This window comes from Pseudomonas sp. SDI (assembly GCF_003105155.1).
Classification (GTDB): Bacteria; Pseudomonadota; Gammaproteobacteria; order Pseudomonadales; family Pseudomonadaceae; genus Aquipseudomonas.
In genome coordinates, this window is sequence record NZ_QETK01000003.1 from 1 (window position 1) to 55,415 (window position 55,415).

The 55,415-nt window shown below is 64.4% G+C and carries 54 protein-coding genes, 1 tRNA gene and 3 pseudogenes (1 of these 58 running past the window's edge); 23 read left to right on the forward strand and 35 right to left on the reverse strand.

Annotated features, from left to right (window positions below; all coding sequences use genetic code 11):
- Positions 1-193: 193 nt before the first annotated feature.
- From DCO48_RS02405 to DCO48_RS02425, 5 genes are all read right to left on the reverse strand, one after another.
- Positions 194-2,611 carry a TonB-dependent receptor gene (locus DCO48_RS02405; protein ID WP_116549025.1) on the reverse strand — a complete coding sequence of 806 codons (2,418 nt, stop codon included), beginning with the start codon at positions 2,609-2,611 and terminating at the stop codon, positions 194-196.
- 105 nt (positions 2,612-2,716) lie between these two features.
- Entirely contained in the window at positions 2,717-3,970 is a 1,254-nt protein-coding gene (locus tag DCO48_RS02410) for a sigma-70 family RNA polymerase sigma factor (RefSeq protein ID WP_116549026.1), read from the reverse strand.
- A 4-nt stretch (positions 3,971-3,974) separates the two neighbouring features.
- Positions 3,975-4,301: a DUF3325 domain-containing protein gene (locus tag DCO48_RS02415; protein WP_116549200.1), complete on the reverse strand. Its 327-nt coding sequence runs from the start codon at positions 4,299-4,301 to the stop codon at positions 3,975-3,977.
- Positions 4,301-5,878 (reverse strand): PepSY domain-containing protein, encoded by a 1,578-nt coding sequence (locus DCO48_RS02420; RefSeq protein ID WP_116549027.1) that lies wholly within the window; start codon positions 5,876-5,878, stop codon positions 4,301-4,303. Before DCO48_RS02420 ends, DCO48_RS02415 begins: the two co-directional genes overlap by 1 nt.
- Entirely contained in the window at positions 5,875-6,180 is a 306-nt protein-coding gene (locus DCO48_RS02425; protein ID WP_116549028.1) for a DUF3649 domain-containing protein, read from the reverse strand. Before DCO48_RS02425 ends, DCO48_RS02420 begins: the two co-directional genes overlap by 4 nt.
- A 262-nt stretch (positions 6,181-6,442) precedes the next feature.
- On the opposite strand from DCO48_RS02425, the pseudogene DCO48_RS02430 reads away from it, so the two are divergent.
- Positions 6,443-6,679: pseudogene (locus DCO48_RS02430) on the forward strand (hypothetical protein); the annotation flags it as partial.
- A gap of 178 nt (positions 6,680-6,857) precedes the next feature.
- Complete coding sequence (locus DCO48_RS02435) at positions 6,858-7,259, forward strand: HPF/RaiA family ribosome-associated protein (RefSeq protein ID WP_116549029.1); 402 nt, start codon at positions 6,858-6,860, stop codon at positions 7,257-7,259.
- 69 nt (positions 7,260-7,328) lie between these two features.
- On the opposite strand, the gene DCO48_RS02440 is transcribed toward DCO48_RS02435, so the two are convergent.
- A complete protein-coding gene (locus DCO48_RS02440; RefSeq protein WP_116549030.1) occupies positions 7,329-7,805 on the reverse strand; it encodes a phosphate-starvation-inducible protein PsiE in 477 nt (158 codons plus the stop codon).
- Between the two features lie 267 nt (positions 7,806-8,072).
- Here DCO48_RS02440 and DCO48_RS02445 point away from each other — a divergent pair, with 267 nt between their 5' ends.
- Entirely contained in the window at positions 8,073-8,336 is a 264-nt protein-coding gene (locus DCO48_RS02445) for a YebG family protein (RefSeq protein ID WP_116549031.1), read from the forward strand.
- A gap of 7 nt (positions 8,337-8,343) precedes the next feature.
- Here DCO48_RS02445 and DCO48_RS02450 read toward each other — a convergent pair whose 3' ends face one another.
- Positions 8,344-9,366: a Glu/Leu/Phe/Val dehydrogenase dimerization domain-containing protein gene (locus tag DCO48_RS02450; protein WP_116549201.1), complete on the reverse strand. Its 1,023-nt coding sequence runs from the start codon at positions 9,364-9,366 to the stop codon at positions 8,344-8,346.
- Positions 9,367-9,483: 117 nt separating this feature from the next.
- Here DCO48_RS02450 and DCO48_RS02455 point away from each other — a divergent pair, with 117 nt between their 5' ends.
- The gene (locus DCO48_RS02455) at positions 9,484-10,293 is read left to right on the forward strand and encodes a SirB1 family protein (RefSeq protein WP_116549032.1); all 810 of its coding nucleotides are present in this window, start codon (positions 9,484-9,486) and stop codon (positions 10,291-10,293) included.
- 68 nt (positions 10,294-10,361) lie between these two features.
- On the opposite strand, the gene maiA is transcribed toward DCO48_RS02455, so the two are convergent.
- The 3 genes from maiA to hmgA are packed head-to-tail and all read right to left on the reverse strand — an operon-like array spanning position 10,362 to position 13,606.
- The gene (gene maiA / locus DCO48_RS02460; RefSeq protein WP_116549033.1) at positions 10,362-10,997 is read right to left on the reverse strand and encodes a maleylacetoacetate isomerase; all 636 of its coding nucleotides are present in this window, start codon (positions 10,995-10,997) and stop codon (positions 10,362-10,364) included.
- A 12-nt stretch (positions 10,998-11,009) separates the two neighbouring features.
- A complete protein-coding gene (fahA, locus tag DCO48_RS02465) occupies positions 11,010-12,302 on the reverse strand; it encodes a fumarylacetoacetase (protein ID WP_116549034.1) in 1,293 nt (430 codons plus the stop codon).
- 2 nt (positions 12,303-12,304) lie between these two features.
- Entirely contained in the window at positions 12,305-13,606 is a 1,302-nt protein-coding gene (gene hmgA, locus DCO48_RS02470) for a homogentisate 1,2-dioxygenase (protein ID WP_116549035.1), read from the reverse strand.
- Between the two features lie 175 nt (positions 13,607-13,781).
- On the opposite strand from hmgA, the gene DCO48_RS02475 reads away from it, so the two are divergent.
- Positions 13,782-14,567 (forward strand): IclR family transcriptional regulator, encoded by a 786-nt coding sequence (locus tag DCO48_RS02475; RefSeq protein WP_116549036.1) that lies wholly within the window; start codon positions 13,782-13,784, stop codon positions 14,565-14,567.
- 312 nt (positions 14,568-14,879) lie between these two features.
- Here the strand turns inward: DCO48_RS02475 and DCO48_RS02480 are convergent, their stop codons facing one another.
- The 4 genes and pseudogenes from DCO48_RS02480 to DCO48_RS02495 form a co-directional block, all read right to left on the reverse strand.
- Positions 14,880-15,791, reverse strand: a complete 912-nt coding sequence (locus tag DCO48_RS02480; protein WP_116549037.1) for an SDR family oxidoreductase — start codon at positions 15,789-15,791, stop codon at positions 14,880-14,882.
- A gap of 111 nt (positions 15,792-15,902) precedes the next feature.
- On the reverse strand, positions 15,903-16,808 hold the full coding sequence (locus DCO48_RS02485; protein WP_116549038.1) for an alpha/beta fold hydrolase: 906 nt from the start codon (positions 16,806-16,808) through the stop codon (positions 15,903-15,905).
- 184 nt (positions 16,809-16,992) lie between these two features.
- Positions 16,993-17,094 (reverse strand): annotated as a pseudogene (locus DCO48_RS02490) (LrgB family protein); the annotation flags it as partial.
- 7 nt (positions 17,095-17,101) lie between these two features.
- Complete coding sequence (locus tag DCO48_RS02495) at positions 17,102-17,557, reverse strand: flavodoxin (protein ID WP_116549039.1); 456 nt, start codon at positions 17,555-17,557, stop codon at positions 17,102-17,104.
- A gap of 130 nt (positions 17,558-17,687) precedes the next feature.
- Between DCO48_RS02495 and DCO48_RS02500 the strand changes: the two genes are divergently transcribed.
- Together DCO48_RS02500 and DCO48_RS02505 are read left to right on the forward strand one after the other, a co-directional pair.
- Positions 17,688-18,149, forward strand: a complete 462-nt coding sequence (locus tag DCO48_RS02500) for a PAS domain-containing protein (protein ID WP_116549040.1) — start codon at positions 17,688-17,690, stop codon at positions 18,147-18,149.
- Positions 18,150-18,217: 68 nt separating this feature from the next.
- Entirely contained in the window at positions 18,218-18,826 is a 609-nt protein-coding gene (locus tag DCO48_RS02505) for a hypothetical protein (RefSeq protein WP_116549041.1), read from the forward strand.
- Positions 18,827-18,832: 6 nt separating this feature from the next.
- On the opposite strand, the gene DCO48_RS02510 is transcribed toward DCO48_RS02505, so the two are convergent.
- Positions 18,833-19,771, reverse strand: a complete 939-nt coding sequence (locus DCO48_RS02510) for a MerR family transcriptional regulator (RefSeq protein WP_116549042.1) — start codon at positions 19,769-19,771, stop codon at positions 18,833-18,835.
- A 213-nt stretch (positions 19,772-19,984) separates the two neighbouring features.
- On the opposite strand from DCO48_RS02510, the gene DCO48_RS02515 reads away from it, so the two are divergent.
- The 4 genes from DCO48_RS02515 to DCO48_RS02530 all read left to right on the forward strand — a co-directional run bounded on the left by DCO48_RS02515 (position 19,985) and on the right by DCO48_RS02530 (position 21,998).
- Positions 19,985-20,557: an antibiotic biosynthesis monooxygenase gene (locus DCO48_RS02515; protein ID WP_116549043.1), complete on the forward strand. Its 573-nt coding sequence runs from the start codon at positions 19,985-19,987 to the stop codon at positions 20,555-20,557.
- Between the two features lie 83 nt (positions 20,558-20,640).
- Positions 20,641-21,339, forward strand: a complete 699-nt coding sequence (gene folM, locus DCO48_RS02520; protein ID WP_116549044.1) for a dihydromonapterin reductase — start codon at positions 20,641-20,643, stop codon at positions 21,337-21,339.
- A gap of 28 nt (positions 21,340-21,367) precedes the next feature.
- Positions 21,368-21,664 carry a DUF1244 domain-containing protein gene (locus DCO48_RS02525; RefSeq protein ID WP_116549045.1) on the forward strand — a complete coding sequence of 99 codons (297 nt, stop codon included), beginning with the start codon at positions 21,368-21,370 and terminating at the stop codon, positions 21,662-21,664.
- Positions 21,657-21,998 carry a HopJ type III effector protein gene (locus DCO48_RS02530; protein WP_116549046.1) on the forward strand — a complete coding sequence of 114 codons (342 nt, stop codon included), beginning with the start codon at positions 21,657-21,659 and terminating at the stop codon, positions 21,996-21,998. The genes DCO48_RS02525 and DCO48_RS02530 overlap by 8 nt, the downstream gene beginning before the upstream one ends.
- 155 nt (positions 21,999-22,153) lie before the next feature.
- On the opposite strand, the gene DCO48_RS22875 is transcribed toward DCO48_RS02530, so the two are convergent.
- The 4 genes from DCO48_RS22875 to DCO48_RS02545 all read right to left on the reverse strand — a co-directional run bounded on the left by DCO48_RS22875 (position 22,154) and on the right by DCO48_RS02545 (position 26,088).
- On the reverse strand, positions 22,154-22,285 hold the full coding sequence (locus DCO48_RS22875; protein WP_256583958.1) for a hypothetical protein: 132 nt from the start codon (positions 22,283-22,285) through the stop codon (positions 22,154-22,156).
- Positions 22,282-24,513 (reverse strand): ATP-binding protein, encoded by a 2,232-nt coding sequence (locus DCO48_RS02535; RefSeq protein ID WP_116549047.1) that lies wholly within the window; start codon positions 24,511-24,513, stop codon positions 22,282-22,284. Before DCO48_RS02535 ends, DCO48_RS22875 begins: the two co-directional genes overlap by 4 nt.
- The gene (locus DCO48_RS02540) at positions 24,510-25,112 is read right to left on the reverse strand and encodes a biliverdin-producing heme oxygenase (RefSeq protein ID WP_116549048.1); all 603 of its coding nucleotides are present in this window, start codon (positions 25,110-25,112) and stop codon (positions 24,510-24,512) included. Before DCO48_RS02540 ends, DCO48_RS02535 begins: the two co-directional genes overlap by 4 nt.
- 118 nt (positions 25,113-25,230) lie before the next feature.
- Positions 25,231-26,088 carry a LysR substrate-binding domain-containing protein gene (locus DCO48_RS02545; protein WP_116549049.1) on the reverse strand — a complete coding sequence of 286 codons (858 nt, stop codon included), beginning with the start codon at positions 26,086-26,088 and terminating at the stop codon, positions 25,231-25,233.
- Between the two features lie 136 nt (positions 26,089-26,224).
- On the opposite strand from DCO48_RS02545, the gene DCO48_RS02550 reads away from it, so the two are divergent.
- From DCO48_RS02550 to DCO48_RS02575, 6 genes and pseudogenes are all read left to right on the forward strand, one after another.
- A complete protein-coding gene (locus tag DCO48_RS02550) occupies positions 26,225-27,286 on the forward strand; it encodes an agmatine/peptidylarginine deiminase (RefSeq protein WP_116549050.1) in 1,062 nt (353 codons plus the stop codon).
- Positions 27,283-28,191, forward strand: a pseudogene (gene aguB, locus DCO48_RS02555) (N-carbamoylputrescine amidase). Before DCO48_RS02550 ends, aguB begins: the two are co-directional and overlap by 4 nt.
- Position 28,192: 1 nt before the next feature.
- Complete coding sequence (locus tag DCO48_RS02560; protein ID WP_116549051.1) at positions 28,193-29,296, forward strand: extracellular solute-binding protein; 1,104 nt, start codon at positions 28,193-28,195, stop codon at positions 29,294-29,296.
- Positions 29,297-29,319: 23 nt separating this feature from the next.
- Positions 29,320-30,441 (forward strand): agmatine/peptidylarginine deiminase, encoded by a 1,122-nt coding sequence (locus tag DCO48_RS02565; protein WP_116549052.1) that lies wholly within the window; start codon positions 29,320-29,322, stop codon positions 30,439-30,441.
- Between the two features lie 67 nt (positions 30,442-30,508).
- Positions 30,509-30,892, forward strand: a complete 384-nt coding sequence (locus DCO48_RS02570; protein WP_256583951.1) for a GFA family protein — start codon at positions 30,509-30,511, stop codon at positions 30,890-30,892.
- Positions 30,893-31,105: 213 nt separating this feature from the next.
- Entirely contained in the window at positions 31,106-31,414 is a 309-nt protein-coding gene (locus DCO48_RS02575; RefSeq protein WP_256583952.1) for a type II toxin-antitoxin system RelE/ParE family toxin, read from the forward strand.
- A 397-nt stretch (positions 31,415-31,811) separates the two neighbouring features.
- On the opposite strand, the gene DCO48_RS02580 is transcribed toward DCO48_RS02575, so the two are convergent.
- The 3 genes from DCO48_RS02580 to DCO48_RS02590 form a co-directional block, all read right to left on the reverse strand.
- On the reverse strand, positions 31,812-32,045 hold the full coding sequence (locus DCO48_RS02580) for a hypothetical protein (protein WP_116549054.1): 234 nt from the start codon (positions 32,043-32,045) through the stop codon (positions 31,812-31,814).
- 570 nt (positions 32,046-32,615) lie between these two features.
- Positions 32,616-32,691 (reverse strand) — tRNA-Thr (locus tag DCO48_RS02585).
- Between the two features lie 73 nt (positions 32,692-32,764).
- Positions 32,765-33,175, reverse strand: a complete 411-nt coding sequence (locus DCO48_RS02590) for a pilin (protein WP_116549055.1) — start codon at positions 33,173-33,175, stop codon at positions 32,765-32,767.
- A gap of 213 nt (positions 33,176-33,388) precedes the next feature.
- Between DCO48_RS02590 and DCO48_RS02595 the strand changes: the two genes are divergently transcribed.
- The 4 genes from DCO48_RS02595 to yacG are packed head-to-tail and all read left to right on the forward strand — an operon-like array spanning position 33,389 to position 36,283.
- Positions 33,389-34,597 (forward strand): type II secretion system F family protein, encoded by a 1,209-nt coding sequence (locus DCO48_RS02595; protein WP_116549056.1) that lies wholly within the window; start codon positions 33,389-33,391, stop codon positions 34,595-34,597.
- A 2-nt stretch (positions 34,598-34,599) separates the two neighbouring features.
- Entirely contained in the window at positions 34,600-35,463 is an 864-nt protein-coding gene (locus DCO48_RS02600; RefSeq protein WP_116549057.1) for an A24 family peptidase, read from the forward strand.
- Positions 35,463-36,086: a dephospho-CoA kinase gene (coaE, locus tag DCO48_RS02605; protein WP_116549058.1), complete on the forward strand. Its 624-nt coding sequence runs from the start codon at positions 35,463-35,465 to the stop codon at positions 36,084-36,086. Before DCO48_RS02600 ends, coaE begins: the two co-directional genes overlap by 1 nt.
- The gene (gene yacG, locus DCO48_RS02610; RefSeq protein ID WP_116549059.1) at positions 36,083-36,283 is read left to right on the forward strand and encodes a DNA gyrase inhibitor YacG; all 201 of its coding nucleotides are present in this window, start codon (positions 36,083-36,085) and stop codon (positions 36,281-36,283) included. The genes coaE and yacG overlap by 4 nt, the downstream gene beginning before the upstream one ends.
- On the opposite strand, the gene DCO48_RS02615 is transcribed toward yacG, so the two are convergent.
- The 5 genes from DCO48_RS02615 to DCO48_RS02635 all read right to left on the reverse strand — a co-directional run bounded on the left by DCO48_RS02615 (position 36,280) and on the right by DCO48_RS02635 (position 43,178).
- Positions 36,280-36,963 carry an energy-coupling factor ABC transporter permease gene (locus DCO48_RS02615; protein ID WP_116549060.1) on the reverse strand — a complete coding sequence of 228 codons (684 nt, stop codon included), beginning with the start codon at positions 36,961-36,963 and terminating at the stop codon, positions 36,280-36,282. The two genes, yacG and DCO48_RS02615, sit on opposite strands and share 4 nt — an antisense overlap.
- Before the next feature lie 142 nt (positions 36,964-37,105).
- Entirely contained in the window at positions 37,106-38,470 is a 1,365-nt protein-coding gene (locus tag DCO48_RS02620) for a DUF1329 domain-containing protein (protein ID WP_116549061.1), read from the reverse strand.
- Between the two features lie 27 nt (positions 38,471-38,497).
- Positions 38,498-40,387: a DUF1302 domain-containing protein gene (locus DCO48_RS02625; protein ID WP_116549062.1), complete on the reverse strand. Its 1,890-nt coding sequence runs from the start codon at positions 40,385-40,387 to the stop codon at positions 38,498-38,500.
- Positions 40,388-40,724: 337 nt separating this feature from the next.
- Entirely contained in the window at positions 40,725-42,407 is a 1,683-nt protein-coding gene (locus DCO48_RS02630) for a fatty acid--CoA ligase (RefSeq protein WP_116549063.1), read from the reverse strand.
- Positions 42,408-42,548: 141 nt separating this feature from the next.
- The gene (locus tag DCO48_RS02635) at positions 42,549-43,178 is read right to left on the reverse strand and encodes a LysE family transporter (RefSeq protein ID WP_116549064.1); all 630 of its coding nucleotides are present in this window, start codon (positions 43,176-43,178) and stop codon (positions 42,549-42,551) included.
- Positions 43,179-43,312: 134 nt separating this feature from the next.
- On the opposite strand from DCO48_RS02635, the gene DCO48_RS02640 reads away from it, so the two are divergent.
- Positions 43,313-43,888, forward strand: coding sequence for an NAD(P)H-dependent oxidoreductase (locus DCO48_RS02640; RefSeq protein WP_116549065.1), 576 nt, complete (start codon positions 43,313-43,315; stop codon positions 43,886-43,888).
- 161 nt (positions 43,889-44,049) lie between these two features.
- Positions 44,050-44,448 carry a MerR family transcriptional regulator gene (locus DCO48_RS02645; RefSeq protein WP_116549066.1) on the forward strand — a complete coding sequence of 133 codons (399 nt, stop codon included), beginning with the start codon at positions 44,050-44,052 and terminating at the stop codon, positions 44,446-44,448.
- A gap of 45 nt (positions 44,449-44,493) precedes the next feature.
- Here the strand turns inward: DCO48_RS02645 and DCO48_RS02650 are convergent, their stop codons facing one another.
- The 8 genes in view from DCO48_RS02650 to DCO48_RS02685 are tightly spaced (at most 39 nt apart) and all read right to left on the reverse strand, a layout consistent with a single transcriptional unit that may run on beyond the window.
- Positions 44,494-47,103, reverse strand: coding sequence for an RND family transporter (locus DCO48_RS02650; protein ID WP_116549203.1), 2,610 nt, complete (start codon positions 47,101-47,103; stop codon positions 44,494-44,496).
- 17 nt (positions 47,104-47,120) lie between these two features.
- A complete protein-coding gene (locus tag DCO48_RS02655) occupies positions 47,121-47,954 on the reverse strand; it encodes an outer membrane lipoprotein-sorting protein (RefSeq protein ID WP_116549067.1) in 834 nt (277 codons plus the stop codon).
- 30 nt (positions 47,955-47,984) lie between these two features.
- The gene (locus DCO48_RS02660) at positions 47,985-49,268 is read right to left on the reverse strand and encodes a DUF1302 family protein (RefSeq protein ID WP_371919478.1); all 1,284 of its coding nucleotides are present in this window, start codon (positions 49,266-49,268) and stop codon (positions 47,985-47,987) included.
- A 2-nt stretch (positions 49,269-49,270) separates the two neighbouring features.
- Entirely contained in the window at positions 49,271-50,032 is a 762-nt protein-coding gene (locus tag DCO48_RS02665; RefSeq protein ID WP_116549068.1) for an SDR family NAD(P)-dependent oxidoreductase, read from the reverse strand.
- Positions 50,029-50,766 (reverse strand): SDR family NAD(P)-dependent oxidoreductase, encoded by a 738-nt coding sequence (locus DCO48_RS02670; protein WP_116549069.1) that lies wholly within the window; start codon positions 50,764-50,766, stop codon positions 50,029-50,031. Before DCO48_RS02670 ends, DCO48_RS02665 begins: the two co-directional genes overlap by 4 nt.
- 9 nt (positions 50,767-50,775) lie before the next feature.
- Positions 50,776-53,646 (reverse strand): aminotransferase class III-fold pyridoxal phosphate-dependent enzyme, encoded by a 2,871-nt coding sequence (locus DCO48_RS02675; protein ID WP_116549070.1) that lies wholly within the window; start codon positions 53,644-53,646, stop codon positions 50,776-50,778.
- A gap of 39 nt (positions 53,647-53,685) precedes the next feature.
- Entirely contained in the window at positions 53,686-54,894 is a 1,209-nt protein-coding gene (locus DCO48_RS02680) for a beta-ketoacyl synthase N-terminal-like domain-containing protein (RefSeq protein ID WP_116549071.1), read from the reverse strand.
- Positions 54,891-55,415: the end of a beta-ketoacyl synthase gene (locus DCO48_RS02685; protein ID WP_116549072.1), read on the reverse strand. Its footprint extends 774 nt past the window's final position; the window shows 525 of its 1,299 coding nt (coding positions 775-1,299); the start codon falls outside the window, past its right edge — the gene reads right to left on this strand; its stop codon occupies positions 54,891-54,893. The genes DCO48_RS02680 and DCO48_RS02685 overlap by 4 nt, the downstream gene beginning before the upstream one ends.

The window sequence follows — 55,415 nt, forward strand, 5'->3', positions numbered from 1 at the left end:
CCCGGAGCGCAGCGCAGGGGCCGTATGCAGGGCCGGGGCGTTTTGCCAACTTTTGCGCCGTCAAAAGTTGGCCGCCGTCAGGGCGGAAGGGGCCGGCAGAGCCGCCATCCACAATGGATATGTCCACCGGAGCCGGAGCCAGAGCCAAAAAATCAAAAGCATCGCCGGCAAAACCGCCCCCCACAGAAGCGGATCAAAACTCCAGGGTGCTCGACAAACTGACCTGCCGCGAATCCCCCACGGCCACGAAGAAGCGGTTAACCGCCGAGGTGTAATAGGTCTTGTCGAACAGGTTCTTGACGTTCAACTGAAAGCGCACCTTGTGCTCGTCCAGCTTGGTTTCATAGGTGGCAAACGCATCCGCCACGGTATACGCCGGCAAGTCGAAATCATTCTCCGCATTACCCGCGCGCGCCCCCACGTAACGCGCCCCGGCCCCCAGGCGCAACCGGTCGCCACCGAACAGACTGCCCACCTCATACACCGCCGACAACGAACCACTGTGCTTGGCCACGTTCTGCAAGCGGTTGCCCTTGAGCGTCGGATCATCGGTCACCTCGGCATCGGTAAACGCATAGCTGCCAATCACACTCCAGCGCTCGCTCACCTGCCCACTCAAGTCCAACTCCACGCCACGCGAATTCACCTCCCCGGCATTGCTGTAGCGGGTATCGCCAGTGGCCTGGTCGAAGTTCGCCACCAACACATTGCGCTTGGTGATATCGAACAACGCCAGGGTCCCGGTCATCGAGCCAGGCATGTCCAGCTTGGCCCCCAGCTCCCACGACGTGCCCTGCTCCGGGTCAATCGCCGAATCCAGCAGCAACCCGCCCGTCAGCGGCGCAATGCTTGAGTTGGGCTTGAACGACTCGCTGTAGCTGCCATACAACGACAGGGTATCGTCGACCTTGTACACCAACCCCGCATGCGGCACCCAGGCCTGGCCACTGTTGTCGGTGTTGGCCTTGAACGGCCGCCCCCGCCCCGCGTACTGGTCGAACGTCTGATAACGCGCCCCGGCCACGAAGATCCAGTGTTCATCCAGGTGCACGGCATCCTGGAAGAACACCGAGTCGCTGCGCAACTGGTCGGTCTGGTCGCTGTCGCTGGCACGCACCGCAGTACCCTGCACTTCCCGCCCATACACCGGATCGAGATAGCTGAAGACGCTGCGGCTGGCCTGGCGGATCAGGTCGGCGCGATACACCTTGCGATATTCGTTGTCGATGCCCAGCAGCAGGTCGTGCTGCATGCCAGCGAGCTGCACCTTGCCGTCCAAACTCGCCGTCGCGAAGCGGTCGCTGCTCAGCGCGCCGTGGGTGCCGTCGATGCTGCGGGTCAGAGTGCCACGCGCCGCATTCACCCCGGTCACCCGCACCTGACTGGCGTCGTAGGTTTCGCGGTTGAAGCTGTAACCGACGTGCGCCTTCCAGTCGTCGTTGAGCTGATGATCGACTTCCAGCCGATACAGGTCGGAGCGCCCTTCCATGTCGTTGAACGGCTCGTCCAGCCGCCGCGTACGGGGGATGTTCAACGGGTGATTGGTGACCGGGCTGATCGCCGTGCCACGGTCGAACGGGTAGAGAAACTCGCGGTGCTCGTAGGCCAGCAATACCTGGGTGTCCTCACCCAGCCAGGCAATCGACGGCGCCACCAGCGACTCGCGGTGGGTGCCATAGTTGCGCCAGTAGTCTTCGTCCTCATGGTCGAGCACCAACCGGTAGGCCAGGTTGCTCTCGCCCAGCGCGCCGCTGCTGTCGAGACCACCGCCGCTGCCGTTCTTGCCGCTGCCATAGGTCGAACCACGCAGGTTGATCGCGTTGTACGCCTGCAATTGCGGGCGTTTACTAACCACGTTGATCACCCCTCCCGGGTCCTGGATGCCATACAGCAGGGACGCCGATCCCTTGAGCACTTCCACCCGCTCGGTGGTGGCATTGAGGCTGCGGCCCTGCACGATCGGCATGCCATCACGCATGATCGAACCGTCGCGATTGTCGCCAAAACCACGCTTCATCACCGTGTCGGCAGTGCCGCCGAAGTTGTTGCCCTGGGTGATGCCGCTGACGTTGTACAAGACGTCGTCGAGGTTACGGGGCGCCTGGTCCCGGATGACCTGGGCCGGCACCACGTTGATCGCCTGCGGGATTTCCTGGTTCGGCGCCTGGCCGCGCATGATCGACGCAGTAACGGGTGGCTGGTAGCTGCCGACACTGTCCTGTTGCGAGTTGACCGTGGTCGGCTCAAGGTTGAGCGCAGCGCCTTGCGCCAGCGGCTCAAGGGTGACCGTGCGGGCGTTGAGCCGACGGTAGCTGTAGCCGCTGCTGCCCAGCAGCCGTTGCAGGGCCTGCTCGGCACTCAGCGCGCCGTTCAGGGCCGGGGCGTTCAGCCGAGGCAGGTCGACGGTGTAGACCACACTCAGGCCCGTCACCCGGCTGAAGTCGTTGAGCGCCTGCGGCAATGGCTTGCTCGCCTGGGCAAAGTTGAACCACGGCTCGATCTGCTCCGCCGCCTGCGCCACGCCGACCGCCGAGGCGCCGGGAAAGAGCGCCGCAGCACCGAGACAAATTGAAACGGAACGTACTACCGATGACGTTGCCCTGAACTTCATGCCGATGACCTGTGCGTGAACGACGTTTATGCGAATAAATCGCATTTCCAGACACTACACGGTTGTCGAACAAAAAGTCCTCAGCGGTTTCTGCAAAAATAATTTTCAGCGCAGCAGCGTGACCCGGCCAAGCACGGTGATGCGCTTGAAGCCGGCGACCGAACCGAGGGCATCCAGCGCCGCCAGCGGATCGTCGGCCGGGAAACTGCCGCTGACGTTGCGCTCGCCCAGCTCGCTGCCCAGCAGCACGATGCGCCCAGGGTAGTGCCGGGCGAGGTCTTCCACCACCTGGGCCAACGGCACCTGGTAGTAGCTCAACCAGCCCTGCCGCCAGGCCAGCTGGCTTTCGCTGTCGACGCTGCGCAGCGGCTCGGCGCTGCCGTGGGCGAAGGCCACCTGCTGACCGGCGCCAAGCAGTTGCTGTGCCTCGCCCGCCGCAGCGCTGACGCCGACCTTGCCCGACAGCACCGTCACCTGGGCGCCATCGCCCTGGCGACGCACCTCGAACTGGGTGCCGAGCACCCGCACCTCGCCACCGTTGGCCTTGACCACGAACGGCGCGCCGGTGTGGCTGACCTGGAAGAACACCGCCCCACGGCGAATCTCGACCTGCCGCTGGCCATGCGCAAAATCGACGCTGATGGCGCTGTCGGCATCCAGCGTCAGTTGCGACTGGTCGGCCAGCGTCACGGTTTTTACTTCGCCGACGGCGGCGACGTAATCCGCGCCGAAATCATCGAGCCAGTTGCGCGGGTGCACGCCGGCAGCAAGCGCCACCGCGAGCATCAGGCTGGCCGACAGTGCCAGCCCGCCCAGGCGCGGACGCCAGCGCCCGTGCGCACCATCGGCGATGCTCGCCTTGCACGCCTCCAGGGCGCGCATCATGTGTTTCTCCACGGCGCTTGGCGACACGCCCATCGATGTGGCGATCTCAGCGTAGGTTCGGCCATGGAGGCGGTTGAGCAGGAAAATCTGCTGGGTACGCTCGGGCAACGCACAGAGTGCGGCGTTGATGCGGCGCAGGTCGTTGTCGATTTCCAGCGCCGCCTGCGGCTCGCTGCCGGGGCTGACGAAGGCACTGCCGCAGAGGCCGTCGGTGGCCCGCTCGCGGGCGTTTTCGCTGCGCAGGTGGTCGATGGCGATATTGCCGGCGCAGCGCAGCAGGTAGGTGTCGAGCGCCTCGACCTCGATCTGCGGGCGCCGCCAGAAGCGCAGGAACAGCTCCTGCACCAGGTCCGCCGCTGTCGCCCGACAGCCGACGCGCCGGCTCACCAGGCTTTCCATGCGCGCCCGCTGGGCGAGGAATACCTGGAGAAAGCGCGCCCGGCCGGGCCCGTTCTGGTCGAGCGGCTCGCTCATCGGTTCAGATCACCCCAAGCGCCGCCAACGGCCCGAACAGCAGGCTGGCGGCGGCCAGGCCAAGCATCAGTCGCGGTCGGTATGGCAGGACAAACACCCACAGGCACAGCCCGGCCATCAGTACCGCGAACCACTCGACCAACCCCATGGCCCAGCCGCTGTGCGCCACCGCCAGCCCTAGCGCGACCGCCAGCAACAGCCAGCCGCCGACCTCCAACGCACGCCGCCGGGCGCGGCTCGGCGTATGTCCGAGCAGGTCGCGGTAGTGCCGTTCCATCGCCAGACACAATCCGGCAACGCCGGCAAAACCGAACAAGGCAATGGCCAGCATCATGGCACCTCGCTTTCGATCAGCGGCGCGGCGTTGGCGACCTTGGCGGTGCGTTTGGGCGCAACCACTGGCGGGCGCCGCATCGTGTTGCTGGCCCACAGCAGGAACAGCCCGGTGCCCAGTGCGCTGAGGTCGAAGCCGGCCATCGCCCAGTCGCCGGCCTGCAACGAATGGTTCAGGCCCTGGCCCGTGGTGAAGGCGTTGATCAGCGGCAACGCCAGCCAGAACATCGCCCCCAGCGACAACTGCTCGCCCCAGGCGCGGCGCCCCGGACGCAACATCGCATGCACCACGGACAGCCCCCAGAGGGTGAAGAAGGTGTTGATCTCGGCGTCGGCACGGCCCTCCTGCAACGCCGGGATCAGCCGGTTGGCCCAGAAGAAGCCGGCCACGGCAATGATCAGGCCGCTCATGCTGGCGATGTTCAGCACTTCGACCAGGCGCAATTCGAATGGCTGGGTGCCACGCTTGGCATGCTTGAGCTGGCGCTTGCCGAGCCACATCACCAGGCCGGTGCCGATCACCGCCGTGCCGGCCAGGCCGAAGAAGAAGTACAGCCAGCGCAGCAACGGGCCAGCGAATTCGCCCATGTGCAGGCCGTAGAAGCCACCCGCAATCAGCATCGGCGCCGGGGCGGAGGAACCGCTGCTGAGCAGCGCGCCGTCGACGCCATTGAACAACCAGCCGTCGCCACGCTGGTGGCCAATACGGTCGCCGGCATAGCGGGTGAAGCGCACGCGGGCGTTCTCGTCGCCGGGGTTCTGCACTTCGACCCAGGCCAGGCGCGCGCCCGGCGCCTGCTCCTGCACCTTGGCGTACAACGTCGACAACGGCAGCGGCGCGGCAGCAGTGCCGCTGGCCTTGAGCGCTTGCGGCATGCCGAACACATCGTTGAAGAAGGCACGGGTGTCGTTGTTGTAGCTGGCGAGGATGCTCGCCGGCATCACCAGCGACATGAAGATCACCAGGCTGCTGTAGCTGATCATCAAGTGGAACGGCAGCACCAGCACGCCGATGGCGTTGTGCCCGTCGAGCCAGGAGCGCTGGGCCTTGCCCGGACGGAAGGTGAAGAACTCCTTGAAGATCTTCTTGTGGGTAATGATCCCGGTGATCAGCCCGACGAACATCATCAGCGCACAGAACGTCGACAGCCAGCGCCCCCAGGGGTGCGGCATCTGCAACTGGAAGTGGAAGCGGTAGAAGAACTCGCCGCCGCGGGTGTCGCGTGCTTGCAGTTCGGCGCCGGTGGCGGGGTCGAGGGTCTTTTCGGTGAAGTCGCCACGACCGCCGCCCGCTGCTCGCCAGCTGACGTTGAGCGCCGGCTCGCGGGCGTTGGGCAGGCTGATGAACCAACTGCCGGCGCCGACGGCGTGCTGTTGCAGGTAGCCCTGGGCCAGGTCGAGGCTGGCCGCGGCATCCAGTGGCCGGCTGGGGATTTCCGGCTGGGTCCAGTGGTTGATCTCGGACTTGAAGTAGGACAGCGTGCCGGTGAGGAAGATGGCGAACAGCAACCAGCCAAAGATCAGGCCGGACCAGGTGTGCAGCCAGGCCATGGCCTGGCGGAAGCCTTCTTTCATGGGGTTTTCATCCAGTAGACGAGCCCGTTGAGCAACGCCAGCGCGGCGCTCGGCAGCAGGATGCCGAGCCAGGCCTGAGCGGCGCTGCGACAGGCGAAGCTCCAGAGAATCGCCACCAGGTAAAACAGGAACGACAGCATCATGCCGGTGATCACTGCCTCGGCCTTGGGCATTGGCAGCACCAGGCCCATGCAGACGCTCGCCATCGCTGCCAGCAGATAGCCACCCAGCAGGGCGGCAAGGCAACGGGAGGTCACGGCCAGGCGATAACGCAACGGCAGCCCGGCAGCTTTGCTTTTCATGGGATCAGTCCATTGGGGAAAGACCGCCAATATTAATGATAAATATTCTCACAAGCAAAGAGCGCCCTGCTTTTCTGTAGCCGCTGGCTTGCCAGCTCCAGGCCTGGGCGCATATCCAGCGGCTCAATCAGCGCCTGCGCGGGATCGGTTCGTCGCTGGCCCACGCAGCCCTGCACGCGCACAACCCGATCAGGGCAACTACCACACCGCGCTGCCGGCGCTGAACGTGATGTATCACCTGAGCGACGAGTGGAACCTGTACGCCAACCCCTCGGCCGAAAGCGCCGACGGCAGCACCGGCAACATCCCCGGCTAGATGCTCTTCAGCAGCCGCGCGGCCTACGATTTCGGCCCGCAGCTATCAAACCTGAACGTCGCCATCGGGGTGCGCAATATCTTCAATCACCAGTACTTCACGCGCTCGTTCGACGACAACAACAAGGGCAAGTACGTGGGTGAACCACGGACTGTATACCTGCAGACCTCCCTCGCGCCCTGACCCAGCGCATGCAAAAGCCCGGCCTGCGTCGGGCTCTTTGCTACAAGATATTTTTCTTCTTCAAGGGGTTGCAAGTTTCCGCCAAGTGCCTGACCTTGTAGTCAAGAGGCGATGATTTCCATGGGCCGCACAGGCCACATCGATTCTCTTGCGAGCTAGCTGAATAAGGGATTGAACTATGCAAATCCAAGTCAATAGCGACAACCATATTCAAGGCAACATCCGGCTGGAGCAGTGGGTCCGCAGCACGGTAGAAAGCACGCTCGAACGTTATGAAGAAGACCTCACCCGCGTTGAGGTCCACCTGCGGGATGAAAACGGCGACAAGCCCGGCCCGCACGACAAACGCTGCCAGATGGAGGCACGCCCAAAAGGCCATCAACCGATTTCCGTCACCCACAAATCCGCATCGCTGGAGCAGGCCGTGGAAGGTGCCGCGAGCAAACTCGATCATGCCCTCGAGCACTTCTACGGCAAGTTGCGCAACAAGCGCGCCGTGGTTCAGCAGGGCGCCGAGCCGGTGAATGACGGGTTGTTGCAGGAAGAGTTCCTGGAAAACGAGCAAGCTCGCCTGGGATAAGCTTTACCACGTAGAGGAGGCGGGCCGGGGGCCCGCCTTTTTTATGGCCCGGAGCGGCAGCGGCGCCGGTTAAACCTTGCCGTCGTCGCCGATGTCCTTGCCATTGGCATCGATGACCTTGGTCGACGGGTAACGCGACGACGCGTAGCGCACCACCAGAATCGAGAACGACAGCAGCAGAATCCCGCCACACACATACAGCAGGCCGACATCCGGTGCCTTGTGGTGCGACACGTCGCCGATCAGCAGGCGCGTCAGCGCGGTGATCGCCACGTAGAGCAGGAAGCGGATCGGCATGTGGTTGGTCTTGAAGTAGATCCCTACCATTGCGCCCAGCTCAAGGTAGATGAACAGCAGCAGGATGTCATCGACGCTGACCCCGCCCTTGCCCAACATGTCGATGAACGTGGCCACCGCGGCATATGCGGTTATCGCACCAATCCCGAACAACGCCAGGTAGTGGAAGGCTTCGACGCAGAGATTGCCGAGCGAGTCCGCAGAGCTGTGCAGCCCTTTGCGCAGTTTGTCAGCCCAATTGATGTTCACGATGCGAATTCCCTGAAACGACGTGGAAGGAGGATGCGGCAGACACATGACGCTTTGCCTGCATGCAGTAAAAAGGCCAGGAGCCGTGCTTGAGAAGGCGACCGATTGCCGCAAGGCACTAAAACTGCCCAGCGAAACGCACCCGGCGGACAAAACTGGGCTATAAAAATGCCACTATCCAAATCCGCTGGATTACCTTATGCTTTTAACTGTATAAAAACACAGTATTCGTACTCGTCAATTATCGAAAGGCATGTGAGGTGATGAATGGCCATCGAAGTGGTATACCGCAGCAGCCGCGATCTGGAGCGCTTGTTCATGGATAAAGCCGAAGCAGACCGTCACGACAAGATGCTCGAACTGGCCGAGCTGTTGGCCGAGGTACTGAAAAAAGCCGTGCCGTCGCTGAGCGAACAGCAGGTCGAAGATGCCGGTATCTACATGGCGAAAAACCGCGATGTGTTTGCCAAGGCCTTCAAGAGCCAGCCCGATGCCCTGGCCGAGTTGCTCAACGGCAGCGCTGCCGAGTAACCCCGCCTCAGCTGTTGTACACCAGCCGTTCCGCGAGCATCTGCGCCACCCGCGCCGGCGAGCGTTTTTCCGCTTGGGCGTGGGCGAACACTTCGGTCAGCCGCGAGGGTATCTGCGCCAGGTGCGCGGTGATGGTGCCGAGGTCTTCGCCCTGGTGCTTGAGCGCCACGTAGATCAGGCCGCCGGAATTGATGATGAAATCCGGGGCGTACAGGATGCCGCGGTTTTCCAGCTGATCGGCCACCTGCAGGGTGGTCAGTTGGTTGTTCGCCGAACCGGCCACCGCCGCGCAGCGCAGTTGCATCACGCTCTGGCCGTTGAGCACGGCGCCCAAGCCACAGGGTGCAAAGATGTCGCACGGCGTGCCGATCAGCGCCTCCGGGGCAATCGGATGGGCGTTGAACTGTTCCATCGCCAGTTGCACCTTGCCGGGGTCCAGGTCGCTCACCAGCAAATCCGCACCGGCGGCATGCAGTTGCTCGGCCAGCGCATAACCGACATTGCCCAGGCCCTGCACCGCCACCCGCAAGCCTTCCAGGTTGTCGCTGCCCAGGCGGGCCATCGAGGTGGCGCGAATCCCGGCAAATACGCCCATCACCGAATACGGCGACGGATCGCCGGCAGCCGTGGTGCTGGTAACGTGCTGGGTGGTCTGGGCAATGCAATCCATGTCCAGGGTCGAGGTGCCGCTGTCGGTACCAATGATGAAGCGTCCGTCCAGCGACTCGATAAATCGCCCCAGCGCCTCGAACAGCGCGGCACGGTTCTCCACATGCGGATTACGGATGATCACCGCCTTGCCGCCACCAAACGGCAGGCCGGCGAGCGCGGCTTTATAGGTCATGCCCTGGGCCAGGTGAATGGCATCGGTCATGGCACTGTCGTCGTCGGGGTAGGCCAGGTAGCGACAGCCGCCCATGGCGGGGCCCTGCCGCTCGTTGTGAATGGCGATCACGGCCTTCAGGCCTGTGGCCGGGTCGATACACAGGTGCAGCGACTGGGTACGGGTGGATTGCATGAGAGCAAACATCGTCGGGCCCTCGGGGTCGCGGTGCTTCACCAAGTATAGGCGGGGTCCTGCAGCCTGCTGCGGCACTGGACGAAAGCCCCTACCAGCGCTAAAACAACAGCTTGAGCGGAGATTGTCATGAGCCCACGCCAAGCCTGCCTCGCCTGCCTTGATCGCACCCCCGTCGCCCTGTTCGAGGCGGCGCTGTGGATCGCTGCCGAACACGACCCGAGCGTGCAGCCGCGCGAGGCGCTGGAGCAGGTGCGCGCCTTGCAACAGGAGGTGAGCCGCAAGCTACCGATGCTGCCGGTGGCCGAGCTGGCCCAACCGCTGTTGCGCGAGCTGTGCGCGCAGGGCTTTCAGGAAGACGAATATCACCCGTTACGACCGCAGGCGGCATTGCTCGACAAGGTGCTGCAACGCCGCCGTGGGCAGCCGTTGGCGTTGGCGCTGCTGACGCTGGAGGTGGCGCGGGGGTTGTCGATTCCGTTGGAGGGGGTGAATTTTCCCGGGCATTTTCTGCTGCGGGTGCCGGGGGCGGATCATCTGCTTGATCCCTGTGGTGGCCGGCGCCTGTACGCCAGCGACTGCCGCGAACTGCTGGGCCGGCAGTTCGGCCCACAGCTGGCGTTGAGTGCTGAGCATTTGCTGACGGCCAGCGCCCAGCAGATGTTGCAGCGCCTGTCGCGTAACTTGCGCCAGTTGCACGCAACCAACGATGACGATCTGTCGGCGTTGAAGGATGCCGAGCGGGTGTTGCAGTTGGGTGCGCCGAGCGCCAGCGATTATCTGGCCAGGGCGACCCTGTATCAGCGCATGGGGTGCCCGCAGGCCGAACGCTACGACCTGGAGCTTGCACTGCTGCTCAGCGACGACCCGATTCAGCAGTTGCGCCTGAGCGAACGGCTGAGCCATTTGCCACCGGCGTCTTCACCGTCGGTGCATTAGCACTCGCAGCTACAGAAATGCCTCAAGCCACTGTAGGAGCTGGCTTGCCAGCGCCTACGCTAGACGGCTTATGCCTCGGCTGGTGCATCCGCCTGCTTCGCCGGGTGCGCCTGGGCGAACGCCGGATGCGCCGCCGCCAGCGCCACCACCCGACGAATCCGCGGATACGCCGTCAGATCGGTATTGAACCGCTGCGCCGCATACACCTGCGGAATCAGGTACACGTCGGCCAGCCCCGGCTCAGCGCCGAAGCAGAAGCCGCTGTCGCCAATCAACTGCTCTACCGCCGCCAGCCCCTGGCCAATCCAGTGGCCAATCCATTGATTCAGCGCCGCCTCGTCATGCCCCAGCTGACGCAGCTGGTTCAACACGCTGACGTTATGCAACGGGTGTACATCGCAGCCAATCAGCGCCGCTACGCCGCGCACCTGCGCGCGCTGCACGGCGCTGCCCGGCAACAGCGCCGGCAGCGGATAAACCTCCTCCAGGTACTCGATGATCGCCGGCGACTGCAGCAGCAGCTCCCCGGAATCAAGCTTCAGCGCCGGCACTCGCCCCTGCGGGTTGAGCCGGGTGAAGGCCGGCTCACGCTGCTCGCCCTTGAGCAGGTTGACCGGCACCGCCTGGTACTCCACCCCCTTCAGCGCCAGGGCAATCCGCACCCGGTACGACGAGGTCGAACGGTAGTAGCCATAGAGATCCATTGCCCTGCCCTCTCAGCGTGCCGGTACGACTTTGCCACGGCATTCGCCGAAGCCGATCGACGCCACGCCGTCACGGCTGGCACGCGCCCGGAGAATGATCTCGTCGCCATCTTCGAGGAACTTGCGCACCTCGCCACTGGCCAGCTCGACCGGCTCCTTACCGCCCTGGGTGATCTCCAGCAGGCTGCCGAACTGCCCAGGCTTGGCCCCGGACAGGGTGCCCGAACCGAACAGGTCTCCCGGCTGCAACTGGCAACCGTTGACGCTGTGGTGGGCAACCATCTGCGCCACGGTCCAGTACATGCTCAGGGTGTTGCTCAGGGTCAGGCGGTGCGCCGGCAGGTTTTGCTCGCGCATGCGCTCGGTGAGCAGCAGCACTTCCAGCTCGATATCGAACGCGCCGTTGGCCTGGTCGCGCTTGTCCAGCAGGTACGACAGTGGCTGCGGATCGCCTTCCGGGCGGGCCGGCTGCGCGCAGCGGAACGGCGCCAGCGCTTCGGCCGTCACCACCCACGGCGACACCGTGGAGATGAAGCTTTTCGACAGGAACGGGCCCAGCGGCTGGTATTCCCAGGCCTGGATATCGCGTGCCGACCAGTCGTTGAGCAGGCAGAAACCGGCGATGTGCTCGGCCGCTTCGGCGACCGGAATCGAATCGCCCATCTCGTTGCCCTGGCCGATCCAGATGCCCAGCTCCAGTTCGTAGTCCAGCCGTGCGCACGGGCCGAAGCTCGGCTCGGTCTGGCCGGCCGGCAGGGTCTGGCCCTTCGGCCGACGCACGTCGGCGCCCGACGGACGAATGGTCGAGGCGCGGCCGTGATAGCCAATCGGCACGTATTTATAGTTCGGCAGCAGCGGGTTGTCCGGGCGGAACAGCTTGCCGACGTTCTTCGCGTGCTCGATGCCTACATAGAAGTCGGTGTAGTCGCCGATCCGCGCCGGCAGGTGCAGTTGGCACTCGGCCGCCGGGTACAGCAGGCCTTTCAGTTGCGCCTGGTACGGGCTGTCTTCGCCGAGCAGTTCCAGCAGTCGTTCGCGCAGCGCCACGCGGGCACCACGGCCGAGGGCGAAGAAGGCGTTCAGCGCACCGCCACGGGTGGCTTCAACGGCGGCGCGAGCCTGACTGTCGAACAAGCCGGCGGCCAGTGCTGCGTCGAGGTCGAGGATCGCCTCGCCGATCGCTACACCACAGCGACGCTCGTCGCTGCCGCGGCTGAAAATACCCAGCGGCAGGTTCTGCAGCGGGAAATCGCTATGCCCGTTGGCGTGTTCGACCCAACTGCGGGCAATGGCGGACTGATTCATGGTTATCTCCGATTCGGGGTGAAGGTGCTCGGCAAGGTAGCCCAGCAACTATCGTAGTCGGCCTGCAGTTGCGGGCAGTCAAGCGCATGGCGGGTCGGACGCAGCACCTGGCTGGTCTCGAACATGAAGGCCATGGTGTTATCGATCTTGCTTGGCGCCAGCTCGACGGCAATCGCCTTGTCGCAGGTGGGCGCATCCGGGCCGTGGGCGCTCATGCAGCTGTGCAGCGACGCGCCGCCGGGCAGGAAGCCGTCGGCCTTGGCGTCGTACTCGCCCTTGATCAGGCCCATGAACTCGTTCATCAGGTTGCGGTGGAACCATGGCGGACGGAAGGTGTTCTCGGCCACCATCCAGCGCGGCGGGAAGATCACGAAGTCGAGGTTGGCCATGCCCGGCACGCTGCTCGGCGAGGTCAGCACGGTAAAGATCGACGGATCGGGATGGTCGAAGCTGACCGTGCCGATGGTGTTGAAGCGGCGCAGGTCGTATTTGTACGGCACGTTGTTGCCGTGCCAGGCAACCACGTCCAGCGGCGAATGCTGCAACTCGCAGCCCCACAGTTCGCCGAGGAACTTCTGCACCAGTTGCACCGGGCCAGCCTGCTCTTCGTAATGCGCCACCGGGGCGAGGAAGTCGCGCGGGTTGGCCAGGCCGTTGCTGCCGATCGGGCCGAGGTCCGGGATACGCAGCGGGGCGCCGTGGTTTTCCGCCAGGTAGCCACGGGCCTGGCTGTCGAGCAGTTCGACGCGGAACTTCATCCCGCGCGGCAGCACGGCGATTTCCAGCGGTTCCACCTCAAGGATGCCCAGCTCGGTAACGATGCGCAGGCGCCCCTGCTCCGGCACCAGCAACAGCTCGCCGTCGGCGTTGAAGAACACCCGCTCCATCGAGCGGTTGGCGCAGTAGTGGTAGACGCTGATGCCGGCCGGTTTTTCCGCCGCCGAGTTGGCGACCATCGCGACCCAGCCGTCGATGAAGTCGGTCGGCTCGCTCGGAATCGGTTGCGGGCTCCAGCGCAGACGGTTTGGCGTCACCGCCCCCAGCGGGCCACCGGCCAACTGCCGCTCCAGGCGCTCGAAACGCGGGTGCAGCGCCGATGGGCGAATGCGATACAGCCAGGTACGCCGCGACTCGCTCCGGGTCATGGTGAAAGCCGTGCCCGAGAGCAGTTCGGCATACAGGCCGTAGGGGGCTTTTTGCGGGGAATTCTGACCAACCGGCAGGGCGCCGGGCAGTGCTTCGCTTGCGAATTCGTTGCCGAAACCGCTCTGGTAAGCGAGAGCAGGCGTGGAATCGAGGTTCATCGAGCCTCCAGGCCCCATACGGGCCGGTTGTGGCAGTTGGCTGCTCGCCTTGCCAGCGCTGACAGCACTTCTGCGTTATTTTTATCGTAATGACATTACGCATAACGTAATTTGATTACGAATTGCCGTCAAGCTATAAAGACGCCCTCCCCTGCCCCCCGGAAGCCCGCACACCATGGCCAAAGCCAGTACCCCTGCCGACAGCAACGGCAAACAGAAGGTCCGCTCGGCAGAGGTCGGCACCGACATCCTCAAGGCCCTGGCCCAGCTGTCGCCGGCCACCTCGCTGTCGCGCCTGGCCGAGCACGTGCAGATGCCGGCGAGCAAGGTTCACCGTTATTTGCAGGCGTTGATCGCCAGTGGCTTCGCCGAGCAGAACCCGGCCACCAACCACTATGGCCTGGGCCGCGAGGCCTTGCGCGTGGGGCTGGCGGCGCTGGGCGGGATGGATGTGCTGAAGGTTGCGGCACTGCCAATGTCGCAGTTGCGCGACGAACTGAACGAAAGCTGCTTCATCGCCGTGTGGGGCAACCAGGGCGCGACCGTGGTAAGCATCGAGCCGGCGGTGCGCGCGGTGACCGTAGTGACACAGATCGGCTCGGTGCTGCCACTGCTCAGCTCGTCCACCGGGCTGGTGTTCGGCGCTTACCTGCCGACGCGGGAAACCCTGGAGCTGCGTGACGCCGAGCTGGCCGTCCTCGGCCAGCCGGCCAGCCAGTACGACACGCTGTTCGCGCAGATCCGCGCGCGCGGCCTGCACCATGTGCATGGCTTGCTGATGCCGGGGGTGGATGCGCTGTCGGCGCCGGTGTTCAACGCCATGGGGCAGATTGCGGCGGTAATCACCGTGGTCGGCCCGACGTCGATCTTTCATGCCGACGAACAGGGCCCGGCAGCGCAGCAGCTACTGGCGGCGGCACAGGCGATCAGTTGGCGAATGGGCTATGAAGCAGCGCCATGACCCAATTTGGTGCACTGTTACTGCGGACGCAACAGTGAATGTCACAAAGGGCTATTTTTCTGACGTGGTGGACTGACTATTCTTACCTGGCTTGCAGCGAACAGCCTTTCGCGGAGCACAGGCCGACGGTTCTGGCTGTTTAATGTCTGGTTAATACTCTCCCCCTAGAGTCCTCCCCTGACACGCTGGATCGTCGCCCTTCAGGTTCACCGACGTTGATTTTGAAGCTCCTTGATCTACGTCTTACTTGGCCGCTGCTCTGCAGCGGCCTTTTTTATGCGCGGGATTCAAGGGCCTCATCGCGGGCTGAATTCACTGCCGAACTTTCTGCAAATTCGCCATCATCTGCCCCAACGCCTCCAGGCTGTCGCGCGGATGCAGTGCGCCCTCGAAGTCGCCGATCTGCGCCCAGTTCGCCGCCACATCCTCGACGCTGAACCCGGCCTGCGGATCGAACCCCACGCCCAGGCTGCGTTCCCAGCGCGTCTTGCCGATCCAGCCACCGCCCACTTCGAACAACTGCCCGGTGTCCTCGCACTGCGCGCTGCCCAGGTACACCACCAGCGGGCTGATCAGCTCCGGTTTCAGCTGCTCGAACACCTGCGGAGGAATCAGCCCCTCGGTCATCCGCGTGCCGCCGGTCGGGGCAATCGCGTTGACCAGAATGCCGTGCTTGCGCCCTTCCAGCGCCAGCGTGCGGGTCAGCCCGTACAGGCCCAGCTTGGCCATGCCGTAGTTGGCCTGGCCAAAGTTGCCGTAGATACCCGAGGTGGAACTGGTAAAGATCACCCGGCCGAAGTTCTGCTCGCGCAGGTGTGGCCAGGCCGCACGGGTGAGCTTGTACGCACCTTCGACATGCACCTGGTAGACCTGACCCCAATCGGCGTCTTCCATCTTGTGGAAGGTCTTGTCGCGCAGGATCCCGGCGTTGTTCACCAGTACGTCGACCCGGCCGAATTCATCCAGCGCCTGCTCGACGATACGCTGCCCGTCGGTCACCGAATCATGGTTGGCCACGGCCGTGCCGCCCGCGTCACGGATCTGCGCCACCACCCGGTCGGCCGCCGAGGCGCTGGCGCCTTCGCCATGGGTGGAGCCGCCCAGGTCGTTGACCAGCACCTTGGCCCCATGCTGCGCGAACAACAGCGCATGCGCGCGCCCAAGGCCACCGCCGGCCCCCGTGACAATCACCACTCTATCTTCCAGACGCACCGAATCGGTCATCGCAGATCTCCACCAAGGCAAAGGGAACAGGCAAGCAGTGTCGGCCAGCGCCCGGCCCCGGGCAATCAACCGGGGGGGCGCTGAATGGCAGGCAATAAGGCAGCGGGATGGTCAGGACCAGGCCACTTTCTGCAAAAGACCGGGCAGCGGCTGTTGCCGGAACGCCAGGTAGTGACGCAGCACCTGTACCGGCGCCTCGGTATGCGGGTAATGCCCGATGCCTTGCAACAACACCGTGTCGGGGTTGGGCACCAGTTGCTGGTAACGCTCGACCATATGCGCGCCGGACACCGGGTCCAACGCACCATTGATGAAGCGTAGCGGGACGTCGCCGACCTGCAAGGCGCCAACCCAGCGCTCGCGCTGGGCGACCCGCTCCGGCAGGTAGCCGATCAGCTTGTGCAGGATCCGGTTGCCGCGGTTCGACGCCACCAGGCTCCAGTAGTCGTCCAGCGCGCTTTCGCTCGGATGGGTGCACGGCCCGTAGACCTGGCTGACATTGCGCACCAGGTCGTCGCGGCCGAACGAACGCGCCACCAGCCAGCCCAGCGGGCCGAGCAGCAGCTTCTGGATCAGCAAGGTGCGGTGCGCTTCGGGGAACAGCCCGGCATTGAGGAAGGCGCAACTGCCGATCTGCGCACGCCCTTCGTGGTGACGGGCGAGCAGTTCCTGAGCAACCGTGGCGCCGTAGTCATGCCCAAGCAGATGCACCGGCTCGGTGATGTCCAGGTGTTGCAGCAGTGCCTGCAGCAGGTCGGCCTGTTCGAGCAGGCTGTAGTCATGCTGTGGCGGCTTGGCCGAATCGCCAAAACCGAGCATGTCGCAGGCAATCAGGCGAAAGCGCTGGGCCAGGGGTTGCCACAGGTAATGCCAGTCCCAACTCGCCGTCGGGAACCCGTGGATCAAAAGCAGTGGCGCTCCTTGCCCTGCGCTCCAATAACGAATGCTCTGGTTGCGGAAGGTAAAACTCAGACCCCGGGTCCGCCAGACGCAGAGTGGAATCTCGGCCAGTGGCATCACAGGTTTCTCGGTTGGTGGGCGGTTCGACTGCTGTTGTCGCTCACGGTATTGGCTGTGGTCATTGCGATCACCCGGGCACTTGGACGTGCTCTCTGGCGATCAGTCTAGTCGCCTCGCCCGGCAGCGTGAGTTGCGTTGGCAGCCAGCTTGCTGACCGAGCGAGTCAGACAGAGAAAACCTACAGCGGGGCTGCCAACAGCGGCGACAACAGGTAGCCCCCGGTGCGCCGGTACAGCCAGCGGCTAGCGAGGTAGGCCAGTACGGTCAGCGCCAGCCAGAACAGCGGCTGATCAGCCCTTCAGGGCGCCCGCAAACTCGGCCAGCCAAGGCTCGGCGTCGGTTTCCGGGGTCACGGTTTCGCTGGCGTCCAGGCGCAGCATCGGCAGCACTTCGTGCAGGCCCAGCTCGGCGAACAGCTCGCGCAGTTGCTCGCCGCCGCCGCAGAAGGTGTCGCCGTAGCTCGAATCGCCGAGGCCGATCACCGCCCCCGGCAGGCCGCGCCAGGCCGCCGGCAGCACGTCGCGGATTTCGCTGAACAGCGGCATCAGGCTGTCCGGCAGCTCACCCATGCCGGTGGTCGAGGTAACGGCGAGGAAAGCTTGCGGGGCGAAGCCCTGGAGGTCCTGCAAAGTGGCACGGGCGGCGTGCCAGGCTTCGAAACCAGCGGCCTTGAGCAGCACTTCGGCATGGCGGGCAACTTCGTCGGCGGTACCGTAAACCGACCCGGAGAGGATGACGACTTTCATAGCGGATTCCGAAACTGAGTAAAAGCGTAGGATACTAGCACCCGAGGCTGGCAAAAGGCCTTATCGGCTAATGTCCAATGCTCTAGAATCGCCTCGGCGTGTTTAATCCTCCCCTCACCGGTGCGGTTCGATGATCAACGCTACATTGCTGCAACGCATGGTTGACGCCTCCAACGACGGCATCGTGGTCGCCGAGCAGGAAGGCGATGACGACACCATCCTGATCTACGTGAACCCGGCGTTCGAGCGGCTATCCGGTTATCAGGCCAACGATATCCTCTACCGCGATTGCCGTTTTTTGCAGGGCGACGACCGCGACCAGCCGGCCCGCGCACGGATCCGCGAGGCGTTGCAGCGTGGCGAGCCGTGCCGCGAAGTGCTGCGCAACTACCGCAAGGACGGCAGCCGGTTCTGGAACGAGCTGTCGATCACTCCGGTGTTCAACGAAGGCGACAACCTGACCTATTTCATCGGGGTGCAGAAGGACGTGAGTAGACAGGTGGCCACGGAACAGCGTGTGGCAGAGCTGGAACAGCGCCTCGCCGCCGCCCAGGCGCGGATCGCTGCGCTGGAAAACGACCAACGGTCCTAACAAACCGACGAAACTGTTGTCCACCACCGTGACAAGTGCGCATCTCCTGATTTACATCGAGTTCGATCATGCAAGCAGACGCCCTCCTTACCCAGGATGAGCTGGACTTCATTAAAACCATGCACCGCTCGCCGCAGCTGAACCTGGCCGATGCCACGTCGAGCCTGCGGCTCAATGGCGGCACCCAGGTGCAGGAGCTGCTGACCCGGCTGATCGCTCAGGAACAGGTGACATTGCAGGCGCAGTTCGAAAACCAGCAGATGAGCTTCCCGCTGCAACTGATCGAAGACGAATTCCATGCCGTGCACCTGAGACTCGGTGCCCCGAGCATTTTCGAGGATGGGCCGATGATGCGCCCCTGGCGCCTGACCCTCGACACCCCAATCGCACTGGAAGACGAGCTGGGCCTGAGCACCGAGCTGAAGGTGCGCGAAATTTCCTTCAAGGGGGTGCTGCTGGAACTGCCAGACGACCGCGAACCGCCGAAGACCTTCAGCCTGTTCTTCGCCCCCGGCGGCGATGCCCCGATTGCCTTGCAGGGCACCCTGCAACGGCGCACGGCGGCCGGCCTGGCGGCCTACCGACTGAGCCAGCGGCACAGCGACGAGATCGAGCGGCTACGCCAGTACATCCTGCAACAACACCGTCGCGCCCATCCCGAACTGCACCAGGACTGAACCCGCTCAGCTGTCCAGGTGCCCGGCCAGGTATTGCTGCAGACGCCGGCGCATCAGCCGACCTTCACTGCCCAGGCAGGCGATTTGTGAATTGATCAGGGTGTCCTGCGCCAGGTCCGAAGCCTCCCCGGCGAACAGCAACGCGCAATCCAGGCCCATCGCCAGCCGCACCATACGCTTGGGCAGGTCGGCCGCTGGCGGGTGATTGGAGTACAGCACCAACGCATGCGGCGCCATGCGCTCGCACACCAGGCTCAATTCTTCCAGTGGCTGCCCCAGCGCCAGCACCGTAACAGCGATGTCGCTGCTGCCGAGCATCAGCGCCGCCACCAGCAGTTCCAGCTCGCGGCACTGGCCAGGGATGGCCGCAATCACCACGCCGATTTCCTGCCGATCACGGGCCAACTGCAAACGCTGGGCGACCCGCGCGCGCAAAAAGCCATCGAGGAACAGCCATTCGCTGACCCGGCCGAAACCGTCGTGTGCGGTGCGCAGTGCCTGCCATACCGGCATCAGGATGTCCTGGAACACCACCACCTGTGGATAACTGGCGAAGACCTGGCCGTATACGGTTTCCAGCCGGCGTTCGTCGAACGCGCTGACCGCCACGCGCACCTGCGCCTGCCACTGTGCCCAGTCGTCGGGGACGGGCTCGGCAAGCGGCTCCTTGAGGCGGTGGTGCTTGGCAAGGATGCGGCCAACCTTGCTCACCGCAACCCCGCGCTCGATCCAGCCGAGGATGTTGCGTACCTCTTCGATATCGGTCTGCGAGTACAACCGGTGCCCACTTTCGGTGCGCGTGGGCTGAATCAGCCCATAACGGCGCTCCCAGGCCCGCAGCGTGACCGGGTTGATGCCGGTCAGACGCGCCACTTCGCGAATGGGAAACAGCTCCTCATGCGCGAGGGCATCGTGGTCCTGGGAGGCAGAAGTAGGTTCGTTCATCGCCGCAAAAGCCGTATTTCCAAGGGTGAATGGCGATTCTACCGCGCAAAGCTGAAACGTCACCAACGCTTGTTGGGCGAGTAGTTGCACCAGCACTGACGAGTCAGGTTAATTGCGGAATAATCCTTGCTTGCTATCCGACGTTGCCCACTACCCCAGGCGACGTTTCATGGGCGCGCTTACCCGCAGCGCCCATCAGTCAGGAGATACACGATGTCTACCCCTCCCGTTACCCTGATGGTCGCGCGCCGCGTCGCCGATGGCCGTTATCAGGACCTCATGGCCTGGTTGCACGAAGGCGAGCAACTGGCCACCGACTTTCCCGGCTACCTCGGCTCCGGGGTGCTGGCCCCGCCACCGGGTGGCGACGAGTGCCAGATCATTTTCCGCTTTGTCGACGAGAAAACCCTGCACGCCTGGGAGTTCTCCGCCTCACGCAGCGCCTGGCTGGCGCGCGGCAACGGCCTGTTCCAGCAGCCTTCGGAGCACCGTGTGAGCGGCATCGACGGCTGGTTCGGCAGCCACCCGGCCCAGCGCCCGCCGCGCTGGAAGCAAGCGGTAGCGATCTGGCTGGCGTTCTTCCCGGTATCGCTGGCGTTCAACCTGCTGTTCGGCCACTGGCTGGCCGAACTGAGCCTGCTGCCACGGGTACTGCTCAGTACCCTGGGGCTGACGCCGTTGATGGTGTATTTATTCATTCCCCTGTCCACCCGCTGCCTGGCCGGCTGGCTTAACGCCAGCCCGCCAACGCCGCTAGCGCCCGGCGAACGCCTGGCCAGCCGCTAGGGCCTGCGCGGGGCGGCCAACGGCGCAGAGTTCGGGTATGCTGAGGCAACCCATGCGAATCTCTGAAGTTGACCGTCCACTACATGAACAGCCCAATTCTAGTTACCGGGGCCAGCCAGCGAGTCGGGCTGGCCCTGGCCCTCAAACTGGCGCAGGCCGGCCATACGGTCGTCAGCGCCAGCCGCAGCAAAAGCGCTGAAGCGCCGCACCCGAACATCATCCAGTTCCAGGCCGACCTGTGCAGCGAGCCCGACCGCCTGGCCCTGATCGAGCACCTGCGCAGCCACTACGATGGCCTGCGGGCGATCATCCACAACGCCTCGCTGTGGCTCGACGACGACCTGGCCAACCTGAACACCATGTTCAAGCTGCATGTCGAAGCCCCGTACCACCTGAACCTGGCGCTGGGCGAGCAGCTGCTGAAGCTGGAGAAGTCCGACATCATCCACATCTGCGACGAAACCTCCTCGCGTGGCAGCAAGAGCCATATCGGCTATGCCGCAACCAAGGCGGCGCTGCAGAACATGGTGTTGTCGTTTGCCGAGAAGTACGCGCCGAGCGTGCGGGTGAACGCCATTCTGCCGGGCTTGCTGATGTTCAAGGAGGACGGTGACGACGCGTACCGTCGGCAAACCTTGAAGAAGGCCTTGCTGGAGTTCGAGCCGGGTGCCGCGCCGCTGATCGAAGCGGTGATGTTCCTGCTCGAAAGCCAGTACAGCACCGGCAGCAACGTGGTCATCAATGGTGGCCGGCACCTGAAGAACCGAATTGCTGCATCGTGATCCCAGTCGTTTTGCCGAGAGAAGCCTCATGACCCCGCAAGAACAACTCGAACTTGAAGCCGCTGCGTTCCGCCGCCTGGTGGAGCACCTGCGCACGCGTACCGATGTGCAGAACATCGACCTGATGAACCTGTCCGGGTTCTGCCGCAACTGCTTGTCCAAGTGGTACAAGGCGGCGGCAGACGAACGGCAGGTCGAGGTGAGCCTCGATGAGGCGCGTGAAAGGGTCTACGGCATGCCTTATGACCAGTGGAAGAGCCACTACCAGAAAGAAGCGAGCGCCGAGCAGCAAGCGGCGTTTGCCAAAGGAAAGCCAAATGACTGATCTGAATACCCTGCGTTCCAGCCTGGCCAGTGGCGCGCATCTGTTTGCCGACACCCTGGCCTTTGTTGCCGAGCATTACGCTTACCAGCCACAGGCGTTCAACAATGGGGGGGTGGAAAATGCTGCCGGGCAGAACGAGGGCTCGTGCAAGACCCTGGCGCTGGCACTGCTGGAGGGCTTGAGCGACGCGCAGGCCTTGCTGGCGTTTGGCGAGCATTACCGTTCGGTGCTGGCGACGCCTGAAGGCAGCGACCATGGCAATATTCGGGCGCTGATGGTGCATGGCTTGGCCGGGGTCAAGTTCGCCGGGCAGGCGCTTTCGCCTAAGGCCTGAAAACATCGCTGTGTAGGCGCTGGCTTGCCTGCGCCTACAGGTTACGCAGTGCGTCCGACCATGAGGCCACCACCCCGTTGCGCAACCAAGCCAATGCCATCCGAAATAACCCAGCAAGCGCTCCACCACAGCCACTGTGCCAAACGGATCGTCGCTCAAGCTGATCGCCAAGCACCGAGGGCGGCATTGATGATCACCAGCGATCGGGCCGGATCGGCCAACGCGTGGCCCCAGAAAAACCCGCCCAGGCTGTAACCATCGGCGCCGATCAACGCCTGCGGGCTCATGGCTGTGCGTCTGGCCTTGGCAAGGTAAAGCTGAATTCACTGCCCTGCCCCGGCTCGCTCGCGGCCGTCATCGCGCCGCCGTGGGCCTTGATGATCCCCTGCGAGATGTACAAGCCCAGCCCGGTGCCGGTCGGGTTGCCCTCGCGCGCGGTCCAGTAACGGTCGAACACATGCGGCAATTGCTCGGCCGGGATGCCCTGGCCGGTGTCGCGTACGCTGAACACGATCTGCTCGCCGTCAGACATCGCCACGACGCCCACGCGGCCCTCGGCCGGGGTGAACTTGATCGCATTGCCGACCAGGTTCGACAGCACCTGGAACAGACGCTCCGGGTCGGCATGGATCACCAGCCCCGGCTCGGCATGGAACGACAGCTCCACCGACTTGTTCAACGCCAGCGGCGCGAGCAAGGTGTAGGCCTCCTCGAAGATATGGCCGACATCCAGTGGCTGCGGGCTGATGCTGTAGCGCCCGGCCTCGATGCGCGAGGTGTCGAGCAGGTCGTCGAGCAGCACGTTCATCCGGCTGGTGGCCTGCTGCAGGGTGCTGATCGCCGAGGTAATCCGCCGCGAGGCGTTCGAGCCATCGGAGCTGAACGATTTCTGCATCATGCCGCAGAGCATCGAGATCACTGTCATCGGGTTGCGTAGGTCATGCGAGACCACCGCCACCAGCTCGTCGCGGGCGCGCACTGCCGCCTGCTCCTTGAGCACCTGGCGCGCCAGGTCGAACTCCAGCGCCGAGCGGCGCAGGTCATTGGCGGCGAACTGGTCGCCATGCTGCCACTTGCGTGAAATGCCCTGCATTTCGACCTTCCAGATCTCGAACGACGTGCGCGGACGCAAACGCAGGCCGGTTTCGGACGTTTCCAGTTGCAGCGGCTTGCTCGGGTCGCCGCTCCAATTGATGGTGTCCTTCACCTCCGGGCGGAACCAGAGAATGCCGTTATCCACCGGTTTGGGCAGGGTGAAGGCCAGTACGCCGCTGGCAATCGCCGGGAACCCGGCCGCCGACGGATACACCCGGCTCAAGGCATGCGTGGCAAACACCGACTTACCCTGCGCGGTGATCCACTGGTGCAGCGCGCGAATCTGCTGCGGGCTCGGGCATTGGCCGGCAGTGTGCAACTGCTGGTCGTCGATGATCGCCACCCCGCCCGCGCCGACCAGCGCCATCAGCAGCTCGGGCCGCGCGGCCAAGCCATCGAACACCGACCCCTCTTCGGCTGCCATTGCCGCAACGAGCTGCTCCAGCGCATCGAGTTTTTCTTCGCGCTGCGCCGCCAACTGCAGCGACTCCAGCGCGCTGATCTGCAACGACAGCACCTGGCCGATGGTCTTGCAGGCGCTGCGCATTTCGCTCGGCACATGCAGCGGCTGGCGGTGGCCGCAACTGATCAGGCCCCAGAGCTTGCCGCCCTTGAGCAGGGAAATGCTCATCGACGACAGCACGCCCATGTTCTGCATGTACTGGCAGTGAATCGGCGACACGCTGCGCAGAGCAGCGAAACTCAGGTCGAGCGGTGCCTGGCTATCCGGGCGCAGGGTCGGCACCAGCGGCACCGGCTGGTACGCAGCGTTGGGGATGATCCGCAACCAGTTGCTCTGGTACAGCTGGCGCGCCTGCTGGGGGATGTCCGAGGCCGGGAAGAACAGCCCCTTGAACAGCTCCATGCCCGGCGACGAGGCCTCGGCCATCACCTGACCGTGGCCCTCCTCTTCGAAACGGTAGATCAGCACCCGGTCGTAACCGGTCATGCGCTGGATCTCGCGGACACTGGCGTCGTACAGCTCATCCAGGCTTTTTGTCGCCTGCAAGCGCTGCAGCAAGCGGCTCAGAGGGCCTTGTTGATCGCCGACCGTGCGTGCGCGCACTTCCATCTCAAGGATCAGCAGGCCCTGATGGCGGTGCACGAAACCTTCGAATTCGGTGCTGTTGACCTTCATCGCCAGCGGCATCAGCTCGTCCAGCTGGTCGGCCTCGACCTGCTGGCGCACCGCCTTGGCCAGGCGCGGGCCGATCACCGCGTTGAGGGTTTTGCCGAGCACTTGCGCGGCCTCCAGACCGAGCAGTTGGCCGACGTTCGCGCTGACCTGCTGCACTTCGAAATTCGGCTCACTGAGGGTCAGCAGCACGCCGTGTGGCTGGATCGCCCCTGGGTACTGGATCGGCTCGTTGGCGCAGTTGGCCAGCAGTTGTTCGAAGGCCTGGTCGGTGCCGTCAGTCATAGCAATACCTCTTGCGCGTCGAGCCAGCGCTCGAAGCTTGAAAATGTATCGATGGCGGCCGCGACCACCACCTCATGCTGTTGCGGCCGGGTTACCGCCGAGGCTAGAAACCCGAGGAAACTGCGCCACAGCGGCCCGGTTGCCTGACCATAGACATCGAGAAATGCCCCGCCGTTGCCAGCATCGATGTGCAAACGTTCGGCCATGGCCCGTTTCAGCACCTGACCGCCCAGCGTAGCGCCTTCGATCACATACATCGCGCCGAGCGCCGAATCCTCGCAGCGGATTAGCGGGATGACCTCACAGCGCGGCAAGGCGGCGATCTGCGCCGGCGCCAGGCCGAGCGCTTGCAGGTCGCGGATCAGCGTTGGGGTCTTGGCCCGCCGGGCAGGGTCGAGCGCGCCGACGTGGGCGGCCAGGGCCTGCTCCAGCGGCGCATGAAAGCCGTAGTAGGCCATCAATAGTCGCCGGTAATAGTCGCGGTCCAACTGCGCGGAAAAGAATGGCAGTCGGGCTTCGAGGCGCCGGTGCAGGTCGGCCGTGCCGAGGCGCAGGGCGGCAAGGATGGCGGGTACGGCATTTCCGGCCTCTGGGGGCATTCGGCAGTCTCTGGTCGAGAAGAAGGCAGCACCCCGGCGTGCCGGACACGCAGGAGCGCCAATGGGGATTCATCCTACAGCAAAGTCGAAAAAGCGAAATTTGACCCGCAGCAAATGCCTACGCCTGCAAGCTTGCCTGCAACCACTCGCTAAACAAGCGGGTGAGCGGGTCGTGTTCGCTGTCTCGATGGATCAGACACGCCCAGTTCGGCCCACGCACACGCTGCTCGACCAACGCTAGCAAACGTCCTTCGTCGTGCGCCTGTTGCGCCAGCAAACGGCTGACCAGGGCAATGCCCAACCCGCTGCAGGCGGCGTCGAGCAGCAGGCCGGGGTCGGAGAAGTTCAGCCCGTGGCTGCGCTGGCCGACCTCCGCACCGCCCTCCACCAGCCAATGGCTCCAATCCATTTCCCGCTCGCCATGCAAGGTGGTGCGCTGCTCGGGCGGCTGTGCCAGCACATCGGGGTGCGCGGCCGGGTACAGCTGGTCGCTGTGCAGCACTTTATAGCTGCACTCGGCCTGGGCGCTGAGGTCGTCGCGGATTGCCAGGTCGATGGTCTGGGTGGCCATGTCCGGCGGCTCGAACGAGGTGAACAGCCACAGGTCGACCTCCGGGTGCTGACGGTGGAAGTCGCCGAGGCGCGGCAGCAACCAGTGCCGCGAGAACGCCGGGGTGGTGTTGACCACCAACTGGTTGGGTTTGCGGTACTGCTCCAGCCGGCGAATGCCCACGGCCAGCTGTTGCAGCATCGATTGCGTGGTGCTGAGCAGGTCGTGGCCGGCGTCGGTGAGGCTGACGCTGCGCCCGCTGCGGTAGAACAGCGGCTGTTCGAGGAAGGTTTCCAGGCTGCGAATCTGCTGGCTGATGGCCGACTGGGTCAGGTGCAGTTCCTGCGCCGCCTGGTGAAAACTGCCCAGCCGCGCCGCCGCTTCGAAGCCACGCAGGGCATTCAGGGGTGGCCAGTGCTTTAGCATTATCGATAAGCCCGTCTAATCAGAAGTACGCTAAATCTATCGTTTGTTGTGCCGATTTCAAATGCCTAGCATTGGTTTTAGTAAGTTCCCCCGTTGTTTCAGTGAACACATTTACTTAACTGAAAGGCAGAAACCCATGCAGCTGAACGAATCGCGTACTCCCATGTGGCAGATGCCGGCCGAATGGGCCGAGCATGCCGCGACCTGGATGGTCTGGCCGCACAACAAGACGTTGTGGGAGTCGGGCTGGGGCGTGACCCTGCCACAGGTACAAGAAGACTTCGCCCGCGTGGCCAATGCCATCGCCCGCTTCGAGCCGGTGAAACTGGTGGTCGATCCGTCTGCCGTGGCCAGCGCCCTGGCGCTGTGCGGGCCGAACGTGAGCCTGGTGCCGCTGCCGGTGAACGACAGCTGGTGCCGCGACTCCGGCCCAAGCTTCGTCTGCCACCCGGAGCGAGGCCTGGCCGGGGTCAGCTGGCGCTTCAACGCCTGGGGCGGCAAATCCGCCTTCGACCTCGATGAAGGCCTGGCCCGCCGCGTGCTCAACGGCCTCGGCATCGACTGCTTCGGTACTGCCCTGAGCAACGAAGGCGGCGCCATCCATGTGGACGGCGAAGGCACGCTGATCACCACCGAATCGGTGCTGCTCAACCCCAACCGCAACCCGGGCCTGAGCAAGGCCGAGATGGAAGCGATCTTCAGCCGCCTGCTGGGCGTGAAGAAAACCATTTGGCTACCCGGCGACCCGGACTACGTCACCGGCGACATGACCGACGGCCACGTCGATGGCGTGTGTGCGTTCGTGCGCCCCGGCGTGCTACTGGTCGACGCAACCCACGACACACACTCGGTGTACGCCGAAGTGGTTCGCGAGAACCGCCGCGCCCTAGCACTGGCCTCCGATGCCAAGGGCCGTAGCTTCGAGCTGATCGACCTGTACGAAGCGACCGACGCGGTGGACACCGACGCCGAAGTGTTCTGTGCGTCCTACACCAACTTCTACCTGTGCAACGGCGCCGTGATCATGCCGGCCTACGGCATCCCCGCCGACCAGGCGGCGGCCGACGTGCTGGCCGGGGCCTTCCCGGGGCGTGAGATCGTACCGGTGCGGATCAACCACCTGGCCCATGGCGGCGGTGGCATTCACTGCATCACTCAGCAACAGCCGGCCTGGCCGCTGAACGGGGTGCACGCATGAGCCTGCTGACCGTCGCCACCACGCAGATGCCGTGCAGTTGGGCGCTGAGCCGCAACCTCGATCAGGCCGAGCAACTGGTCCGCGAAGCGGCGGCCTAGGGCGCGCAGGTGATCCTCTTGCAGGAACTGTTTGCCACACCGTATTTCTGCATCGAGCAGGAGCACAAACACCTCGCCCTGGCCGAGGAGTACCGTGACAGCCGCGTGCTGGCCCGCTTCGCCGCACTGGCCCGCGAGCTGTCGGTGGTGCTGCCGCTGAGCTGGTACGAGCGCGCCGGCAACGCCTTCTTCAACTCGCTGAGCGTCGCCGATGCCGATGGCCGCTTGCTCGGGGTGTACCGCAAGACGCACATCCCCAACGCCATCGGCTATCAGGAGAAGGAATACTTCAGCCCCGGCGACACCGGCTTCCGCGTCTGGGACACCGCCTACGGCCGCCTTGGCGTCGGCATCTGCTGGGACCAGTGGTTTCCCGAAACCGCCCGCTGCATGGCACTGATGGGGGCCGAAGTGCTGCTATACCCGACCGCCATCGGCTCGGAGCCGGGCGATGCCACCTTGGATTCGCGCGATCACTGGCAAATGGCAATGCGCGGCCATGCCGCAGCCAACCTGCTGCCGGTAGTGGCCTCGAACCGCATTGGCCGCGAAACCGCGACCACCGACCCGCAGTTGCAGATGGACTTCTACGGCTCGTCGTTCATCAGCGACCACAAGGGCAAGCTGCTCGCCGAGGCCGACCGCCACCACAGCGGCGTCCAGTTGGTGACCCTGGACCTGGAAGCGCTGGCCGCTGACCGCCTGAGCTGGGGCGTGTACCGCGACCGGCGGCCGGACATGTACGGTGCGCTGATGAGCCTCGATGGCCGCGCGCAGCACAGCCAACGCACGATTCGGGAGGTGTGAGATGAACGCGACGGGAACATTCGCCCGCTGCCTGCTGGGCCTGGCCCTGGGCAGTGCGCTGCTGACGGCGCAAGCCGAGGACAAGACCCTGCGGCTATACAACTGGGCCGACTACTTTGCCGAAGACACCCTGTCGCGCTTCAGCGCCGAAACCGGGATCAAGGTGATCTACGACGTGATGGACGGCAGCGAGGTGCTGGAGGCCAAGCTGATGACCAGCGGCAGCGGCTACGACCTGATCTTCCCTGGCGACACCGTGGCCGAACGGCTGATGCGCGCCGGCAGCTTGCAAACGCTGGACCCGAGCAAGATCGGCGCCCTGGCCGACATCGAGCCGGGCCTGCAGAAGCTGCGCACGCACTACCCGCATTCGGCCCAGGCCACCGTGCCCTACACCTGGGGCACCATCGGCCTGACCTACAACGACGAGCAGATCCGCAAGCGCATGCCGGACGCGCCGGTGAACAGCCTCGACCTGCTGTTCAAGCCGGCGCTGGCGGCCAGGTTCGCCGACTGCGGCATCTCGATGATCGACTCGCCGGACGAAGTACTGGCCGTGGTGCTCAACTACCTCGGTCGCGAGCCGCGCAGTGCGAAGAAGGAAGACCTGGCCGCGGCCAGCGAGCTGCTGCTGAAGATTCGTCCATTTGTGCGCAAGTTCCAGTCGCAGCCGGTCACCGACCTGGTCAACGGCAACCTGTGCCTGTCGCTGGGCTACAGCGGCGACATGACCCAGGCCCAGCGCGCCGCCGACGCTGCCGGCAAGCCGGTGAAGTTCGAATACCGGGTGGCGCAGGAAGGCACCACGGTGTGGATGGACAACATGGCGATCCCGGTGGACGCTAAACACCCGGAGTATGCCTACGCCTTCATCAACTTCGTGATGCGCCCGGAAAACATGGCGGCGATCAGCAACTTCACCGGCTACCCGACGTCCAGCGCCAAGGCGCGGCCGAGCGTCGACCCGATGATGCGCAACAACCCGGACATCTACCTCGACGAAGCCAGCTTCAGCCGACTGATTCCGGGCAAGGACATCCCCCAGGCCGACATGCGTGCACGCATGCGCACCTGGACTAAATTCAAGACCGCTACTGGGCAGTAATTGCCCTTCAGAGATAGACCGATATGTCTACACGTCGCCACTTCATCAAACAGGTCTCGGTGGTTGCCGGCATGGGCGTCGTGGCCTCCATGGGCTTGAACTCGCCGTTGCTGCGTGCCGCCGAAGCGGCGGGCTGGCGGATGCCCGACGAGGGCGACCGGCAGGAACGTGCGTTCATCAGCTTTGCTGCCCAGGCGGCCATCTGGGAAGACTTCACCAATGACGTACAGAAGGCCCAGGGGCGGATCGCCAAGGCCATCGCCGCGTACCAGCCGGTGACGGTGTTCTGCCGCCCGGACGAACGCGAGGATGCCGAGTACTACTGCGGCAGCCACAACGTCACGTTCGTTGAAACCCGCCTGGACGATATCTGGATGCGCGACATCGGCGCCAACTTCGTCCACAACGGCGAGGGCGGTCTGGCCGCGGTCGATTTCAACTTCAATGGCTGGGGCGGCAAGCAGCAGCACAGCGACGACGCCAAGCTGGCCGCGCTGGTCTGCAAGACCGCCGGCGTTGCGCGCGAGCGCAGCGAACTGGTCGGCGAAGGCGGCGGCATCGAAGTGGATGGCCACGGCACCGGGATCATGACCGAGAGCTGTTGGATCAACAGCAACCGCAACCCCGGCTGGAGCAAAGCCGATGTCGAGGCCGAGCTGAAGGCCCAGCTGGGTTTGCGCAAGATCATCTGGTTGCCGGGGATCAAGGGCAAGGACATCACCGATGCCCACGTCGACTTCTATGCGCGCTTCGTCAAGCCGGGAGTGGTGATTGCCAACCTGGACACCGACCCGCGCTCCTACGACAAGACGGTCACCGAGGAGCACCTGAAGATCCTGCGCAGCGCCACCGATGCCGATGGCCGGCCGCTGACCGTGCACACCGTGTCGCCACCGCTGAAGCCGCGGCGCAGCAAGTTCAACCAGGACAACCCGGACTTTGCCGCAGGGTACATCAACTACTTCGTGATCAATGGCGCGGTGATTGCGCCGGAGTTCGGCGATACCGAGGCCGACAACAAGGCCTTCGACTTGCTGACCAAGCTGTACCCGGACCGGGAGATCGTCCAGCTGAACATCGACGCCATTGCCGCAGGCGGCGGCGGGATTCACTGCGTGACCCATCAGCAGCCGTGGCTGGGCTGAGGGCGCCCTGGCGTGATCGCGGCGTTGCGCGCAGTATGCCGGGCTTGATGCTCAGGAGCGGTGAAGGGTGAACGACGTGCTTGCGGGAAGCTGCCTGTGTGGGGCGGTGGGGTTTGAACTGTTGTCGCTGCCCAAGGCGGTTGCCCATTGCCATTGCCGCCAGTGCCAGAAGGGCCATGGCGCGGCGTTTGCCAGCTATGGCAGCGTGCCGCGCAGCGACCTGCGGCTGCTGCGGGGGCTGGAGAGCCTGACCGGCTATGCGTCGTCGCCCGGGGTGTTGCGGCAGTTTTGTGCCGCGTGCGGGGCGTCGTTGTTCTGGTCCCGCAGCGCCGGGGAGCATGCGGACTGGGTGTCGGTGGCGTTGAGCGCGCTGGATGACGCGTTCGTGCCGGGCAAGCAGCAGCATATTTATGTGGAGTCCAGGGCGCCGTGGTGCGGGGTGGGGTTGTAAACACCCGGAAACGCTTGTGCTGGAATGCGTTGTGGCCCGCCTGGTGCGGGCTTTTTTGTGTCTGGGGGGAAAGATTTCGACACGAAGCGCATTGGCCAAATTCAGTCATGCCCTCCAGGCTCTGGCTTATGAACATGCACTGGAAGGAATAGTACGCACTCCACGGAATGGAACATCGAACACACCGATGAGTTTGAACACGGGTGGAACCGGTTGAGCGAGGGCTATCAGGAAGACATCACCGCCTACGTCAGCCTGTTGGAGGAACGCGGGCCACAGTTGCCGTATCCGTATTGCAGTCGCGTCTTTGGCTCGCGTCACGAGCACATGCGCGAGTTGCGGGTACAGAGTGCGGGGCGGCCATTGCGGGTTTACTACGCCTTCGACCCCGAGCGATCGGCGATCCTGCTGATGGGTGGAGAGAAAACTGGCGACGGTCGTTTCTACCTGCGAATGACACCGCTTGCCGACCGCCTGTACGACGAACACAGTGAAGCCTTGAAGAACGAGAAACAGGGGTAAGCCTCATGCCGAACAAAAAGACCTTCGCCACCTTGCGCGAACAGATGACACCGCAAGCCCGGTAACGCAGCGCGCAGAAGGCCGCGGCCCTGCGTCAGGAGATGGACCTTACCGAGCTGCGCAAGGCCCGCCAGCGTTCACAGGAGGCGCTGGCTACGCAGTTGCACAGTGAAGATCAAACAGTTTTCCGAGATCGAAGTGCTGGCGTAAGGGGTTGAGCGCTGGCCTTGCCGGGTAGCTTTCTGTGCCCCCCAAAAAAGTTGAACCGCCCCGTCATATCCGGTGAAAAAGTTGAATTCATCGGACATTGGGTGAGGCGCACCATGCGAGTCGGCAGTCAGGCCGCATCAATATTTATGGAGCGGCCCTGTGCTTGCAGAGTGGTGAAAAACTTCACTCAGCGATCACCGCCCTGCACTCGCTCGTCCTGCGGCATCAACCTGCCACAGTGCTCAGCAGTCAGCCGACTAATGATCCGAATCGCCTGATGAATCCCCACTGTGCTACGAAAGCTCAGTTGAGGATTGTGCTCACACTCCAGCAATTCATCCTGTTGCACCAACGCCTCACCAAGCAGCTCAAGGGTCCAGGCGTAGCGCTGGACGGTAGACAAGCGCTCATGCTCAGTCATGCGAACGTCCTCGTTCCAACTTGGAATGAGCTTGCGTGCAGATGGGCCGCAGATGCTCAGAGGAAGACACCGTCGAATCACCGGGGTGGCGAGCGGATACGAGGATCCTGCTCAGAATGCGAATGGGCATGCATGAGACTCCAAGTTTTTGATTTGGAGCTACCACGATCCTTCCTACGGGATTGGGTGGCAGCTGTGTATGGGGTAGGAATACCGGGAAACTTGGAACCCGGCCAGGCCGAAGCCTGCCCACACACAGCCGCCATAACACATCGCAGCGGGCACAAAAAAAGCGCCAACTGTGGTGATGGGGCGCCGAGTGCGTGCGCCAAGTTTACCAGCAGGTTCCTACACCTGATCGCAGATTTTGCTGCGACCTGAGGAATCTATCCCCACGGAGAAGCACTCCGCAAGCGCGAAGGCAGTGGGAAAATTCCCAAACAACTGAAGGAAGGAAGCGCAAGCAGTCGACCCGCCGAAAATCGACCTGAACAGAAACAACAAAGCCCGCACTAGGCGGGCTTTGCGGGGTGTTTCGTAGACAGTCATAGACTGCTAGAAACTGTTCTCTGGTGCCGGAGACAGGAATCGAACCTGCGACCTTCGCGTTACGAGTGCGCTGCTCTACCGACTGAGCTACACCGGCGTGGCGACAACGCTACCACTGCCGCCGCGCCGACGCAAATCACTGTTTCACAACACCTATTAGACCCGTGATATCAAGGCGCCGCACAGCCCGCCGGGGCCAGGTCGGCTTCGATATCGGTGCTGCAGGCCCAGCCCGTTGCCGAGCGGGTCAGGGTCAAGACCTTGCCCGCCACCGGCGCCGGCGCATCCACCAAAGTACAGGCCAACGTACCCGCGCCACTGGCCGCCACGCCACTCGCGACGATGGTGCAATTGGCCGTGCTGTCCTTGCCGCCCAACGCCGCCACACTGACCACGTCCTGGCCCTGGGTCAGGCGCACTTCGAACGCTGTCTTCAACGCCGAAATCTCCGCCAGGCCCGCCGTGGCCTTGGCCCGCGCCTGGTGGTTGGTGTACATGGGCATGGCGATGGTCGCCAGGATGCCGATGATCGCCACAACGATCATCAATTCAATCAACGTAATGCCGCGTTGCCCTTTCATGGACGCACTTCCTCGTTTGCCAAAACCTTCTAATCCCACCTCAGGCCACCCCTGCTCGGCAGGCGCGCCAGTAGGCCCCAACAGACACCTTTTGTCACCCTGCGCTTCGCAATACGGCAATCTGGCTCGACTACTCTAGTGCTCAGCCGCCGGCCTCGCCCGCCCCAAGCTGTTTCCAGTTTTGTGACCGTCAACCGCCACAAGGAAGTCGCGATGACCACCAAGACCCGCACCTACACCTGGCAAGGCATCGACCGCCACGGCGCCCGCATCAGCGGCGTCCACGACGGGCAAAGCCCGGCACTGATCAAGGCCCTGCTGCGCCGCCGCGGCATCCGCCCCCTGCACGTCGCCCTGAAGCGCTCGTTCAGCCCGCCACTACCGACAACACTCAACACCCGCGATCTCACCGCCTTCAGCCGCCAGCTCGCCACCCTGTTCCAGGCCGGCATCCCGCTGCTGCAAGGCTTCGATATCATCGCCGAAGGCGCCAGCAACCCTGCCCTGCAACGCCTGATCGGCGCGCTGAAAACCGATATCGGCGCCGGCTGCAGCCTGGCCGAAGCGCTACGCAAGCAGCCCCGGCATTTCGACGCGTTGTACTGCAACCTGATCGCCGTCGGCGAGCTCAGCGGCCGCCTCGACAGCCTGCTCGACGAACTGGCGACCCTTCAGGAGAAACGCGAAGCCCTGCACAGACGCCTGAAAAAAGCCATGACCTATCCGCTGCTGGTGCTGCTGGTCGGTTTCGGTGTGGCCGCTCTGCTTCTGCTCAAGGTGGTGCCGCAGTTCGAAAGCCTGTTCGCCGGCTTCGGGGCGCAGTTGCCAGCGTTCACCCAGGCCGTGATTCACCTGGCCGACTGGTTCGGTAACAACCTCCTGCCGTTGCTCGGGGTGCTCGTCGGCGCAGGCATGGGCGCCCGGCAAGCGTACCGCCGCCGCCCGGCCTTTCGCCTGTGGGCCCTGCAACAGGCGTTGCGCCTGCCGGTTGCCGGCGCCCTGCTGCGTCACGCCGCCATGGCCAGGTTTGCGCGCACCCTGGCCACCGCCTTCGCTGCCGGCGTGCCATTGCTGGAGGCACTCGGGCCGGTGGCCAATGCCTGCGGCAACGCCGTCTACGAACAGGCCATCCAGCGCCTGCGCCAGGCCCTGGCCAGCGGCAGCTCGCTGAGCGCGGCGATGCGCGCCAACCCGCTGTTCCCGCCGCTGAGTGTGCAGATGTGCGGCATTGGCGAGACTTCCGGCACGCTGGACGATATGCTCAAGCGCATCGCCGATCACCACGAACAAGCCGTCGACCAGCAGCTCGATCAACTGGCCAGCCTGCTCGAACCAATGATCGTGCTGATCCTCGGGCTGCTGGTCGGCAGCCTGGTGATCGCCATGTACCTGCCGATCTTCACACTGGGCGACGTGATCTGAACATGAACCTGTTGCACTTCCTCGCCAGCCAACCGCTGGCCTACCTGATCGCCGCGACCCTGCTCGGGCTGATCGTCGGCAGCTTTCTCAATGTGCTGGTGCACCGCTTGCCAGTGATGATGAACCGCCAGTGGCGCGACGAAGCCCGCGAAGCACTTGAACTGCCGGCGCACACCGAGCCACGCTTCGACCTGTTCCTGCCCGCCTCGCGCTGCCCGCATTGCCAGCACCAGATCCGCGCCTGGGAAAACATCCCGCTGCTTAGCTACCTGTGCCTGCGCGGGCGCTGCGCCAGCTGCAAAACCCCGATCAGCCCGCGCTACCCACTGGTGGAACTGGCCGGCGCCGGCCTCGCCCTGTTCGCCGCCTGGCATTTCGGTTTCAGCGCCAGCGCCGGCGTATTGATGCTGCTGAGCTGGGGCCTGCTGTCGCTGAGCCTGATCGACATCGAGCACCAGTTGCTGCCCGATGTGCTGGTGCTGCCGCTGCTCTGGCTCGGGCTGATCGTCAACGCCTTCGGCCTGTTCGTGCCGCTGCAAGACGCCGTCTGGGGCGCCGTGTTCGGCTACCTGAGCCTGTGGTCGGTGTTCTGGCTGTTCAAGCTGGTCACCGGCAAGGACGGCATGGGCTACGGCGATTTCAAGCTGCTGGCGCTGCTCGGCGCCTGGGGCGGCTGGCAGATCCTGCCGCTGACCCTGCTGCTGGCGTCGCTGGTCGGTGCGCTGCTGGGGCTGATCATGATGCGCTGGCGCGGTCAGCGCGCGAGCACACCCATCCCCTTTGGTCCCTATCTGGCCATCGCGGGCTGGATCGCGCTGCTCTGGGGTGGTCAAATAACCACTTTCTACCTGCAGCCTGGATTTTAATGACGACGCCCGCCTTCACCCCCTGGATTCTCGGCCTCACCGGCGGCATCGGCAGCGGCAAGAGCGCCGCCGCCCAGCGCTTTGTCGAGCTGGGCGTGCACCTGGTCGACGCCGACCAGGCCGCGCGCTGGGTGGTCGAGCCCGGTCGCCCGGCCCTGGCCAGCATCGTCGAGCGCTTTGGGGTCGGAGTGCTGCAAAGCGACGGCCAGCTCGACCGCGCAGCGCTGCGCCAACTGATCTTCGCCGATCCCGAGCAGCGGCGCTGGCTGGAGGCGCTGCTGCACCCGCTGATCGGCCAGGAAATCTTCAACTGCCTGGCCAAGGCCGAATCGCCCTACGCAGTGTTCGTCTCGCCGCTGATGATCGAATCAGGCCAATACCGGCGCACCGATCGCCTTCTGGTTATCGACGCCCCCCAGGCCCTGCAGATAGAACGTACCTTGCAGCGCGACCAGACCAGCCCCGAGCAGGTGCAGGCGATTCTCGCGGCCCAGACCAGCCGCGAGGAACGCCTGCGTCATGCGCACGATGTGCTGGTCAACGACCGCGACCTTGACTGGCTGCGCGCCGAGGTCGACCGCCTGCACACCTTCTACCTGACTTTACGAGGAGGCCAGCCATGAGCCAGCCGATGACCGTTGACTGCCCGACCTGCGGCGCCCCTGTGGAATGGAGCGCGGCCAGCCCGTTCCGGCCGTTCTGCTCCGACCGCTGCAAACTGATCGACCTCGGCGCCTGGGCTGCCGAGGAGCACAAGATTCCGGTGGCGCCGGATGCCGAGGACGAGCTGTTCTCTGGCGAGCTCGACCCGCGTCACTAAGGCTCGTCGTCCTTCCACGGGGCCTGCAGGTAGCGGGTCCGGTTGAAGGTTTCCAGCCATTCCGGGCAAAACACCACCAGTGCGCTGATCACCATGCCGTTGATGAAGGCTTCGGGGAAAATGATCAGCCACAGGTAACCGACAAAGTCCTCCAGCCATTCCGGCATCGCGAACAGCCCGTCGGCCCAGAGCAGGCCGAGGCTGGCCAGCAGGCACAGCAAGGCGGCCAGCGCAGCGGCAAAGAACCCCGAACAGAAGATATAGACGAAGAGGTTTTTCGGCTGCGCGCGTTCCACCAGGAGCGCGCAGGTTTCGGTCACCAGCACCGGTAACGCGATCAGCAACAGGCCGTTGACGCCCATGGCCATGGCGTCCTGGCGGCCGAGGGCGACCAGCCCGAGCTGGGCGATCAGGCCCCCGACCAGCGCCAGCGGCCAGTCCAGAATCAGGGTGACGGCGGTCATGCCGATGAAGTGGTAGGAGACCCCGGTGTCGAAATCGCGGCGTACCAGCCACAGGGCAAACAGGGCGAACACGGTGCCGAACAGCAGGTGCTGGCGCCGGCGGTCGGCAAACAGCTCCAGCCACGGCGAACGCCAGAGGGCCCAGGCGAGCAACGGTACGTAAGCCAGCCAGCCAAGAACCAGGGTGTGGTCAGACAAGACTTGAGCGCCAATCACGGTGCGACCTTCTGTTGGAGGTTTGTGGCAAGTCTACACCTCTGAGTCTGGCGGCGGTCCCTGTAGCAACTGGCTCACGCGTAAACAGAAACGCCCCGGGCAAGCCGGGGCGTTCTGGGGATCACACGGAGGGGTTTAAAACTTAACGCACGCCCGACTGGCGCAGTGCCGCTGGCTGGAAGTCAGCCTTCGACGCACTGAAGCCGAAGTCGTAGGCCTTCTTCTCTTCGTTCTTCATGCCCAGCGCCAGGTAGCGACCCGATTGCAGGTCGTAGATGGCTTCCAGGGTGTACCACGGCACCTGCACGTTGTAGTAATCCTGGGCATGCGCCTCGGATACACGCCACAGCTGGTCACGACCGTCGTACTGGTCGATCACTGCCGCCTGCCAGGTGTCTTCGTCGATGTAGAAGTCACGCTTGGCGTAGATATGGCGCTGGCCCGGCTTCAGGGTGGCCACCACGTGCCACACACGACGCAGCTCGTAACGGGTCAGGTCCTGGTTGATGTGACCGGCCTTGATGATGTCGGCGTACTTCAGGGTCGGCGAATCGAGCTTGTAGCTGTTGGAGGCAATGTACATCTCTTTCTTGCCTTCCAGCTTCCAGTCGTAACGATCCGGCGCACCGTTGTACATGTCGAGGTTGTCGGAGGTACGCAGGCCGTCGGCGGCAGTACCCGGACCGTCATACGACACCTGCGGCGCCTGCCGCACACGGCGCTGACCGGAGTTGTAGACCCACGCCTTGCGCGGTTCCTTGACCTGGTCGAGGGTCTCGTGCACCAGCAATACGGTACCGGCCAGGCGTGCCGGCGCGGTCACTTCCTGCTTGAAGTAGAACAACACGTTGCCCGGATCGGCTGGGTTGAAATCCTTCATCTTGTCGCGGAAGACGAACTGGTCCTGGAAGTACACCAGGCTGTACGAGCCGTTGGTTTGCGGCGTGGCCTGGGTGACCAGACGGGTCACGCTGCCGCCCCGGTAACGGGTGATGTGGTTCCAGATCACCTCGACGCCGTCCTTCGGAATCGGGAACGGAATCGCGGTCTGGAAGTCCGCCAGGCCGTTGCCGCCCTGCACCAGGGTGGTTTTGGTGGCGTTCTGCTTGATGGCGGCAAACACCTCATCCGGCACGGTGGCGCCACGGTGGGTCGGGTACACCGGGATCTTGTAGGTGTCCGGGTAGCGCTTGAGCATGGCGATCTGGCCAGGCGAGAGCTTGTCCTTGTACTGGTCGACGTTCTGCGCGGTGATGGTGAACTTCGGCTTGTCGCTGCCATACGGGTCCGAGAGGAAGCCCTTGGCATCCACCGAGCCCGCGGTTTTCGACAGTGGCGCCCAGGCGGTGATCGAACCGTCGGCGTTACCGGCTTTTTCCGCGCCCATCGGGGTCAGGGTGGTCCCCAGTTTTGCCGCTTCGTCAGCGGACACCGCAGCCATTACGCTGGTGGCCAGCAGGGACAATCCCAGTACCCCGGCTTTCAGCAGACGCTTGGTTGTATTCATTGTCATGGTCTTCCTGAATCAATGCGCTTAGAAGTTCACGCCGAAGCTGAGGGCGACGAAGTCACGGTCATCCACGGTGCTGTACTTGCCGTCGAAGAAGTTGGTGTACGACAGGCTGGTGGTGTAGGTGTTCTGGTACTCGGCGTCCAGGCCCAGGCTGATTGCCTTGCGCCCTTCCTCGAAGTTGCCGCCAGGGCCTGGCGAGTAGCCTTCGACGTCATGCGACCAGGCCACGCTCGGCTTGAGGTTGACCCCGGCGAACACGTCCGGGTAATCCCAGATGGCACGTGCGCGGTAGCCCCACGAGGTGCTGGTGGTGTAGCCGTCTTTCTCGCAGTTGCGGCTCAGGTTGGCGCTCGACGTGCCAGGCCCGGCACCCGCGATGGTGCCGGCGTTGAGGATCTGCGAGCAGGTGTTACGACCGCCCGTGCTTGGCAGCGGGCCAGGGCCGAACACCGGGTCACGGCCATAACGCATCTTGTCTGCGCTCTCCAGGCCGCCGACGTGGGTAACCCCCACTTCACCCACCAGGGTCAGCCGGCTGGCGCCCATGACCTGATCGAAGAAGTGCGTCAGGGTGGTCTGGAACTGGGTGATTTCCTTACGGTTGTAACCGTGCAGGTCCTGACCGGCCACGCCCTTGAGCAGCGAGGCGTTGCTCAGACCGAAGGCCGGGTGCAGCGATGGCGAGGCCACACCGGCGTAGAGGATGTCGGTGGTGTTCAGTTGCACTGGCGCGTTCGGCCGGTAGCTGACCTCACCGCTCCACGCCGTGCCGGTAGGCAGGGTGGTGGAGAAGCTCAGGCCGTACAGGCGAATGTCTTCCGGGTATTCGACGAAGTAGCTGGAGTTGCCGGCCACGATCAGCGGTGCGGCGGTGCCGGAGGCGTTGGCGATGGTATAGGCCCGTGCCGAGGCGCCCTGGGCACTGAAGATCGGCGCCCGGCTGTGGTAGTTCATCGCGTAGGCACCGAATTCGGTGTTCAGCGGCTCGAACACGTAGTGCATGGCCACGCCCCACTGGCCGCTGTCGCGGGCATCGCGGTCCGGGCCACGGCGTACCAGCACACCTTCGGCGTTGACGTCGACGCCCAGTGGACGCAAGCCAGCTTGCTGTGCAGCACTCAGGGTGCGCGAACTGTTCAGTACGCGCAGGTTGTTGTCGCAACCGTCGGCAATCACGTCGGGCTGGGAGAAGAAGGTGCCGCAGTTGTCGACAACGGTCTGGTCCCACTCGATCTGGTAGAAGGCTTCGGCCGAGAGGTTGTCGGTGAGGCTTTGCGACAGGTAGAACATGTTGACCGGGATCAGGCCTTCCTTGATCTCGGCACCGGGGCGGCGGAACGCCGACACATCGATCGGGTTGATCGAGTTGATGCCGCCACCGATGAAGGTACTTTCACCCCAGCTCACAACCTGCTTACCCACCCGTACCGAACCTGGCAGGTCGGCGATGGAGTAGTTGTGATAGACGAATGCGTCGAGAATCTGTGCGCCGGAGGATTTGGCGCCCTCTTTACGGTTCGAGTCGCTGATGTCCTTGAACTCGCGGCTTTCGTCCTTGAGTTCGAAGTCGTACCAGTACTTGCCACGAACGAATACGCCGGTGTCGCCGTACTTCAGTTCAAGGTCATGGATACCCTTGAAGATCTTCGAGAAGGTTTCACCGCGCTTGAAGTTCAGGTGACCGTCATCAGAGGTTTGCGACAGGCCCTTGCCGCGGTTGTTCACGCCGATCAGGTTCTGGTTCGGGCTTTCGGTAGACCAGCTGGCCCCCACGGACAGCGACGAGTCAAACGAGCCTTCAATTTCTCCGATGTTGAAACTGACGCCGAATGCAGGACCGGCGAGCGTAGAAGCGAGGCTGACAGCCAGGGGCAGTTTCGCCCGGCGCCAGAACAGATTTGCTGATGTCATCGACGCTACTCCATGTACTTTATTTTTATGGCAGTGAGTCCTTCTGGAAACGTCTCGATCGACCGGCGGTGAACAGCCGTGCTGGTCGGCCAAAGTGGCATGCGCAGTCAGTTGCGCGGTCCCCCATTCCCAAGAATCCCCTGACCCGACTATAGCCAGCAGGTACTAGTGCTTGATCCCTCTAAAGTGTGATTTGCACTGTCGGCACTCGCCGCCAAGGGCAAACACGGCTAGCGCACCGCTGGCTGGGTGGAAGAATGGCTGAAAAAACCGATTTGACAAGGCGAGCGTGTCTGGCCCGCGGTTCGCGCCCGCTTGGACGCGAACCGTGGAAGCGTCAGAGGGTGGAGAGGAAGGCGCTGTTGCTGGCTTGCCACTGACTGATATCGATGCGGATACGCTTCTTGTCGAGCTTGCCGACACTGGTCTTGGGAATTTCGGTAACAAGGGCAATCTGGCTGGGGATCGCCCACTTGTTGATGTGGCCCAGTTCGACAAACGGCTTGAGGTGTTCCTTCAATGCCCGCGCGTCGATGCTCAGGTCCTCGTGCACCACCAGCAGGGCAAACGGCCGCTCGCCCCACTGCGGGTCGGCCACACCGACCACGGCCACCTCGCGCACCGCCGGGTGGCGACTGATCAGGTCTTCGAGTTCCAGCGACGAAATCCACTCGCCGCCGGTTTTGATCACGTCCTTGATGCGGTCGCGGATATCGATCACACCCATGCTGTCGAGGGTGGCGACATCGCCAGTGTGCAGCCAGCCGCCCTGCCACAGCTCGGCGCCCTTCTCCGGTTCGCGGAAGTAGCCCATGGTCAGCCACGGCGCACGCAGCACCAGTTCGCCCTGGGCTTCGCCGTCGGCCGGGAGGAAGTTACCCTCGGCGTCGATCACCGCCGCCTCGACCAACGGCACCGGCACACCAGCCTTGATCCGGTAGGTGATGCACTCGTCCTCGCTGCCGGCCAGCAGTTCCTCGTTGAGGTGGGCACAGGCTACCAGCGGGCAGGTTTCCGACATGCCGTAGGCGGCGGTCAACTGGATCCCGCGAGCCTTTGCCGCTTCGTACAGGGCGCGGTTCAGTGCGCTGCCGCCAATGATGATCTTCCAGCCGCCAAAGTCGACGTTCTGGGCATTCTTGGCGTTGAGCAGCATCTGCAGGATGGTCGGTACACAGTGCGAGAAGGTGACGTTTTCCTCGCGCCACAGCTGGCAGAGCATCTCCGGCTCGTAGCGGCCGGGGTAGACCTGCTTGAGCCCGAGCATGGTCGCCACGTAGGGGATGCCCCAGGCGTGCACGTGGAACATCGGCGTGATCGGCATGTACACGTCGTCAGTGCCGAGCAGGCGAATGCTGTCGTTGCTGCCGGTCACCGTGGCCACGCCGAGGCTGTGCAGCACCAACTGGCGGTGCGTGAAGTACACGCCCTTGGGGTTGCCGGTGGTACCGGTGGTGTAGAAGGTGGTGGCGACCGAGTTCTCGTCGAAATCCGGGAAGTCGTACAGCGGGCTAGCCGCTGCCAACAGTTGTTCATATTCGCCGACCAGGTTCGGCAGCTCGGCGGTCTTCTGCTCGCCGTCGGTCAGCAGCAGGGTTTTCTCCACCGTGGTCAGTTGCGGGGCAATGGTCTGGTAGAGCCCGACGAAATCGCTGTTGACCAGCACGAAGCGGTCGTCGGCGTGGTTCATGGTGAAGAGGATCTGCTCCGGCGACAGGCGCACGTTGATGGTGTGCACCACCGCACCGATCATCGGGATGGCGAACATGCATTCCAGGTAGCGATGGCTGTCCCAGTCCATCACCGCCACGGTGTCGCCGGCCTTGACCCCGGCAGCGGTGAGCACGTTGGCCAGCCGCGCGATGCGCTCGTTGAGGGTCAGGTAGCTATAGCGCAACTGATCGCGGTAGACGATCTCCCGGGTTTTTTCATAGCGGCTGCCGGACATCAGCAGACGCTTGATCAACAGCGGGAATTCATAGGCGCCCTCGGCGGGGGCAATGACGCGTGTCTGCAACATTCGGAGTCCCTTTTCTGGAGTGCACAGCGTGGCCAAGAAACAGGCCCTTACTCTAGATCGGGGTGGCGCCAGTCAAATCAGCCAAAGGAATGATTTGACCGGCGCCGCTGGCTTAACAACCAGTGGCCAGCACGGCCGGCCTCAGTGCATTTCGCTGAAGGCGATCTTGATGCCCAGGGCGACCAGCACCGCGCCCATGCCGCGGTCGAACCAGTGGCCCATGCGGGCAAAGCCGGCACGCACGCGGGCCTGGCTGAACAGCATCGCTACCAGGCAGAACCACAGGCCGGTGGCCAGCGCCAGGTACACGCCGTAACCGGCCTGCACCAGCAGCGGCGTATGCGGGTTGATCACCACGGTAAACAGCGAGAGGAAGAACAGCGTGGCCTTGGGGTTCAGGCCGTTGGTCATGAAGCCGGCGACGAAGGCTGCGCGCGGCGTGCGCTGCACGGTCGAGACCTGGATCGCCTCGCTGCCCGGCGCCGCCGGACGCGCACGCAGGGCCTTGATGCCGATGTACACCAGGTAGGCGGCGGCGGCCCATTTGAGCAGGTTGAACAGCATGATCGACTGCGACACGATCAGGCCGATGCCCAGCAGCGAATAGCCCACATGCAGGAAGATCGCCGTGCCCACGCCAAAGGCGGTCCAGGTGCCGGCACGGCGGCCGTGGCTGACGCTTTCGCGCACGACCACGGCGAAGTCCGGGCCAGGGCTGGCCACGGCCAGCAGGTGGATCAGGGCGACGGTGAGAAATTCTGCCCAGTACATGGAGGCTCCTTGTTATTGGTTGAAGCACCGGCGTCGGTGCCGGGGCGATACACAGTTTCCGACAAATTAGCGCTTGACTCTACCTCTAAGGGCAGACTCTACCCTCGGTGACTTCAATCAACACTGGAGTTGCTATGAGCAAACGTACACTGGTCGTTCTGGGCCATCCTTCCACAGACAGTTTCTGTGCGGCGCTGACCGACAGTTATGTGCAATCCGCCACCGCGGCCGGCCATGAGGTACGGGTACTCGACCTGCCGCGGCTGGCCTTCGATCCGGTCCTGCATGAAGGCTACCGCGAGGTGCAGGCACTGGAGCCGGACTTGCTGCACGCGCAGCAGGAGATCCTCTGGGCCGAGCACCTGGTGTTCGTCTACCCGATCTGGTGGGGTGGGATTCCGGCATTGCTCAAGGGCTTCTTCGACCGGATCCTCCTGCCCGGGTTTGCCTTCAAGTACCGCAAGGGCTCGCCGTTCCCGGACAAGCTGCTGAAGGGGCGCACGGCGCACCTGCTGGTGACCATGGATACGCCGCCGTGGTACTACCGCTGGGTCTACCGCATGCCGGGCCTGCACCAGATGCGCAAGACCACCCTGGCGTTCTGCGGGATCAAGCCGACGCGGACCCTGACGTTCGGGCCGATTCTGGGCTCCACCGCGGCCCGCCGCGAAAGCTGGCTGGCCCAGGCCCGCGCGGTCGCCGGGCAGTAATGCGCTGAAACCGCCGGCCCTGTGGGCCGGCAACGCCGGCTCCCACAAAGACCGTCGCTTGTGTAAAGATGGCGCCCTTCAGCACCTGCCCCTGCGGCCTGCCCCTCGGTTTACCGAGGTCGGGCGCATGCTCCGTGCCGCCTGATCTGGAAGGGAATCCCATGTACATCGGCAAAGCAGCCCAATTGTCCGGCACCACCGTTAAATGCATCCGCCACTACGAGAAGATCGGGCTGCTGCCCGAACCCCGGCGCGAAGGCAAATACCGCATCTACAGCCAGCAGAGCGTCGAGCTGCTGAGCTTCATCAAATGCGCGCAGCAACTGGGTTTCAAGCTCAAGGAAATGCAGGCGATGTTCCAGAACCTGCAAGGCGACGAGATCCCCTGGGACCTTGCCCAGCAGGCCATCCAGCAGAAAAAGCACGAGCTGCGCACCCAGATCGACCAGTTGCAGGGCCTGCACGACGCACTCGATTCCTTCGAGTACAGCGTACAGGACGCCCGCAATCAGTGCCGCCTGGAGCAAAGCCCGTACCTGGAGCCGCCAGCCCTGGCCTGAAGGCGCCTGTTCCGCCTGTTACGGCGCCAGCGCCGGCGGCCGCACTCAGCCGACGCTGCTCTGGGCCTGGCCGCCTGCCGCCAGCGTCTCGGCCTGCGGCTTGATCGCCGCGAAGAACCACGGCGAGATCAGGGTCACCAGCAGCAAGGTGGTGATCCCACTGGAGAACAGCGCCAGGGCCACCAGCACGCCGAGGTCGACGATCGGCTTGTAGTCGGAGAAGAACAGCGCCATGAAACCGACCGAGAAGATCGTCACGTTGATCAGCGTGGAACGGCCGACGCTCTGCATCGCCTCAAGGATCGCCTCGTCGATGCCCATGCCCTGCTCCTTGAGGAACTTGATCCGCGACAGCAGGTGCACGGCATAGTCCACCACCCCGACCACCAGGAAGGTCACCAGCGTGGTGCCGATGTTCAGCTCGATGTCCAGCAGGTACATGAAGCCGTACACCGTCACCGAGGTGGTCAGCAGGGTGAGCATGCCGAGCAGGCCGAGGCGCACCGACTTGAGCCAGTACATCATCATCAGCGTCACCACCAGCAGCGCCAGGGTAAAGCTGAGCACCTGGCCCTGGGTGATCTCCTGCAGCACGCCGGTCCAGATGTAGGCAGTACCGGCATGGGTCACCTGCAGGTGGGCCGGTTTGTTCTGCTGCACCCAGGCGTCCAGCCGCGCCAGCATGGCCTGGTAGTCGCCGGCGACCGAGGAGGTCATGGTGTAGAGGGTCACGGCCTTGGAGTAGTCGGCGTTGAGCACGTTGCGCAGGTCGGAGCCGCCGCCGTTCTCGAACAGCATGATGTGCTGCTCGATCAGCGCGTTGCCATCGACCTCGAAGCGCTCCGGCTGCCCGTTGTCATCCACCCCCAGCACCTGCTCGCGGGCCTGCGGCACCCGCAGGAACTCGGGGTTCATGTCGTTGAGCACCAGGTTCATGCGCTTGATGTAGGTGGCCAGCGAATAGGTGTAGCTGACGTGCGGCTGCTCGCGCAGGAACTGGTCGAGCCGGTCGAGGAACTGCACCACCTCGGTGTCGAGCATGCCGCGCGGCGCCTTGCTGTCGAAGGCAATCCAGCCCGGTGCGGTGCCGGCCACCTGGGCGCGGTTGATGAACTCGTCGGAGGTACGCACCGCGCTCTGCGGTTCGAAGTAGGCGATCCCCGAGTCCTCGATGTCGACCATGAAGGTGAACACGCTCATCATTGCCAGCAGCGGCAGGCTGATCAGCAGCGCCGGCCGGCGCCGACGGATCAGCCAGGCACAGCAGGCGACCAGCGTGCTGGAGATGACTGAGGTGCGCCCGATCACGCGCCTGTTCGGTGCCTGATCCTTGCCCCAGGCGAAGATCCACGCCGGAATCAGCAGCAGCGAGATGATCAGCGCCGCGGTCAGGCCGATCGACATGAACAGGCCGAAGTTGCGGATGCTGACGATGTTGTTGGTGGTGGAAATGACGAAGGTGGCGATGGTCGTCGCCGTCGTCAGCACCACCGGCACCACCATCAGGCGCATGGTCTGGCGCCCGGCTTCGCGATGGCTCTTGCCGGCATTGAGCTGCTCGTAATACTCGGCCATCACGTGGATCGCGTCGGAGCAGCAGATGGTGAACAGGAACACCGGCAGCACGCTGGTCAGCAGGTCGAACGGCACCTTGAACAGGGCCATCAGGCCCACCGTCCAAATGGTGCAGAAGAGGATGTTGAACAGCGGCAGCATCACCCCCAGCGGCTTGCGGAAGCAGGCGATCAGCAACAGCGTGACCAGGATGAACACCACCGGGAACAGCACAGCGATGTCGTGATCGATGATTTCCTGCTGTGCCGCGATGAAGATCGGCATGCCGGCAATGAACACCTCGTCGCGCAGTTGCGGGTGCGCGGCCTGGTAGTCGGCGACCAGCTGGCGCACCTGCTGGTAGGCACGCAATTGCGCCTGGGCGTCATCCTGCTTGGTGCCCAGCTCGGCCACCACCAGCGCCACCTGGCGGTTGGGCGAGACCAGCCCGCCGACCAGCAGCTCGTTGTTCATCACCAGCGCCTCGACCTGTTTCGGGTCCATGTCGAAAGCGTTGAGGGTCTTGTGAATCCACAACTGGCCGTCGCTGGCCAGGCTGATGTTCTCGGTGTCGGCTATCGAGGCCATTTCCTGGATCGGGTTGACCCGCTCGGCCAGGTAGCGCAGGAACTGCTGGTCATGGCTTTCCCAGCCATTGGCCTGGGCATGGTCGCGCAGCCGGCGCACATCGGCCTGGTCGCTCTGGGCAAAACCGTCGGCCAGAATCGCCGCGCTCAGGGCCTGCGCCGTGGCGTCCTGCGGGTGCCGCGCCAGCAGTGCCTCAAGGGTCTTGCGGTCCTGGTCGTTGGCCAGCATCAGCTTGCGCATCGACTTGGACATGGCGAACACCGCGTTCAGCGTTTCCTCGTTGAACACCCCGTCCGGGTTGTTGAACGCCACCATCACCGAATCGTAGGTGCCGGTGAATTCCTTCTGCAGGTCGATGATGGTCTTGCGCGCCGGGTGGCTTTCCTTGAGCAGATACGGGTTGGTATCGGCCATCAGCGCGCCCAGGGTGTAGGTGAACCAGGCGGTGATCGCCACTAGGGTGAAGACGATCAGCTTGGCGTGGCGCTCTACCAGGTTCAGGTAGCGCTCCATCAGGTCGGTGTGCGCCTTCATCGTGCCGTTACCCGGAACTCAGGCGTGTCGCCGCTCTTCAGGCCACGGCGGATGGCGGTCTGGGTGAACAGCTTGTCGTCCAGCTCGACGTTGTACTGCAACTGGTTGAAGCGCAGTTGCGAGCGCGTGCCGTTGACGAAGTGCTCGACCTGGCTGAGGGTGATGCTGTCGATGCCGTCGAGGTTCTCCACTTTCTGCGTGCGCAGCTGCTTGATCATCACCCCGCGCGTGTCGAAGTAGTCCTGGCGCATGACCAGCGAATTCTGCTTGTCGATCCAGACTTTCAGGCGGTTGTAGCCGGTCTTGGCCAGCACCTGCTCGGAGGACGGCTCGCGTTCGAGCACATAGCACGCGCGGCCGTCGATGGTCTCCTCACCCAGCAGGGTCTGGCGGTAATCGCTGACGCGGATGTTGTCGAGATCGGCATAGGAGAAATCGCTGCCCATGAAGGCACCGCGCTTGTCGGTGGTGGAGATGCGCCGGGTCTGCCGGCTGACCGGCAGGTACATCCACTGGCTGTCTTCAACGCCGCGTTCTTCCTGCGGGTTTTCGATGTGGAAGGCTACGTCGCGCACGTCGCTCGGTGCGGAGAAGTGCATGGTGAATTTGTCGCCGTCCGGGTAGTCCTTTTGCAGGTAGCTAAACTCGCGCACACGGGTATTGCCCTGCTTGTCGACCAGTACCAGCGACACCTGCGACATGAAGCTGCGGCCGTCCTCGCGGTCGCGGGCCTGGCGGATGATGTCGTCGGCGTTGGGCGCCGGGGCAGCCAGCACCAGGCTGGAGGTGAACAGCAGGGTGCCCGCGCAGAGGCCGTGGATAAATGACATGGTTAAGTCCTTTTGAGTGTCAATGAGCGGTCAGAACAGGTAGCCGGCCGAGAGCCGCACCTGATCGCGTTGGTCGTATTCGCCAAACGGGCGATCCTGGCGGCCGGCGAACACGTCGACCTCCAGCCCGAGCTTCAGCCAGTCCACTGGCTTGTAGGTAAAGATGCCCTGCAGCAGCAGGTCGTCGCCGGCCGGCGGCGACATGGCCAGCACCAGGCGGGTTTTCAGCCGGTCCTGGAAGTGGTTGCCCTCGCCGGACAGGGTGAACAGGTGCTCGCGGCGGTCCTGCAGCATGCCCTGCTGCCAGTCGAGCAACTGCTGCTCCTGCCACTGCACCGAGATCAGCCAGTTGCGCCACAGGTAATCCACCCCGAGCAGGGCTTTCAGCATCGGGCTCTGGTCGCTGCCATAGGTGCGGTACGGGTTGCTCACCCGCCAGTGGTCGAAGTAGGCCACCTCGCTGCGGATCACCACGCTGTGCCCGGCGTCGTAGGCCAGGCCACTGCCGAGCATGGTGTAACGTGGGAACTGCCGTTCCAGCGCCAGCAAGCCGTCGTCGGTCACCCCGCGCACGGCGTACACCGGGTCTTGCTGGCGCGCGTTCAGGGCCACCACACTGAGGTCCAGGCGCCCGACCCGGCCATTGGCGCTGAGGCCATAGCCGAAGCCGTCGGCGCCGTCGTAGCCGGGCTTGGACACCAGCGCGAACTGGCTCGGGTCCGGGCGAGCGAACAGCGGGGCGTCGAACTCGCTACCTTCGGCCGGCAACTGGTTCTTGATGAACTGCGTGGTCCACAGCGCCTCCAGCTCCCATTCGCCCAGCGGCTGGGTGAAGCGCAGCATCGGTACGGCGATGCGGCTGTCTTCGAGCAGCGCGGTAAGGCCTTCGCGGTAGTCGATCGGGTTGATCTGGTCGAGTACCCGCAACTCGTCGGCACGCCCCCACACCACCTGTTGCCAGCCGGCGGTCAGCTCGCCGTCGCCGACATAGTGGCCCCAGTACAGCTCGCGCCAGTCGGCACTGAAGCGGTAGTCGTCGCGGGCTTCGCGGCTGTAGGGGCTGTTGCCGTCGTAGCGGAAGTCGTAGCGCACCCGGCCGCGGGCCTTGTAGTAGCCACTGTCCCAGCTGTGTTCCAGGGCCGCCTTGAAGTACAGCGCCTTCTGCGTGACGCGGTCGTCGCCGTGCAGGCGCACGGCGCTGGCCACGCCGATCTCGGCTTCGGCGTGCTCCGGCATCAGGTTCGCCTGCGCCGCCGCCCCGCCGCCCAGGCCGAGGGCCAGCAGCAGGCTGTTTGCAGCTCTCCATCTGCGCATGCCTACATCCCCAACCCGGCGCCGCCGTCGATCAACAGGCTTTGCGCGGTCACCCCACCGGCCTGCGGGCTGGCCAGGTAAAGCACCATGCCCGCCACTTCGTCGGCCTCGATGAAGCGGCGCAACGGCAGTTTCTTTTTCGCGTTGCGCAAAATGTCGCGCTCGCTGATCCCGGCAATCTGCGCCTGGGTCGCCAGCTCGCTGCGCAGCATCGGCGTGTCGATCCAGGCCGGCAGAATGGCGTTGACCGTGATCCGCCGTGGTGCCAGGTCCAGCGCCAGTGCCTTGGTCATGCCGATGATGCCGTGCTTGGACGCGCAGTACGCGGTGTTGCGCACCTTGCCGGCGCGGCCGAGGATCGACGCCATGTTGATGATCCGCCCGCCGTCGGCCATCAGCGGCAGGCACAGCGAGGTGACATGGAAAGTGCCGTGCAGGTTGACCGCGATCACCCGGTGCCAGTTGTCGAGGTCTTCCGGCTCGTTCTCGGTGCAGATGCCGGCGCTGTTGACCAGCACGTCGACCTCGCCGAGGCGCGCCGAGAGTTGCTTGAACAGCGCTTGCAGGGCGCCCAGGTCGGCGACGTCACAACCGTGGGTCTCGACCCCGGCCTGCCACGGGTGGTCGGCCACCCAGTCGCGCAGCCCGGCCAGGTCCAGGTCGAGCAGGATCAGGTGCTGCCCTGGCGCGTTGAAGGCCTGCGCCACAGCCTGGCCGATGCCCTTGGCGGCGCCGGTAATCAGTACGGTACGGGTCCGGCTCATGGCATTTTCATCCCGCCGTTTACCGCCAGGACCTCCCCGGTCAGGTAATGCCCCTGGTCGGCCAGGTAGAGCACCGCACTGGCGATTTCCTCGGGACGGGCGCAGCGCTTGATCAGCAGCCGCGACTTGATCTCGTCGCCATGCGCGGCCATCAGCGCCGCGCTCATTTCGGTTTCCACAAAGCCCGGAGCCACCGCGTTCACGCGGATATTGCGTGGCGCCAACTCGACCGCCAGGGCGCGGGTCAGGGCCTCGACCCCGCCCTTGGCGGCGGCATAGTTACTCTGCCCGCGACCGGGTTTCTGCGCGGCCACCGAGCTGAGGTTGACGATGCAACCACGCCGCGCCGCCATCATCCCCGGGATCACCTGCTGACAGCACAGCAGGGTGCCGATCAGGTTGGTCTGGATCACCTCGCTGATGTCTTCCAGGCGCTGCGTCGCTAGCAAGCCGTCGCGGGTCACCCCAGCGTTGTTGACCAGCAGATCGACCTGGCCGAGCCAGGCCTGGGCCTGCTCGAAGAAGCCTGCCACGCTGTGCAGGTCGCGCACGTCGCAGGCCAGCGCGAGGCTTTCGCCACCGCTGTCATGGACCTGATCGCACAGCGCTTCGGCCGCCTCGCGGCCCTGTACATAACTGAAGGCGACCCGGTAACCCGCTGCAATCAGCGCCAGCACCAGCGCCTTGCCAATGCCGCGGCTGCCACCGGTAACGATGGCTGTCTTGTTGTTCATGCTCATCCCTTACAGCGAGTTGTCGGTTTTGAATTGCGCCAGGCCGAAGCCGTGCAGACGGGCCAGGGCGCGGATCTGCTGCACCTGCTCGCGGCTGATGTCGCCGTAGGAATAGTGCTGGCGCATGCCGGCCAGCCCCATCAGCACCGACTCGGCCATGCAGGCATACAGCTGGCCTTGCTTGAGGTAGGCGCGCACGTTGCTCGCCAGGCCGTCGCCCAATGGCGTCTGGACAATCCCGCCGTGCATGTAGAGCACGTCCGGGCGTTGCGCCGGCAGGGCCTGGTCGACGTTCAGCGGCACGGCGATGTCGCAGATCACGCTGCGCTCGGCGAAGTGCTCGGCGCCGAGGAACGCCTGCGGCGCATTGGCGGCGCAGAGCACGATGCGCGCTTCGCGCAGGGCCAGCAGGTCGTTGCTGACCTGCACCCAGGCTTCGTTGCCGAGCCGCTGCGCGACCCAGGTAAAGATGCGCTGGCCGAGGTCGGCGCTGCTCGCATGGTTGTCCAGCAGGGCCTGGAAACCATCCAGGCCGAGCAGCCGCGCAGCCAGCCGGTCGTGCTCGGCGCGGCCCTTGAGAATCGAGCGGGCGGCATCGGCGTAGATCAGGTGCGCGGTTTTCTCCAGACGGCGCAGCGAGCCTTCGCGGCCGCTGCCGATCAGGATCAGCCGGTCGACCGACTCCGAGAGCAGCGAGGCGTAGGTGGAGGCGATGTTGCCGGCCGCGCCGACCACCGCCGCAGTCTGCCCGGCCAGGCTCACGCCCTGCTGCCGGCAGGCCTGCTCGATGGCTTCCAGGCCCATGCCGATGGTCAGGGCATTGCCCGAGGTCAGCGCCATGTCGGCGATCTTCAGCGCCTGGCAGTTGTTGGTAACGATCGAGGTGTACATGCCCAGGCCGGCCACCTGGTTGCCATCGGCGCGGGCATCCAGCACGCGGTTGCCGACTTCCTCGCGGATCGGTTCCAGGTCGCCGCTGGCGATGTAGCCGGCCATGTCGTTGGAGTCCATGCACAACGGGTACAGGGTGAATTCCACCGCCGTGCCCAGGCGCGACCGGATCAGCACCGGGCCGACCGGGGCCACGCGACGCTCCGGGCGAGTGCGCTGGATGAAGTTGCGCTTCTGCTCGGGGCTGAGCTGCGCCAGCGACGGGTCGGCATCGCCAATCGCATCGGCGTCGATCAGGTGGTTGATGAACGCCACCCGACCGACCACCGGGGTGTGTGGATCGGCCAGCAGGCCGCGGTCTTCCACCTCGAAGCAGGTGGCACGCGGCACCGGCCGCTCGATGCTATCGGCACACACTCCGGCGGCCAGCGGCAAGGCATCGCCGCGTTGCAGCAGGTCGCAGACCTTGGCCAGCGCCAGCAGCAGCGCGTCGATCTCGCCATGACTGATACAGGCCGGCGGCTCCAGGCGCAGCACATTGGAGTTGCTGCCCGACGGCGCCACGCGCATCCCCTCGAACTGCAACAGGTAGCCGGCAATCAGGTAGCCGAGTGCGTCGTTGTATTGCGCCGAGGCCTGCACCAACGAACCGCTGGTGGCCCGGTCATGCAGCTCGATGCCAAGCAGCAGGCCGCGCCCGCGCACGTCGGCGATCACCTGCGGGTAGGCGCTTTGCAGCTCGCGCAGGCCACGGCTGAGGTACTCGCCCTTGTCCTGCACCTCGCGCAGCAGCGCCTGCTCGTCGGCAAACAGCCGTTGCAGGGCGGCGCGGGCGATCTGGCAGGAGGCGTCGTCCTCGGCGAAGGTCGAGCTGTGGATATAGCTGAAGGCGTCTTCGTAGTGGCTGCCGCGAATCACCGTCGCGGCAATCTTCATCAGGCCGCCGCCCAGCGCCTTGGACAGGCAGTAGTAATCGCCGAGCAGGTTGAAGTGCATGCAGCCGAGGAAGGTCCCGGTGCGGCCGAAGCCGGACTGCACTTCGTCGACGATCAGCGGGCATTGCTGCTCGTTGCACAGCCGCCGCAGCGCCCGGTAAAACGCCAGCGAATGCTCGCGAATGCCGCCTTCGCCCTGGATCGGCTCCAGCAGTGCGGCCGTCAGGGCGCTGAACGGGCGCTGCTGCAACTGCAACTGCTCGCCATCCCAGTGCAGCGCCAGCCAGTATTTCTGGTGACGCTCGGCCAACTGCGGCAACTGCTCATGCTGCTGCGGGTCGACGAACTCGACCTGCAAGCCGAAGCGGGCGAACGGCTGGCGGTACTGCTTGCCGTAGGTGAGCTGGACGGTGTTGACCAGCTTGCCGTGAAAGCTGCCGCGCACGGCAACGAACACCGGTTCCACATGCAACTGGGCCAGGTTGTGCTGGCGCACCGCTTCGACCACCTGGCGCACGGTGGCATTGAGCAAGGTTTCCGGCAGCAGGCCGGCCGGCAGGGCCAGGGCGTGCGGGTCCAGTTCGCGGTAGGCACCGGCGTTTTGCAGCACCTCGCCCAGGGCGAAGTCGATCTCGTCGAACTGCGCCTGCATGCGTTTCTGGCGGACGAACTCGGCGTGCTTGATGGCAATTTCCACCGCTTCCGCACCGCTGTTGGAGAAGGTTGAAACGTAGTGCTCGTGAGTGCCCAGGGCCTGGTTGAACGCCTCGCTCAGTTCACGGGCAAGTTCGCCCGCTGCGCCGCGCACCGACAGCTGCGCATTGAACGGCACGCCGCGGTGCAGCAGTTGGCACAGCTGTTCGACGAACTGTGGGTCGTTGTGACCGAACAGCGCCGCGCCGTAGCCGCCGAGGAAGTCGGTGACGGTCACTTCCTGGCCTTGGGCATCGCGGTAGAACATCTGGCTGCCAACGGCCCGCTCGAACTGGCGATCGAGCCCCAGTGCCTGCAGCAGTTCGACATATTTCGGGCGAACGAAATCACGGTAATTCATCTGGCAACAATCCTTTGAATGAGAAACGTGGGGCAGCCGTCAGTGGCTGCCGGGCGTATCGTTGAGGTGTAACAGGCAGGTGGCGCTGAAGCCGTTGTCGTCCTGGCCGAGCACCAGCGCCTGGCGTAACGACGCCGCGCGCGTGGCCCCCTGGACCAGTGGCAAGGCGGCGCTCACCGGTTGTTCGAGGCCGGCCACCGCTGGCAGTTGCTGCGCCAGCAGCGCGCAGCGGGCCAACAGCAGGTCGGCGAGCAACGGCGCGGCGCTGAGCAGGCCGGTGATCGGCAAGGCACTGGTGACATGCTTGACCGCCGCCGGCAGCAAGGCCTCGGCCAGTTGCCGGTCGCGCGCCGGGCGGCCACTGCCGGCACACACGGCGAAGTCGGTGGGCTGGTCCGGCAGGCTCAAGGCATCGAGTCGTGCATGGCTGCTGAAGGCGTCCAGGCAGACCTGCGCTGCGGCCGGGCGCTCTTCGCGGCGGCGCAACACCAGCGCCACCGCGCCTTCGCCGGCAATACCGCCGCGCGAACGCCGGTCGAACGGCAGCACCTCGGTGGCGCCCTCGGCACTGATAGCGCCGCCACGCAACAGGTCGGCCAACCCCAGTGGGTCGAGCTCACTGCCGGCGCCGACCACCATGGCCACGTCGATGCGCCGTTCGAGCAGCGCTGCGCGGGCTTCGCGCAGGGCCGCCAGGTTGCCGGACACGCCCTGCATGAACGCCCCGCCCTCGCATTGCAGCTTGAGGTTCAGGCTCAGCACGCCGAGCAGGCCGTTGCTCAGGCCCTTGATGATCAGGAACGGGTCGAGCACACCCTCGTTGAGCACCTTGCGCGCCAGTTCGCGCATGTCGGCCACGCCGTCGCGGCGGCAGTCCTGCAACAAGCTGGCGTAAGAGGCCATCGACGGGTAGGTGAAGCCGCCCTGGCAGCAGTACAGGCCGTAGCGCAAGCCATCGCTGCCGGGCGTGATCCCGGCTTCGTCGATGGCCTGGCGCAAGGCACTGGCGCCCCAGAACAGCGACGGCGTGCAATAGCGATACAGGTTGCGCGCCATGTCGGCCTGGCAACGCTGCTGATCGGCCGCCGCCACCTGGGCGAAGGCGGCGACGCGGGAGCTGCGCAGCCATGGCGAGTCGATCGGGGCACTGCCGGCCCGCGCGTCGAGCGCGGCCTGCCAGAACGCCGGCACACCCCAGCCGCTGGCCAGCACCGCACCAGCGCCGGCAATTGCAATCGACTGGCTCATGCGCCCTGCTCCCGGTACTTGCCCAACACCAGCGCGGTGTTCAGGCCACCGAAGCCGAACGAGTTGCTCAGCGCCAACTGCACCGGCCGGCTCACCGCCTGGTGCGCGGTATAGTCGAGGTCGCATTGGCCGTCGGGCACATCCAGGTTCAACGTCGGAGGAATCTGGTCGTGCAGGCAAGACAGTGCCGTGGCCATCAGTTCCGGCGCCCCCGCCGCTGCGATCAGATGGCCGAACTGCGATTTGTTGGCGGTGATGGCCAGCCGCCGGTAATGCTCGCCGTCGGCAAACACCTGCTTGATCGCCAGGGTTTCGGCCACGTCGTTCAGTGGCGTCGAGGTGCCATGGGCGTTGATCAGGTCGATCTGGCCGGGAACAACGCCAGCGTCATCCAATGCGGCCTGCATCGCCAGCACGGCACCCTGCCCTTGCGGGTCGGGAGCAGTGACCTTGTAGCCGTCCAGGCTGCTGCCGTAGCCGAGTACTTCGGCATACGGCAGCGCGCCGCGCGCCAGCGCCCG

Coding starts and splice junctions, on each gene's coding strand:
- DCO48_RS02640 (WP_116549065.1), top strand. CDS start 43,313: ATGAGCAAACGTACACTGGTCGTTCTGGGCCATCCTTCCACAGACAGT.
- DCO48_RS02420 (WP_116549027.1), bottom strand. CDS start 5,878: ATGAAAGAAGGCTTCCGCCAGGCCATGGCCTGGCTGCACACCTGGTCC.
- DCO48_RS02670 (WP_116549069.1), bottom strand. CDS start 50,766: ATGAACAACAAGACAGCCATCGTTACCGGTGGCAGCCGCGGCATTGGC.
- DCO48_RS02445 (WP_116549031.1), top strand. CDS start 8,073: ATGGCCATCGAAGTGGTATACCGCAGCAGCCGCGATCTGGAGCGCTTG.
- DCO48_RS02525 (WP_116549045.1), top strand. CDS start 21,368: ATGACCCCGCAAGAACAACTCGAACTTGAAGCCGCTGCGTTCCGCCGC.
- DCO48_RS02405 (WP_116549025.1), bottom strand. CDS start 2,611: ATGAAGTTCAGGGCAACGTCATCGGTAGTACGTTCCGTTTCAATTTGT.
- DCO48_RS02515 (WP_116549043.1), top strand. CDS start 19,985: ATGTCTACCCCTCCCGTTACCCTGATGGTCGCGCGCCGCGTCGCCGAT.
- DCO48_RS02500 (WP_116549040.1), top strand. CDS start 17,688: ATGATCAACGCTACATTGCTGCAACGCATGGTTGACGCCTCCAACGAC.
- DCO48_RS02455 (WP_116549032.1), top strand. CDS start 9,484: ATGAGCCCACGCCAAGCCTGCCTCGCCTGCCTTGATCGCACCCCCGTC.
- DCO48_RS02630 (WP_116549063.1), bottom strand. CDS start 42,407: ATGTTGCAGACACGCGTCATTGCCCCCGCCGAGGGCGCCTATGAATTC.
- DCO48_RS02660 (WP_371919478.1), bottom strand. CDS start 49,268: ATGCGCAGATGGAGAGCTGCAAACAGCCTGCTGCTGGCCCTCGGCCTG.
- DCO48_RS02510 (WP_116549042.1), bottom strand. CDS start 19,771: ATGAACGAACCTACTTCTGCCTCCCAGGACCACGATGCCCTCGCGCAT.
- DCO48_RS02425 (WP_116549028.1), bottom strand. CDS start 6,180: ATGAAAAGCAAAGCTGCCGGGCTGCCGTTGCGTTATCGCCTGGCCGTG.
- DCO48_RS02625 (WP_116549062.1), bottom strand. CDS start 40,387: ATGACATCAGCAAATCTGTTCTGGCGCCGGGCGAAACTGCCCCTGGCT.
- DCO48_RS02580 (WP_116549054.1), bottom strand. CDS start 32,045: ATGACTGAGCATGAGCGCTTGTCTACCGTCCAGCGCTACGCCTGGACC.
- DCO48_RS02620 (WP_116549061.1), bottom strand. CDS start 38,470: ATGAATACAACCAAGCGTCTGCTGAAAGCCGGGGTACTGGGATTGTCC.
- DCO48_RS02535 (WP_116549047.1), bottom strand. CDS start 24,513: ATGACTGACGGCACCGACCAGGCCTTCGAACAACTGCTGGCCAACTGC.
- DCO48_RS02450 (WP_116549201.1), bottom strand. CDS start 9,366: ATGTTTGCTCTCATGCAATCCACCCGTACCCAGTCGCTGCACCTGTGT.
- DCO48_RS02485 (WP_116549038.1), bottom strand. CDS start 16,808: ATGCCACTGGCCGAGATTCCACTCTGCGTCTGGCGGACCCGGGGTCTG.
- DCO48_RS02590 (WP_116549055.1), bottom strand. CDS start 33,175: ATGAAAGGGCAACGCGGCATTACGTTGATTGAATTGATGATCGTTGTG.
- DCO48_RS02680 (WP_116549071.1), bottom strand. CDS start 54,894: ATGAGCCAGTCGATTGCAATTGCCGGCGCTGGTGCGGTGCTGGCCAGC.
- DCO48_RS02655 (WP_116549067.1), bottom strand. CDS start 47,954: ATGTCATTTATCCACGGCCTCTGCGCGGGCACCCTGCTGTTCACCTCC.
- yacG (WP_116549059.1), top strand. CDS start 36,083: ATGAGCCAGCCGATGACCGTTGACTGCCCGACCTGCGGCGCCCCTGTG.
- DCO48_RS02645 (WP_116549066.1), top strand. CDS start 44,050: ATGTACATCGGCAAAGCAGCCCAATTGTCCGGCACCACCGTTAAATGC.
- DCO48_RS02550 (WP_116549050.1), top strand. CDS start 26,225: ATGCAGCTGAACGAATCGCGTACTCCCATGTGGCAGATGCCGGCCGAA.
- folM (WP_116549044.1), top strand. CDS start 20,641: ATGAACAGCCCAATTCTAGTTACCGGGGCCAGCCAGCGAGTCGGGCTG.
- maiA (WP_116549033.1), bottom strand. CDS start 10,997: ATGGATCTCTATGGCTACTACCGTTCGACCTCGTCGTACCGGGTGCGG.
- DCO48_RS02540 (WP_116549048.1), bottom strand. CDS start 25,112: ATGCCCCCAGAGGCCGGAAATGCCGTACCCGCCATCCTTGCCGCCCTG.
- DCO48_RS02530 (WP_116549046.1), top strand. CDS start 21,657: ATGACTGATCTGAATACCCTGCGTTCCAGCCTGGCCAGTGGCGCGCAT.
- DCO48_RS02435 (WP_116549029.1), top strand. CDS start 6,858: ATGCAAATCCAAGTCAATAGCGACAACCATATTCAAGGCAACATCCGG.
- coaE (WP_116549058.1), top strand. CDS start 35,463: ATGACGACGCCCGCCTTCACCCCCTGGATTCTCGGCCTCACCGGCGGC.
- hmgA (WP_116549035.1), bottom strand. CDS start 13,606: ATGAACCTCGATTCCACGCCTGCTCTCGCTTACCAGAGCGGTTTCGGC.
- DCO48_RS02665 (WP_116549068.1), bottom strand. CDS start 50,032: ATGAGCCGGACCCGTACCGTACTGATTACCGGCGCCGCCAAGGGCATC.
- DCO48_RS02595 (WP_116549056.1), top strand. CDS start 33,389: ATGACCACCAAGACCCGCACCTACACCTGGCAAGGCATCGACCGCCAC.
- DCO48_RS02635 (WP_116549064.1), bottom strand. CDS start 43,178: ATGTACTGGGCAGAATTTCTCACCGTCGCCCTGATCCACCTGCTGGCC.
- DCO48_RS02650 (WP_116549203.1), bottom strand. CDS start 47,103: ATGGAGCGCTACCTGAACCTGGTAGAGCGCCACGCCAAGCTGATCGTC.
- DCO48_RS02600 (WP_116549057.1), top strand. CDS start 34,600: ATGAACCTGTTGCACTTCCTCGCCAGCCAACCGCTGGCCTACCTGATC.
- DCO48_RS02475 (WP_116549036.1), top strand. CDS start 13,782: ATGGCCAAAGCCAGTACCCCTGCCGACAGCAACGGCAAACAGAAGGTC.
- DCO48_RS02560 (WP_116549051.1), top strand. CDS start 28,193: ATGAACGCGACGGGAACATTCGCCCGCTGCCTGCTGGGCCTGGCCCTG.
- DCO48_RS02495 (WP_116549039.1), bottom strand. CDS start 17,557: ATGAAAGTCGTCATCCTCTCCGGGTCGGTTTACGGTACCGCCGACGAA.
- DCO48_RS02410 (WP_116549026.1), bottom strand. CDS start 3,970: ATGAGCGAGCCGCTCGACCAGAACGGGCCCGGCCGGGCGCGCTTTCTC.
- DCO48_RS02545 (WP_116549049.1), bottom strand. CDS start 26,088: ATGCTAAAGCACTGGCCACCCCTGAATGCCCTGCGTGGCTTCGAAGCG.
- DCO48_RS02565 (WP_116549052.1), top strand. CDS start 29,320: ATGTCTACACGTCGCCACTTCATCAAACAGGTCTCGGTGGTTGCCGGC.
- DCO48_RS02505 (WP_116549041.1), top strand. CDS start 18,218: ATGCAAGCAGACGCCCTCCTTACCCAGGATGAGCTGGACTTCATTAAA.
- DCO48_RS02675 (WP_116549070.1), bottom strand. CDS start 53,646: ATGAATTACCGTGATTTCGTTCGCCCGAAATATGTCGAACTGCTGCAG.
- DCO48_RS22875 (WP_256583958.1), bottom strand. CDS start 22,285: ATGAGCCCGCAGGCGTTGATCGGCGCCGATGGTTACAGCCTGGGCGGG.
- DCO48_RS02415 (WP_116549200.1), bottom strand. CDS start 4,301: ATGCTGGCCATTGCCTTGTTCGGTTTTGCCGGCGTTGCCGGATTGTGT.
- DCO48_RS02480 (WP_116549037.1), bottom strand. CDS start 15,791: ATGACCGATTCGGTGCGTCTGGAAGATAGAGTGGTGATTGTCACGGGG.
- fahA (WP_116549034.1), bottom strand. CDS start 12,302: ATGAATCAGTCCGCCATTGCCCGCAGTTGGGTCGAACACGCCAACGGG.